This window comes from Citrobacter sp. A316 (assembly GCF_002042945.1).
GTDB classification, from domain to species: domain Bacteria; phylum Pseudomonadota; class Gammaproteobacteria; order Enterobacterales; family Enterobacteriaceae; genus Citrobacter; species Citrobacter portucalensis.
In genome coordinates this window covers 115,343-171,429 of record NZ_MVFZ01000012.1, presented here as the reverse complement: position 1 = coordinate 171,429, position 56,087 = coordinate 115,343, and the positions used below count along the sequence as shown (strand labels likewise).

Sequence of the window (56,087 nt, the reverse complement as noted above, 5' to 3'; positions counted from 1 at the left end):
TTATTTAAGTTTTTTAACATTGAACTCATATTAACAAAACCTCTTTAACGTAAAACATAAAAACGGTATTACGCTAAATATTGTATGCAACTGATTATTATATTTCCAGTCTAATTTATTCTTTTATCATTAAACAAATAGCCAACTCTGATATTTATAGCATCCATTCTGCTATCGCCCAGACAATATATTCTATTACCCTGATTGCAGCTTTGAATATACCTGCAAGGTATCTCAGCGCGTCACTTAAGAAACAGGCCACATCATCGCGTGGAACCAACGAGTATACATATTGCACATCAGTCAACATTCAGAAAAGGAGCGCAAAAAATTCAGAAAAACAAGCAACAATAACTCTTTGATCTAAAAAGATTTTAATCAACGCAGCAACGAAAACACCAAAACGAACAAAAAACAAACCACTACAGAGCATTTTATCGACAAAAAGGCAATAAATAAAAATTTTAAGCTAGTTGCTAGTTATTATCCAGGCATATATCCTATTAAAACGCGAAAGCATCAAGACAAATCACTAGCAGTTAAGGTATTCAAAACCTTTTTTCCCCTTTTTACAAGGAGCATTAACATGTTCTCTCCGCAGTCACGCTTGCGTCATGCAGTAGCAGACACGTTCGCGATGGTTGTTTATTGTTCTGTCGTGAACATGTTGATCGAAATATTCCTTTCTGGAATGAGCTTCGAACAGTCGCTGTATTCCAGATTAGTCGCTATCCCTGTCAACATACTGATCGCGTGGCCATACGGCATGTACCGTGATTTGTTCATGCGCGCGGCGCGGAAAGCCACGCAGGCAGGATGGGGCAAAAACCTGGCAGACGTGTTGGCTTACGTCACCTTCCAGTCGCCGGTATATGTGATTATTCTGTTGACGGTTGGCGCAGACTGGCACCAGATTACGGCTGCAGTAAGTTCGAACATCGTGGTATCAATGCTGATGGGCGCTGTCTATGGCTACTTTCTTGATTATTGCCGCCGCTTGTTTAAGGTCAGTAGCTATCATCAGGCTAAAGCCTGACACGCTTCTTCGCGACTGGCACTGCCAGTCGCGTTATTAGTTAGAACTAACGTCGCCAAACAACCCGCTCAGATAACGCTCAAGCGCAATACGCGAGCTAAAGCCGTGCGGAATACCATAATGCTCATGAGTATCTCCGGCTAAATACAGCGGGAATTGCTGGTAATGATCGCAGGTTTTAATATCCGTTGCCGGTTCCGCCAGCGAAGAACTGCGCTCTTTTAGCGTGGGGTGGATAATTAATGCGGTACGTCCCATGCGTGCTTCACGGTTAACGTACACATAATTTTCGCCACGACGATAGCCGTACGTTTTCTGCGTCACTACATCAACGGTAAAGCCCACTTTTTCAAGTACGCGCGCCACCTCATCAGGTCGTAAATACATATTATTTTCCTCGTTATCTTTTACTGCGGGCTTACCTTACCTGATTCAGCATTAGCAACGCTTTCAGAAAAGTCCATAAACGAGTGGCGATGGTGGGACGAATATCTTAAGAACCGTGCTGATTCAGGCCAGTGCCAGCCGCAGCTGATATGCCGCCTGCTGCGCCATTTCCAGCGAGCTAATGTTGGTAAACGACAGCAATATTCCTCCCTTTCCTGCTGAAGTTATTCGCCAGTGGCTTAACGCCTGAACCGCCAGTCCAGCCTGATTCGCTTTGCGCACCAGCGCAACATCATCTCCGTCTACACTCATTACCAGTTGAATCCCACCTTCCTGAGGAATAACGCTAAATCCTTGTTCGGTCAGAGCATTTTCCATCCATTGACGTCGCAGAGCATATTGCTGGCGCATGCGTTTTAAGTGCCGCCAGAAGTGGCCATCTTGCATAAAATCTGCCAGCGTTTGCTGCCATAAAACCGGAACGCTACAGGCCGTTAGCGCCGCCTGCTGGCGAAAATGTTCGACCTGAGTCAGGGGCACCACCAGCCACGCCGTGCGCAAAGCCGGAAACATCGATTTGCTGAACGTTCCGGCATAAATCACCCGCTGGGGCGCATCCAGACTTTTTAGCGGCGGTAACGGCTTACCGTGGTAGCGAAATTCACTGTCATAGTCATCTTCGATTACCCACGCCTGCGCGCGAGTCGCCCACTCCAGCAACTGGTGGCGACGGTCCAAAGACAGTGCTACCCCCAGCGGACTTTGATGTGCGGGAGTGAGCAGTACAAAACGCGCCTGCGGGTAGTCGCGGATCCCGGCGCTGACATCCAGACCATCGGCATCCACCGCTACCGGCATCAACTCAATGCGTTCCTGAGCCACCACGGGCCGGATCAGCGGAAAACCGGGATCTTCGACCCACATTCCCTCACCGGGATGCGCCAGAGCGCGCAGGATTAACGTCATTGATGCCGCATAGCCTGAAGTGATAAAAATCTGCTCTGGCTGGCATTCAATGCTGCGTGAAACGCGCAGGTAATCAACAATTGCCTGGCGTAACACCCGTTCGCCACACACATCACCCACCGCCAGATCAAAACGCGTTTGGGTGCGTAAACGCCGTCCCATCACCCGCGCCCAGACTTCGCGCGGAAAAAGATCGAGTGCGGGTAATCCCATCTGAAAAGGTTGTGGTCTGGGATTTTCTCCGGCGAAGATGGCAGGAGATGCAGGCGCCCTTTCTGGTCGCAGTTGCTCACTGACAAACGTTCCTGCCTGTCCACGCCGCGCGAGCCAGCCCTGCGCCACCAGCTCTGCATAGGCATTTTCCACCGTCGAGCGTGATACTCCCAGCTCCTGGGCCCAGGTCCGACTGGAGGGCAATCTGGTACCGGGCTTGAGTTCGCCTTTCTCAATTGCGTTTTTTAACTGACGAGCGATTTGCTGATAGCGCGGCATTTATGGTCTGCTTTTTTGATAACAATATGGCTCTCTGTTGCAGTCCATTATAGTGCTACATTGCGGGTCATCCAAACGAGGAGAAATACCATGACAATGTTACGCCAGCCCTATTACGAACTCAGTCCTGAAATCTATAACGCTCTGGTTCAGGCAAGCCAAGCGCTGGAAAACTGCGCGCTGGAACCTACGTTGACGGAACTGATTTACCTGCGGGTCTCGCAAATCAACGGCTGCGCCTTTTGTCTGGAAATGCACAGTAAAGCACTGCGAAAATCAGGTGTTGCGCAGGCCAAATTGGATGCACTGGCAGGCTGGCGAGTGAGTCACCATTTCAGCGAGCAGGAACGTGCAGCGCTGGCGTGGGCCGAATCGGTCACCCAAATTGCCACTACTCACGCCGAAGATGACGTTTATCTGCCGCTGCTCGACCATTTCAGCGCGAAAGAGATTAGCGACCTGACATTTGCCATTAGCCTGATGAACTGCTTCAACCGCCTGGCGGTGGGGATGCGCATGTGATTCTGCGCTGCCGGATGGCGGCATAATGCCTTATCCGGCCTACGTTGTGCTCTCCTGTTGCCCGTAGGCCTGATAAGCTTAGCGCCATCGGGCAATTTATAACCCCCCGTTAGCCTTCCCCCGCCACGCTCATTACCCTGCCCATCATCAATCTAAAATTCCCATATCTTGTATGGTTGAATCTTTTTAAAACTACATCTAGTATCTTTCCTATCAGGACACACACAACCCGACGCTCTCTATCGCGCCGATCTTTTATTTTTAAATGGAAATACGAATCATGCGTATTATTATTTACACTCGCAATAACTGTGTTCAATGCCATGCCACCAAACGGGCAATGGAAAGCCGTGGGTTTGACTTTGAGATGGTAAATGTCGATTTACAGCCCGATTTGGCTGATAGCCTGCGCGATCAAGGGTTTCGCCAGTTACCGGTCGTGGTCGCGGGTGAAACCAGTTGGTCAGGGTTTCGCCCGGACATGATCAACCGTCTGCATCCGGAACACCGTGTGGCCAGCGCATGAGCCAGCTCGTCTACTTCTCCAGCAGCTCCGAAAATACGCACCGCTTTATTCTGCGTCTGGGGCTGCCTGCCATCCGCATTCCGCTTAACGAACGCGAGCGGATCCGGGTAGACGAACCTTACCTATTAATCGTGCCGTCCTACGGCGGCGGCGGCACTGCTGGCGCGGTCCCAAGACAGGTGATCCGCTTTTTAAACGATACGCACAACCGGGCGTTAATCCGTGGAGTGATCGCCTCCGGCAATCGTAATTTCGGTGACGCCTACGGTCGCGCGGGTGATGTCATCTCACAAAAATGCGGCGTGCCGTGGCTCTATCGCTTTGAGCTGATGGGCACCCAAAGCGATATCGACAACGTTCGAAAAGGAGTGAGCGAATTTTGGCAACGACAACCGCAGAACGTGTAATGCAGCCAACGCTGGATTATCACGCCCTGAACGCCATGCTGAATCTGTACGATAAAGCCGGGCGCATTCAATTCGACAAAGATCATCAGGCGGTGGAGGCTTTCTTTGCCGCCCACGTCCGCCCCAACTCGGTAACGTTTGCCAGCCAGCAGGAGCGCCTGGAAACGTTGGTGGATGAAGGCTATTACGATGCCAGCGTCTTAGCCCGCTACGATCGCGCGTTCGTGCTGAAGCTATTCGCTCACGCCCACGCCAGCGGATTCCGTTTCCAGACGTTCCTCGGCGCATGGAAGTTCTACACCAGCTATACGCTGAAAACGTTCGACGGTAAGCGCTATCTCGAAGACTTTGAGGATCGGATCACGATGGTGGCGCTCACGCTGGCGCAGGGCGATGAAATGCTCGCGATGCAGCTGACCGATGAAATGCTCTCCGGGCGCTTTCAGCCCGCCACACCAACCTTTTTAAACTGCGGCAAACAGCAACGCGGTGAGCTGGTCTCCTGCTTCCTGTTGCGTATTGAAGACAACATGGAGTCTATTGGTCGGGCGGTCAACTCCGCACTTCAGCTATCCAAACGCGGCGGCGGCGTGGCATTTTTGCTCTCCAACCTGCGCGAGGCTGGTGCGCCCATTAAACGCATTGAGAACCAGTCCTCTGGGGTGATCCCGGTAATGAAAATGCTGGAAGATGCGTTTTCTTATGCGAATCAACTCGGGGCACGTCAGGGTGCGGGGGCGGTATATCTGCACGCACACCATCCGGATATTTTACGTTTTCTCGATACGAAGCGCGAAAACGCCGACGAGAAAATCCGCATCAAAACGCTCTCGCTTGGCGTGGTGATCCCGGATATTACCTTTCAACTGGCGAAAGAAAATGCCCAAATGGCGCTGTTCTCACCGTATGACGTGGAACGGATTTACGGCAAACCATTCGGTGATATCGCCGTGAGCGAGCGGTATGACGAACTGGTTGCCGACGAACGTGTGCGCAAAAAATTCATTAACGCCCGCGATTTCTTCCAGCGGCTGGCCGAGATCCAGTTTGAGTCTGGCTATCCTTACATCATGTTTGAAGATACGGTGAATCGCACCAATCCGATTGCCGGTCGGATCAATATGAGCAACCTGTGCTCGGAGATTTTGCAGGTTAACAGTGCCTCCACCTACGATGAAAATCTCAATTACGCGCAGACCGGGCACGATATTTCCTGCAATCTCGGCTCGTTGAACATTGCCCATACCATGGATTCACCCGATTTTGGTCGTACCGTGGAAACGGCGGTTCGTGGCTTAACCGCCGTTTCGGACATGAGCCATATCCGCAGCGTGCCCTCGATTGAGGCCGGGAACAACGCATCGCACGCAATTGGTCTTGGGCAGATGAATCTGCACGGGTATCTGGCGCGGGAAGGGATCGCCTACGGTTCACCGGAAGGGCTGGATTTTACCAATCTCTATTTCTATACCATCACCTGGCATGCGCTGAATACGTCAATGAAGATCGCCCGCGAGCGCGGCCAAACCTTTGCCGGATTCAAACAGTCGCGCTACGCCAGTGGTGAGTATTTTAACCAGTATCTGCAGGGCGACTGGCAGCCAAAAACCGACAAGGTTCGCGTCCTGTTTGCCGCCAGCGGCATTACGCTGCCGACGCGCGAGATGTGGTCACAGCTGCGTGAAGATGTGATGCGCTACGGCATTTATAACCAGAATTTACAGGCGGTTCCCCCCACCGGTTCTATCTCTTACATCAATCATGCCACGTCAAGCATTCACCCGATCGTGTCGAAAGTGGAGATTCGCAAAGAGGGCAAAACCGGGCGCGTTTACTACCCTGCCCCGTTTATGACCAATGAGAATCTGGCCTTGTATCAGGATGCCTACGAGATTGGTCCACAAAAAATCATTGATACCTACGCAGAAGCAACGCGCCATGTCGATCAGGGGCTTTCACTGACGCTCTTTTTCCCCGATACCGCCACCACGCGCGATATCAATAAAGCGCAGATTTACGCCTGGCGTAAGGGCATCAAATCCCTGTACTACATCCGACTACGCCAGCTGGCGCTGGAAGGCACCGAAATCGAAGGCTGCGTGTCATGCGCGCTGTAAGGAGGAGAAAATGACATTATCCCGCGTGAGCGCCATCAACTGGAACAAGATTGAGGATGATAAAGATCTTGAGGTATGGAACCGTCTGACCAGTAACTTCTGGCTCCCGGAAAAGGTCCCGCTCTCCAATGACATTCCGGCCTGGCAAACGTTGAATACTGCCGAACAGCAGTTAACAATCCGCGTTTTTACCGGACTGACGCTGCTCGACACCATTCAGAATGTTGCCGGAGCACCAGCGCTAATGGCTGATTCGTTAACGCCGCATGAAGAGGCGGTGCTGTCGAATATCAGCTTTATGGAGGCGGTGCACGCCCGTTCATACAGCTCTATATTCTCCACCCTTTGCCAGACCAAAGACGTGGATGCAGCCTACGCCTGGAGTGAAGAAAATACCTCACTCCAGCGCAAAGCGCAGATCGTTTTGGCACATTACGCCAGCGACGAACCGTTGAAGAAAAAAATAGCCAGCGTGTTTCTGGAATCCTTCCTCTTCTATTCTGGCTTCTGGTTACCGATGTATTTTTCCAGCCGCGGCAAATTGACCAATACCGCCGATCTCATTCGTCTGATCATTCGTGATGAAGCGGTTCATGGGTATTACATTGGTTATAAATATCAAAAAGGTCTGGAGCATATTTCCGAATCCGCACGCGAGGAGTTAAAGAATTTTGCCTTTGACCTGTTGATGGAATTGTATGATAACGAAGCGCGTTATACGGAAGAGTTGTATGCAGAAACCGGCTGGGTGGATGACGTCAAGGCCTTCCTTTGTTACAACGCCAATAAGGCATTAATGAATTTGGGATATGAGGCGCTATTCCCGCCTGAAATGGCGGAGGTTAACCCGGCAATCCTTGCCGCGCTGTCGCCCAACGCTGACGAAAACCACGATTTCTTCTCGGGTTCCGGCTCATCTTATGTGATGGGAAAAGCGGTCGAAACTGAAGATGACGACTGGAATTTCTAGCACTCATTTTCACGGGAAATACCGTACATTTTTCACGGAAATATTTTAACAGGATCACACTTTTGTCGTGCAAATATAATTGTGTGATCTACACTCAATATCAGCCGCATTATTCGCCTGCATTCCAGCAATTCAGGCGATTTTTCATTGGCATTTACAAAAAATATTAACCGGTTCACATTCGCGCTCAGCCCTTATATCACGGGAAGTCCCGCCATCTGGCCTTTGGCAATATTCATGCCACAACCAAATTCAGGGTTGTCTCAGATTCTCAGTATGTTAGGGTAGAAAAAGGTCACTATTTCCATCAGGTAATATATCGATATAAACAAATAACAGGAATCATTCTATTGCATGGCAATTAAATTAGAAGTTAAAAATCTCTATAAGATATTTGGAGAGCATCCCCAGAGAGCCTTCAAATATATTGAAAAAGGACTTTCAAAAGAGCAGATTCTGGATAAAACGGGGCTATCGCTTGGCGTTAAAAACGCCAGTCTGGCCATTGAAGAAGGCGAGATATTTGTCATCATGGGATTATCCGGTTCGGGTAAATCCACAATGGTACGCCTTCTCAATCGCCTGATTGAACCCACCCGCGGGCAGGTATTGATTGACGGCGTAGACATCGCCCGGATATCCGATGCTGAGCTTCGCGAGGTGCGCAGAAAAAAGATTGCGATGGTGTTCCAGTCCTTTGCCCTGATGCCACACATGACGGTCCTGGACAATACGGCATTCGGCATGGAATTAGCCGGTGTTGGTGCGGATGAACGTCGTGAAAAAGCGTTAGATGCGCTGCGTCAGGTTGGTCTGGAGAATTATGCTCACGGATACCCGGATGAACTTTCCGGGGGGATGCGCCAGCGTGTAGGCCTCGCCCGCGCATTAGCCATTAACCCTGACATCTTATTAATGGATGAGGCCTTCTCAGCCCTCGATCCGTTAATTCGTACCGAGATGCAGGATGAGCTGGTAAAGCTACAGGCGAAACATCAACGTACCGTAGTCTTTATTTCCCATGACCTCGATGAAGCCATGCGCATTGGCGACAGAATTGCCATTATGCAAAACGGTGAAGTGGTCCAGGTCGGTACGCCGGATGAAATCCTGAATAATCCGGCCAACGATTATGTACGCACCTTCTTCCGTGGCGTTGATATTAGCCAGGTCTTTAGCGCGAAAGATATTTCACGCCGTAGTCCCGAAGGTTTAATTCGTAAAAACCCCGGGGTGGGTCCACGTTCGGCGCTGCAATTATTGCAGGACAAAGATCGCGAATATGGTTACGTGATTGAACGTGGCAATAAATTCGTTGGCATTGTTTCTATCGACTCATTAAAAACAGCATTAAGTCAGGCGCAAGGTATTGAAGCGGCATTGATCGATGAGCCGTTAGCCGTTGATGCACAAACTCCTCTCAGCGAGTTGCTTTCTCATGTCGGCCAGGCCCCGTGCGCGGTGCCGGTTGTAGATGAGGAACAGCAGTATGTGGGCATCATTTCAAAACGCATGCTGTTACAAGCTTTAGATCGTGAGGGGGTAAACAATGGCTGATCAAACTAATCCGTGGGACACCACACCAGCGGCCGACAGTGCCGCACAAAATGCCGACGCCTGGAGTACGCCGTCAGGCGCGCCCACTGACGGCGGTGGCGCGGACTGGCTGACCAGCGCACCCGCGCCGGCACCAGAGCATTTCAATATTATGGATCCGTTCCATAAAACGCTGATCCCGCTGGACAGTTGGGTCACCGAGGGGATCGACTGGGTCGTTACCCATTTCCGTCCTGTCTTCCAGGGCATTCGTGTCCCGGTGGATTACATTCTTAACGGCTTTCAACAGCTGCTGTTAGGTATGCCAGCCCCGGTGGCGATTATCCTGTTCGCGCTGATTGCCTGGCAGATTTCCGGCGTTGGGATGGGCGTTGCTACGCTGATTTCCTTGATTGCCATCGGTGCCATCGGCGCGTGGTCGCAGGCCATGATAACCCTGGCGCTGGTGTTGACCGCGTTGCTGTTCTGCGTGGTGATCGGTCTGCCGATGGGGATCTGGTTGGCGCGCAGTCCACGAGCAGCAAAAATTGTTCGCCCGCTTCTGGACGCCATGCAAACCACGCCCGCGTTTGTCTATCTGGTGCCGATTGTCATGCTGTTTGGTATTGGTAACGTCCCGGGCGTAGTGGTGACGATTATCTTCGCCCTGCCGCCAATCGTGCGTCTGACTATTCTGGGGATTAACCAGGTGCCAGCCGATCTGATTGAAGCTTCGCGCTCGTTTGGTGCCAGCCCGCGTCAGATGCTGTTTAAAGTGCAGCTCCCGCTGGCAATGCCCACCATTATGGCCGGGGTTAACCAGACGCTGATGCTGGCGCTCTCAATGGTCGTCATCGCGTCGATGATTGCCGTCGGCGGATTGGGTCAGATGGTTCTGCGTGGAATCGGTCGTCTGGATATGGGGCTTGCCACCGTCGGCGGAGTTGGGATTGTGATCCTCGCCATCATTCTCGACCGCCTGACGCAGGCCGTTGGTCGCGACTCACGTAGTCGTGGCAACCGTCGCTGGTACACCACCGGTCCCGTTGGGCTTATCACTCGCCCATTCACGAAGTAATTCACCCATTGCCCGGTGGCGCATGCCTACCGGGCTTACAATTCATTAGCTTACACAAAATCATTCAAGTTGCATCGCGGCGGCAAACGAATGTATCTCCAGGAGCGTACAAGTAGTACGTGACTGGGGTGCATGAGTGCAGCCAACAAAGAGGCCGCTTGAAGGATGAAGTGTAATAAGGAACAACGATGCGACAGAAATTTATTATTGCCACAGCGTTTGCCACCCTTGTCTCCACCAGCACTTTCGCTGCCGACCTGCCGGGCAAAGGCATCACCGTACAGCCAATCCAGAGTACAATCTCTGAAGAATCCTTCCAGACGCAGTTAGTCGCCCGTGCGCTGGAGAAACTGGGTTACACCGTTAACAAAACCAGCGAAGTTGACTACAACGTCGGCTATACCTCCATTGCCTCTGGCGATGCAACTTTTACCGCCGTGAACTGGCAGCCGCTGCATGATGATATGTACGCCGCGGCGGGCGGAGACAAAAAGTTTTATCGCGAGGGGGTATTCGTTACGGGTGCCGCACAGGGTTATCTGATCGACAAAAAAACCGCTGAGCAGTACAAAATCACCAATATCGCCCAGTTAAAAGATCCGAAGATCGCCAAAATCTTTGACACCAACGGTGACGGAAAAGCCGATATGATGGGCTGTTCACCGGGCTGGGGTTGTGAAGCAGTAATCAACCACCAGAACAAAGCTTTCGATCTGGAAAAAACCGTCGAGGTCAGCCACGGTAACTATGCGGCGATGATGGCTGACACCATTACCCGCTTCAAAGAAGGTAAACCCATTCTTTACTACACCTGGACACCGTACTGGGTGAGCGATGTAATGAAACCTGGTAAAGATGTGGTCTGGCTACAGGTGCCGTTCTCTTCCCTGCCAGGCGAGCAGAAAGATATTGATACCAAACTGCCAAACGGCGCCAACTACGGCTTCCCGGTGAACACTATGCATATTGTCGCCAATAAAGCCTGGGCGGAGAAAAACCCGGCTGCGGCGAAACTGTTTGCCATCATGAAGCTGCCGCTGGCGGATATCAACGCGCAGAACGCGATGATGCACGACGGGAAAGCGTCTGAAGCCGACGTGCAGGGTCACGTTGACGGCTGGATCAAAGCCCACCAGCAGCAGTTTGACGGCTGGGTGAACGAAGCGCTGGCTGCGCAGAAATAACCGACTCGCAGGCCTGATGAGCGTAGTCTCATCAGGCACTGTAACTATACCAATACCGGATGGTGGCGCGATGTGTCCTATCCGGTCTACCTCCCTCTATCTCACCTAAACCGCACAATCCATCACCCAACAAATCAGCAACATTTAATCACTTCCGTTATGATTGTTTTCTGCAACCCATTACTCAGTTGAAAACAATGACGAAAACCACTCAGGGACTTAGCCCTTCGCTGATCCTGTTAATGTCTATCGCCACCGGCCTCGCCGTCGCCAGTAACTATTATGCGCAGCCGTTGCTCGACACCATTGCGCGTAACTTTTCGCTATCTGCCAGTACCGCCGGGTTTATCGTCACCGCGGCCCAGCTCGGCTACGCCGCCGGCCTGCTGTTTTTAGTACCGCTCGGTGATATGTTTGAACGCCGGATGCTGATTGTCTCCATGACGTTGCTCGCGGCTGGCGGCATGCTGATCACCGCCAGCAGCCAGTCGCTGGGTATGCTGATTCTCGGTACTGCCCTAACCGGGCTGTTCTCGGTAGTGGCACAGATTTTGGTTCCGCTGGCGGCAACGCTTGCCACACCGGACAAGCGCGGGAAGGTCGTCGGTACGATTATGAGCGGCCTGCTACTGGGTATTCTGCTGGCGCGCACCGTGGCAGGATTACTGGCGAACCTTGGCGGCTGGCGCACCGTATTTTGGGTGGCATCGGTATTAATGGCGCTGATGGCGGTTGCACTGTGGCGCGGCCTGCCGAAGATGAAATCCGATACTCATCTTAACTATCCGCAGCTGTTAGGCTCCGTATTCAGCCTGTTTATTCACGATAAATTGCTGCGTACCCGCGCGATGCTGGGCTGCCTGACGTTTGCCAATTTCAGTATTCTGTGGACCTCGATGGCGTTTTTGCTCGCCGCTCCGCCGTTTAACTATTCGGAAGGAATGATTGGTCTGTTTGGTCTGGCGGGTGCCGCAGGGGCGTTAGGTGCACGTCCGGCAGGCGGTTTTGCCGATAAGGGTAAATCCCACCTGACCACAACTATGGGGCTGCTATTACTGCTGCTCTCCTGGCTTGCTATTTGGCTTGGGCACGCTTCAGTCCCCATGCTGATTATCGGTATTCTGGTGCTGGACCTCACCGTTCAGGGAGTACACATCACCAACCAGACGGTGATCTACCGTATTCATCCTGACGCGCGTAATCGCCTGACCGCCGGATACATGACCAGCTATTTTATTGGCGGAGCGGCAGGTTCACTGATTTCAGCCTCCGCCTGGCAGCATGCCGGGTGGGCTGGCGTTTGCCTGGCTGGTACGACCGTTGCCATACTCAACCTGTTGGTCTGGTGGCGAGGTTTTCACCGTCAGGAAGCCGTAAATTAAGCGTATAGCGCATGTTTACCGCTGATTGGGCTCCACAGGGTGTTAAGGAGCCCATCAGTCTGCTAAGGTTATAACTCATTGAACCAAGTTATATTAATTTCGGTAATGAAACCTATAACCCTATGGAACACCCTGTACCTCAGTCTGAATCCAGTTCGGCAACATTAACGGAAGGATTCAAAGACAGCCTGCCAATAGTCATCAGCTATATTCCGGTCGCTTTTGCATTTGGTCTCAATGCCACTCGCCTTGGCTTCACGCCGGTTGAAAGCGTCTTTTTCTCCTGCATTATCTATGCGGGGGCCAGCCAGTTTGTCATTACCACCATGCTCGCCGCAGGCAGTTCGCTGTGGGTCGCCGCGCTGACCGTCATGGCCATGGATGTCCGTCATGTTTTGTACGGCCCTTCCCTGCGTAGTCGGATCGCCCAGCGACTGAGTAAACCCAAAAGCGCGCTGTGGGCCTTTGGCCTTACCGATGAGGTCTTTGCCGCCGCAACGGCAAAGCTGGTACGGGATAACCGGCGCTGGAGTGAAAACTGGATGATCGGCATCGCACTGTGCTCCTGGGCCTCCTGGGTGATTGGTACGGTGATCGGCGCGTTTTCCGGCAGTGGTTTACTCAAGGATTACCCGGCGGTTGAAGCGGCACTGGGCTTCATGCTCCCGGCGCTGTTTATGAGCTTCCTGCTCGCGTCATTCCAACGTAAACAAGCGCTCTGCGTGACAGCGGCCCTGGCCGGGGCGCTGGCTGGCGTGATGCTGTTTTCCATCCCTGCCGCTATCCTTTCAGGTATTGTCTGTGGATGCCTGACGGCGCTCATCCAGTCATTTTGGCAGGGAGGTCCTGATGAGCTATGAGGTTCTGCTGCTTGGCCTGTTGGTCGGCTGCGTTAATTACTGTTTTCGCTATTTGCCGCTCCGTCTTGGGGTCGGCAATGTTCGCCCGACCAAGCGCGGCGCGACGGGCATATTACTCGACACTATTGGCATTACATCAATTTGCGCCCTGCTGGTGGTGTCTACAGCGCCAGAAGTGATGCACGACGCTCGTCGGTTCGTGCCTACTCTGGTGGGGTTTGTCATACTGGGTGCAAGCTTCTATAAGACCCGCAGCATCATCATTCCAACGTTACTGAGTGCTCTGGGCTATGGATTAGCCTGGAAAATGCTGGTTGTCTTATAGATAAAAACAATCATTTTAAATAAATAATACATTTACTTTATTTGTCACTGTCGTTACTATATCGGCTGAAATTAATGAGGTTATACCCAAATGGATAGTTCGTTTACGCCCATTGAACAAATGCTAAAATTTCGCGCCAGCCGCTACGAAGAGTTCCCTTATCAGGAAGTGCTTCTGACTCGTCTATGCATGCACATGCAGGGCAAGCTGCTGGAAAACCGCAATAAGATGCTGAAGGCTCAAGGGATTAACGAGACGTTGTTTATGGCGTTGATTACGCTGGAGTCTCAGGAAAACCACAGTATTCAGCCTTCTGAACTGAGTTGTGCGCTTGGCTCGTCGCGTACTAACGCTACCCGCATCGCGGATGAGTTAGAAAAACGTGGCTGGATCGAACGTCGCGAAAGCGATAACGATCGCCGCTGTCTGCATCTGCAATTGACCGAGAAAGGCCATGCATTTTTGCAAGAGGTGTTGCCGCCTCAGCATAACTGCCTGCATCAACTCTGGTCGTCTCTTAGCACCACCGAAAAAGATCAGCTTGAGCAAATTACCCGTAAACTTCTGACCCGTCTTGATCAGATGGAGCAGGATGGCGCGGTGTTAGAAGCGCTGCGCTAACGCGCCGACTCGCTCAGAAATCCAGATTTATAAATGAAAAAACCGACAGGCCAGCACGCATACTGCTGGCCTGTCTGATAAACAGGTCGGCTCAGCCGATGCGAAAAAAATAAGATCGTGGAGAACAACATGAGCGCAAATGCGGAGACTCAAACCCCGCAGCAACCGGTCAAGAAGAATGGCAAACGTAAAAGTATGCTGCTCCTTCTGACCTTGCTCTTTATTATCATTGCCGTGGCATATGGGATTTATTGGTTTTTAGTACTTCGTCATGTCGAAGAGACAGACGATGCGTACGTGGCAGGGAACCAGGTTCAAATCATGGCTCAGGTATCAGGCAGCGTGACGAAAGTCTGGGCTGATAACACTGACTTTGTAAAACAAGGCGATGTGCTGGTCACCCTCGACCAGACAGACGCAAAGCAGGCATTTGAAAAAGCCAAAACTGCATTGGCCTCCAGCGTGCGTCAGACGCACCAGTTGATGATCAACAGCAAGCAGTTACAGGCTAGCATTGAAGTGCAAAGAACCGCGCTGGCGCAGGCACAAAGCGACTTTAATCGCCGCGTCCCGCTGGGCAATGCCAACCTGATTGGCCGCGAAGAGCTGCAACACGCGCGTGATGCCGTTGCCAGCGCTCAGGCGCAGCTTGATGTTGCAATCCAACAATATAATGCTAACCAGGCAATGATTCTCGGTAGCAAGCTGGAAGATCAACCCGCCGTCCAACAAGCCGCCACCGAAGTGCGCGATGCCTGGCTGGCGCTGGAACGTACCAGAATCGTCAGCCCAATGACCGGTTATGTATCCCGTCGCGCCGTACAGCCTGGTGCGCAAATTAGCCCAACCACGCCGCTGATGGCGGTTGTTCCGGCCACTAACCTATGGGTAGATGCCAACTTCAAAGAAACACAGCTGGCCCATATTCGTATTGGTCAACCCGCGACGGTTGTTACCGATATTTATGGCGATGACGTGAAATATACCGGTAAAGTTGTCGGCCTTGATATGGGTACGGGCAGCGCCTTCTCCCTGCTGCCAGCACAGAACGCAACCGGTAACTGGATCAAAGTCGTCCAGCGTCTGCCGGTACGTATCGAACTGGATGCGCAGCAACTGGCACAGCATCCATTACGTATTGGTTTGTCTACGCTGGTTACGGTAGATACCTCAAATCGTGACGGAAAAATTCTGGCAAGCCAGGTTCGTACCACACCGGTAGCAGAAAGTAATGCACGTGAAATCGACCTTGCTCCGGTCAATAAGATGATCGAAGAGATCGTGCGGGCCAACGCGGGCTAATTCAAAGGTGCGTGTGATGCAACAGCAAAAACCGCTGGAAGGCGCGCAGCTCGTCATTATGACGATCGCGCTGTCCCTGGCGACATTCATGCAGGTGCTGGACTCCACCATTGCTAACGTGGCGATCCCCACTATCGCCGGGAACCTCGGCTCTTCGCTGAGCCAGGGAACCTGGGTGATCACCTCATTCGGGGTGGCGAACGCTATCTCTATTCCGATCACCGGCTGGCTGGCAAAACGCTTTGGCGAAGTAAGACTCTTTATGTGGTCAACTATCGCCTTCGTCATTGCGTCATGGGCATGCGGGATGTCCACCAGCCTGAACATGCTGATTTTCTTCCGCGTAATCCAGGGCATTGTCGCCGGTCCTTTAATTCCGCTGTCACAGAGCCTGTTGCTGAATAACTATCCACCCGCCAAGCGTTCCATCGCCCTCGCGCTATGGTCGATGACGGTGATTGTTGCCCCGATATGTGGTCCTATTCTTGGGGGCTATATCAGCGACAACTATCACTGGGGCTGGATATTTTTTATCAACGTGCCAATCGGGGCTGTGGTGGTATTGATGACCCTGCAAACCCTGCGCGGTCGGGAGACCAAAACCGAGCAGCGGCGTATTGACGCCATTGGTCTGGCACTGCTGGTCATCGGTATCGGCAGTTTGCAGATTATGCTCGACCGCGGCAAAGAGCTGGACTGGTTCGCCTCGCAGGAGATTATCATCCTGACGGTGGTCGCCGTGGTTGCTATCAGCTTCCTGATCGTCTGGGAGCTTACCGACGAGCACCCCATTGTCGATCTTTCGCTGTTTAAGTCGCGCAACTTTACCATTGGCTGTCTGTGTATCAGTCTGGCCTATATGCTCTACTTCGGCGCAATCGTCCTGCTGCCGCAGCTGCTGCAGGAGGTATACGGCTATACGGCAACCTGGGCTGGCCTGGCGTCAGCGCCGGTTGGGGTGATTCCGGTGATCCTGTCGCCGATTATCGGCCGCTTCGCACACAAGCTGGATATGCGTCGGCTGGTGACGTTCAGTTTTATTATGTATGCCGTCTGTTTCTACTGGCGTGCGTGGACGTTCGAGCCGGGTATGGACTTTGGCGCATCGGCATGGCCGCAGTTTATTCAGGGGTTCGCGGTAGCCTGCTTCTTTATGCCACTAACCACCATTACGCTGTCCGGTTTACCGCCTGAGCGTCTGGCGGCGGCATCCAGCTTGTCGAACTTTACGCGAACGCTGGCTGGTTCCATTGGCACATCAATTACGACGACAATGTGGACGAACCGCGAGTCGCTGCACCATGCTCAGCTAACGGAATCTGTTAACCCCTACAACCCAAATGCACAGGCTATGTACGACAAGCTGCAGGATTTAGGGATGACGCACCAGCAGGCGTCAGGTTGGATAGCTCAGCAGATCACCAATCAGGGGCTGATTATTTCCGCTAACGAAATCTTCTGGATGTCGGCGGGGATCTTCCTGGTCCTGCTTGGCCTGGTGTGGTTCGCCAAACCGCCCTTCGGCGCGGGCGGCGGTGGTGGCGGCGCGCATTGATCAAAAAAGCCAGTTCAAATGAACTGGCTTTTTTATGCCGGATGGCGCTAATTATTTGTCGGCTGGATTAGATGCGTTAGCGTCACCATCCAGCATGACAACTAAATATGCAGTTCCTGCAGTTTCTCTTTCGGCAGCGCCAGCTCTTCATTGCTGTTAACACGCACATCATGCTCAAGAATATGACGCGCGATATCCTGTGCTTCGCTAAGAGAGTGCATCTGATACGTACCGCACTGGTAAACGTTCAGCTCCGGGATCTGGTTCTGATCCTGTACTTTCAGCACGTCCGCCATTGCCGCTTTCCACGCGTCGGCTACACGCTGTTCGTCCGGCGTACCAATCAGGCTCATGTAGAAGCCGGTACGGCATCCCATCGGAGAGATATCGATAATCTCAACGCCGTTACCGTTAAGGTGATTACGCATAAAACCTGCAAACAGGTGTTCCAGCGTATGGATACCTTTCTCAGGCATCACTTCTTTGTTCGGAATGCAGAAACGCAGATCAAACACGGTGATTGCGTCGCCATGCGGGGTGTTCATCGTTTTTGCAACCCGGACCGCGGGAGCTTCCATCCGGGTGTGATCGACAGTAAAACTATCTAACAACGGCATTTAGCCACCTCCGATAAATTTTTTAAAAATAATCTGAACTCTTTGTTCCGGGGCGAGTCTGAGTATATGAAAGACGCGCATTTGTTATCATCATCCCTGTTTTCAGAGATGAAATTTTGGCCACTCCCGAGTGGCCTTTTTCTTTTGTATCAAGCGTGCTTTTCCAGCCACACGCTAAACGGCTCAGTATCAGCCGCTTCAATCTCCTGCTGACGACGCTTTGAAGCCTCAGTTTCAGCAATAAATTCAGCTTCCTGCACTATTTCTAACGGCTCTTCACGCAGCAGATTTCGGTAAGCCTCACCCAGCGCTTTGCCCGTGCCGCCAATGCCTTCATCAATCATAGACCGTAGGATCCGGGCAGAGAAAGTCAGTTCAGGATTGTCAAAACAGGCAACCAGTTCATCACAGACCTTCTGATACTCCTCTCCCCCATCGATGCTGTCCAGCGTTTGTGCCACGCGTTTCAGATCGCGGAACAAATCCTTCCCAACCTTAGGCAGCGGGAACTGGGCTGTTTCACAGCCAATACCTAACGTCAGCCCAGGCTTACGCCCTTCGAGAATCACGCGATTCCAGTTTTTACGCGTACACAGCAATTCGTCGCTGCTCATTTCCGGGGCATCAGCCAGCGCACACCAGACCATAAACAGATCGAGGAAGCGCACCTGCTGCTCGTCCACGCCGATCGGCGAGAACGGGTTGATATCCAGAGAGCGTACTTCGATGTACTCGATACCGCCACGCAGAAGCGCATCTGATGGCGTTTCTCCACGACGAGTGACGCGTTTCGGGCGAATAGGCGCATACAGCTCATTTTCAATCTGCAGAACGTTGCTGTTGATTTGCAGACGCTTACCGTCTTTCTCCAGACCGATCGCCGCGTACTCCTCGGAAGGCGTCTTAATCGCGCGCTTTAATCCTGCCACATACTCATGCAAGTCGTTAAACGTAATTCCGAGATTGCTTTGCGACTTATTGGTATAGCCCAAATCACTCAGACGCAGTGACGTTGCGTACGGCAGGTAATACATCCCACAGTCGGTTTTTTCAAACGGCAGAGTTGTCGGTTTTCCTTGCAGGAATGAGGAACAAATGGCCGGAGAGGCACCAAACAAATACGGGATCACCCAACCAAAACGGTAGTAGTTGCGGATCAGACGGAAGTAGCCCGCGGAGATCTTCTCTTTAGCATCCTCACCTTCGGTTACACCGCATTTTGCCTGCCAGAAAGCCATAGGCAGTGAGAAGTTGTAGTGTACGCCCGAGATTGTCTGCATCAACGCGCCGTAGCGGTTTTTGAGGCCTTCACGGTACAGCGTCTTCAGGCGACCGGTATTCGACGAACCATACTGCGCCAGTTCGATATCCTGACCCTCGGCAATATAGCAAGGCATGCTCAACGGCCACATACGCTCGTCGCCAAGGTTTCTGGCGGTATAACGATGTAAGTCGCGCATGAACGTGAGCATTTTCTCAATGTCGTCACCCGGTGGAGTAATGAACTCCAGCAATGCTTCGGCAAAGTCAGTGGTTATCCACTTATGCGTTAGCGCTGAGCCTAACACCTCAGGATGGCCTGTCGTTGCTAATGACCCATCTGCATTAACACGCAGCGTTTCGCGCTCCAGACCACGTTGAATCCCCTTTAACGCCTGAGGATGGTTTTCCAGCCAGGCCAGCGCCTGTGATACGTCCGGGATCAAATTGACCTCCCGCCTGTCAAAATCGTTTTAATTAGCATAATGGTATTAATTACCCTGAAGGCTATCCCACAACACAATTAGTGCCACCACATAATGCCTTGCGTCGTAACCGCTGCGACAACAACATAGCGCAACGCCTTGCCAAGGCATAAGAAAAAGAGAACTGGGCCCCACGAGATGCGCATCCACCCGGCTAACAGGCACAGCAAATCCCCCACAACCGGCATCCAGCTTAATAATAGTGTGACAGCGCCATAGCGCCGCAGCCAGCCAGTGGCTTTTTCTTGCCAGCGCGATGTTTTACGCAATGGAAAGAAACGCCCAAGGATAACGTTAGTTAACCCTCCAAGGCTATTACCCATTGTTGCTGTTAAGACTAAGACCCAGGGATGACTGACCCCGGAAACCAACAAAGCAACCAGAACAACTTCAGAATTGCCGGGTAATAGCGTGGCACTGAGAAAACTGCTGGCAAACAGTGACAGGAGCGACAGCCCATCACTCACAATAACCGGACATCCACGGCATCCATTCCCGCGGCATGCGCCGCCTGTATTCCAAAATCGGCATCTTCAAACACGACGCAACGAGCTGGAACAACCCCCATACGTTCGGCACAAAGCAAAAACGTATCAGGAGCCGGTTTATGGTGTTGTACGTGATCGGCTGCGACTACAGCATCAAAATAGCGACGCAGACCAAGGTGAGCGAGCAGCGCTTCTGCAATTGCGCTTTCACTACCCGTACCTACCGACATAGGACGTCGACCATACCAGGCTTTCACGACATCAACCAACGGCAAAGGCTGGACGCTATCCAGCAGCATGCTTCTCACCTTGTCGGTTTTTTCACGTGCCAGTGCATGAGGATCAAGATCGGCATGGTTCAATTCAATTACCGACTGCGCAATACGCCACGTTGGGGAGCCATTGAGGGCGACCATGGCATGTTCATCAAACCGTAGTCCATAATGCCCCAATACCTCATGCCACGCCTTACGATGCGTAGGCTCGGTATCCAGGATGGTACCATCCATATCAAAAATCAAACCCGCATAACGTTCGTACATCGTCTTCTCACAAGCCGAATGACCAGGCGTTATTTTATCGTAATTGATTGATTTTGTCGCTGACAGCGAATTGAGGAGTGTTCAGAGAATATGTGGAAATGATTTAGAGGGGGAGATGGTGCTGACAATTATCTTGCAGACCATGAAAAAACAGTTTCGCTGTTATTTGGGAGAAGATGGTGCATCCGGGAGGATTCGAACCTCCGACCGCTCGGTTCGTAGCCGAGTACTCTATCCAGCTGAGCTACGGATGCATCAGGGAAACTTACTTTACTGCAGATTTGATGCCGCTGCTAAAGCGCTATCAAGTAATATGGTGCATCCGGGAGGATTCGAACCTCCGACCGCTCGGTTCGTAGCCGAGTACTCTATCCAGCTGAGCTACGGATGCATCGGGAAACTTGCTTTACTGCCGATATTGATATCGGGATAAGCGATATCAAGTAAGAGATGGTGCATCCGGGAGGATTCGAACCTCCGACCGCTCGGTTCGTAGCCGAGTACTCTATCCAGCTGAGCTACGGATGCATCAGGGAAACTTACTTTACTGCAGATTTGATGTCGCTGCTAAAGCGCTATCAAGTAATATGGTGCATCCGGGAGGATTCGAACCTCCGACCGCTCGGTTCGTAGCCGAGTACTCTATCCAGCTGAGCTACGGATGCAAATGGCGGTGAGGCGGGGATTCGAACCCCGGATGCAGCTTTTGACCGCATACTCCCTTAGCAGGGGAGCGCCTTCAGCCTCTCGGCCACCTCACCAACACGCCTCTTGCGAGTGCTTCGAAGAACTTGTTTCTGCTCATCGTCGCTGCGTGGCGCACATATTACTTTCTGGGACTTATAAGTCAAACAATTTTTCCAGAGCTTTTATCGTTTGCACATTTCACGCGCAATTAGTCTGCAAAAACGGCAAAAAGAGTGTTTTATCAACAGATAAATTGGCAATTTCCTCGAGCAGTGAACAAACGGAAACTTCGCAGGAAAAGGCATTACGCGCAGTGGAATCGAAAAAATGGGGAAGACAAAGAAGAAAAGAGAAGAAAAAGGGTCACTCAATCAGGTTGCGCCTCACCAGAAAGGTGAGACGCGAAAACCTTAGTAACTGGACTGCTGGGATTTTTCAGCCTGGATACGCTGGTAGATCTCTTCACGATGGACAGAAACTTCTTTCGGGGCGTTTACGCCAATGCGCACCTGGTTGCCCTTCACCCCTAAAACTGTCACGGTGACCTCATCGCCTATCATGAGGGTCTCACCAACTCGACGAGTCAGAATCAGCATTCTTTGCTCCTTGAAAGATTAAAAGAGTCGGGTCTCTCTGTATCCCGGCATTATCCATCATATAACGCCAAAAAGTAAGCGATGACAAACACCTAAGTGTAAGCAGTCACGGCATCACATTCTGTTAAACCTAAGTTTAGCCGATATACACAACTTCAACCTGACTTTATCGTTGTCGATAGCGTTGATTCAAACGCTGCGGATTGAAGTCCGCAGCGTCGACTTACGCTTATAATTATTACAGTTTTGCGCTGACCCAGCCTTTCACACTGGCTAACGCTGCAGGCAGAGCCGCAGCATCCGTACCACCGGCTTGCGCCATGTCCGGACGACCGCCACCCTTGCCGCCGACCTGCTGAGCGACCATTCCAACCAGTTCCCCTGCTTTCACGCGATCTGTCACGTCCTTAGACACCCCCGCAATCAGAGAAACCTTACCTTCCACTACCGTTGCCAGAACGATAACGGTAGACCCCAGTTGATTTTTCAGATCATCAACCATGGTACGCAACATTTTCGGCTCAACGTCCGCGAGTTCGCTGACCAGCAGCTTCACGCCGTTGATATCAACCGCTTTGCTGGAAAGATTTGCACTCTCCTGCGCCGCAGCCTGTTCCTTCAATTGCTGCAATTCTTTTTCCAGTTGACGTGTACGCTCCAGCACGGAACGAACTTTGTCACCGATATTCTGGCTATCGCCTTTCAGCAGCTGCGCAACATCGCTTAAGCGATCGCTCTCAGCATGCACGGTTTGAATAGCGCCTTCACCGGTTACGGCTTCGATACGACGAACGCCTGCCGCAGTACCTGACTCGGACACAATGCGGAACAGACCGATATCACCCGTACGGCTGGCGTGAGTACCGCCACACAGTTCGGTAGAGAAATCACCCATGCTCAGAACGCGCACATGGTCGTCATATTTCTCGCCAAACAGCGCCATTGCGCCTTTGGCTTTTGCCGCTTCGAGATCCATGATGTTCGTTTCAATCGGCAAGTTGCGACGGATTTGCGCGTTCACCAGATCTTCAACGGCACGGATTTCAGCAGGCTTCATAGCTTCGGTATGAGAGAAGTCGAAGCGCAGCAGTTTATCGTTAACCAACGAGCCTTTCTGCGCCACATGCGTGCCCAGAACCTGGCGCAGCGCCGCGTGCATCAGGTGCGTTGCGGAGTGGTTCAAACGAATACGCGCACGACGCGCTTCATCCACATCAGCCTGTACCGCATCACCAATTTTCAGAGAACCCGCAGACAGCTTGCCAATGTGACCAATGGCCTGGCCATATTTCTGCGTGTCGCTAACGGCAAACGCGAAGCCAGCGCCTTTCAGTTCACCCTTGTCGCCAACCTGACCACCAGATTCCGCATAGAACGGAGTCTGATCCAGTACGACAACGGCATCCTGACCGGCATTAATTACGTCTACCGCTTTACCATCAACAAACAGCGCAGTCACTTTGCCGTTCAGTTCCAGGTGCTCGTAGCCTTTAAATTCTGAGGCACCATCAACGCGAATCATTGCATTGTAGTCTGCGCCAAAACCGCTGGCTTCACGCGCACGACGGCGCTGTTCTTCCATTGCAGCTTCAAAGCCCGCTTCGTCAACCTTGATGTTACGCTCGCGGCAAACGTCTGCCGTCAGGTCAACCGGGAAACCGTAGGTGTCATACAGACGGAATGCGGTTTCACCATCCAGCGTATCGCCAGACAGTTTTGCCAGTTCTTCGTCCAGCAGCGCCAGACCACGCTCCAGAGTACGCGCAAACTGCTCTTCTTCGGTTTTCAGAACCTGTTCAACCATAGCCTGCTGACGCTTCAGTTCTTCACCTGCAGAGCCCATGACGTCCACCAACGGACCAACCAGCTTGTAGAAGAAGGTATCCTTCGCGCCCAGCATGTTGCCATGACGTACCGCGCGACGAATGATACGGCGCAGCACATAGCCACGGTTTTCATTCGACGGCACAACGCCATCGGCAATCAGGAATGCACAGGAACGGATATGGTCGGCAATAACGCGCAGAGACTTGTTGCTCAGATCGGTTGCGCCAGTGACTTTTGCCACTGATTCGATCAATGAGCGGAACAGGTCGATTTCATAGTTGGAGTTAACGTGTTGCAGCACGGCCGCAATACGCTCCAGCCCCATACCGGTATCCACGGACGGTTTCGGCAGCGGTTCCATGGTGCCGTCAGCCTGACGGTTGAACTGCATGAAGACGATGTTCCAGATCTCAATGTAGCGATCCCCATCTTCTTCTGCGCTTCCCGGAGGTCCACCCCAGATATGGTCACCGTGGTCGTAGAAAATTTCGGTACATGGACCGCAAGGACCGGTATCACCCATCTGCCAGAAGTTGTCTGAAGCATAAGCCGCGCCTTTGTTATCACCAATACGGATGATACGTTCGCGCGGAATTCCGACTTCTTTTTCCCAGATTTCATAGGCTTCATCGTCAGTTTCATAGACGGTGACCCACAGACGCTCTTTTGGCAGGGCAAACCAGTTTTCACCGGTCAGCAGTTCCCATGCATATTGAATAGCGTCGTGTTTGAAGTAATCGCCGAAGCTGAAGTTGCCCAGCATTTCGAAGAAAGTGTGGTGACGTGCAGTGTAACCGACGTTTTCCAGGTCATTGTGCTTACCGCCCGCACGTACACAACGCTGCGAGGTAGTTGCGCGGGAATAATTACGCTTGTCGAGGCCAAGGAAAACATCCTTGAACTGGTTCATCCCGGCGTTGGTAAACAACAAAGTAGGGTCATTGTTCGGTACCAGGGAGCTGCTGGCAACTACCTGGTGTCCTTTACTATGGAAAAAATCGAGAAACGCCTGACGGATCTCAGCGGTGCTCTTGCTCATAATTATCCTGAAGAAATCAAGCTAACGAAATGTCATTACCAGCATCGGCACGCAAACTGCGCCTCTGGCAATCGAAAAGTGGGAATAAGATAAGTTTTCTTTACTGGGAAGTAAAATCCCGTATGCGGTCAATCGTCAAAATTTCGCCATATTGCCTGAATATCTTCCATCAGATAGCCGCGATAGAGCAAAAAACGCTGGACCTTTACCTTATCTGAAAAATCGACAGGTAAAGGTTCACCGTACTTCCGAATGGCCTGCTCGCGCGCAAGCCCTGCCCAGTCAATTTCGCACTCACGCATGGCCCGTTCGATAGCTTCACGCGTGATCCCTTTTTGGTTTAATTCCTGACGCACTCGGGCTGGTCCATAACCTTTGCGGCTACGGCTGGCGATAAACTGCTGCACGAAGCGGTCATCATCCAGATAACGACTTTCAATACACCAGGCGATGACCTTGTCGTAATCCTCCGGCGTGGCATCAATTTCTTCTGGTCCATTTTTTCCCATCACCGGAGCGGCCAGCTTGCGCCGCAGTTCCTGCTCGCTGTGGTCGCGCATCGCCAGAATACGTACGGCGCGGTCAAGCAGTCGGGAATAAGCGGAACGGCGGGAAGTTGCTTCTGTCATAGTAAGCCTTCAGAAATGAAAAAGGGCTGCATGATATGCAGCCCTTAACTATATGTGATTCACAACATGCGATTCAAAACAGATTATCAGAAATCTTCGTTCGTTTCTTTTACGTCTTCGCCGCTGTCATCAACGGAGAAATCAGGCGTTGAATCCTGGTTATTGAGCAGTAACTCACGTAATTTCTTCTCAATTTCTTTCGCGGTTGCCGGGTTTTCTTTCAGCCAGTTGGTCGCATTCGCTTTACCCTGACCGATTTTCTCACCATTGTAGCTGTACCATGCACCGGCTTTTTCAATCAGCTTCTCTTTCACGCCCAGGTCAACCAGTTCGCCGTAGAAGTTGATGCCTTCACCGTAAAGGATCTGGAATTCAGCCTGTTTGAACGGCGCTGCAATTTTGTTTTTCACAACCTTAACGCGGGTTTCGCTACCAACCACGTTGTCGCCTTCTTTCACCGCGCCAATACGACGGATATCCAGACGAACAGACGCATAGAATTTCAGGGCGTTACCACCAGTGGTGGTTTCCGGGTTACCGAACATCACGCCAATCTTCATACGGATCTGGTTGATGAAAATCAGCAGCGTGTTGGACTGCTTCAGGTTACCGGCCAGCTTACGCATCGCCTGGCTCATCATACGCGCCGCAAGGCCCATGTGAGAGTCACCAATCTCGCCTTCGATTTCTGCCTTCGGCGTCAATGCGGCAACGGAGTCGACAACGATAACGTCAACCGCACCGGAGCGCGCCAGCGCATCACAGATTTCCAGCGCTTGTTCACCGGTATCCGGCTGAGAACACAGCAGGTTGTCGATATCAACACCAAGCTTACGGGCATAGACCGGATCCAGCGCGTGTTCCGCATCGATAAATGCACAGGTTTTACCTTCACGCTGCGCAGCGGCAATAACCTGCAGGGTCAGCGTTGTTTTACCGGAGGATTCAGGCCCGTAGATTTCGACGATACGGCCCATTGGCAAACCGCCCGCGCCCAATGCGATATCCAGAGAAAGCGAACCGGTGGAGATAGTTTCCACATCCATGGAACGGTCTTCACCCAGGCGCATGATGGAGCCTTTACCGAATTGCTTTTCGATCTGACCCAGCGCTGCCGCCAACGCTTTCTGTTTGTTTTCGTCGATAGCCATTAATTACTCCTGTCATGCCGCTTTCGGGTTAAACCGCGAAACGTGGTAGATAATGTTCTGTTGAGGCAATTATACTGTATGCTCATACAGTATCAAGTATTTTGTAGAAATTGTTGCCACAGGGTTTGTAACGCGTAGACGGTCGCCTGTCGGCGTACCGCGTCGCGATCGCCGCTGAAGCATTCCCGACGCGTAATCCCCTCGCCGCTCGCGCTGGCAAAGGCGAACCATACGGTACCCACGGGCTTTTCTTCACTGCCGCCATCCGGCCCGGCAATACCGCTGATCGAGACCGCGAAATGCGCGCGGGCAGCTTTTAGCGCGCCAATTGCCATCTCCACCACCACAGGCTCGCTCACCGCCCCATGCTGGGCCAACGTCTCTTCGCGCACGCCAATCATCTGTGCTTTAGCTTCGTTGCTGTAGGTCACAAACCCGCGCTCAAACCAGGCGGAGCTTCCGGCAATATCCGTAATCGCTTTGGCCACCCAGCCGCCGGTGCAGGATTCCGCCGTCGTAACGGTCGCCCCACGCGCTTTCAGCGCCAGGCCAACCTGCTCGCTTAACTGCATCAGTTCACTGTCGGTCATTTCAGCCTCTGTCAGTTAAAAAATATGCCGGACAAGATAGCACTTTCATAACCAATGTGGGGATGGAGAGAACGTTTTACGAGGGGGATTCCAAAAATTGCTCCGTTGCATAAATAAGACCTGCCGGATGACGATGTCAGGGCATCTTATCCGGCCTACAAGCGATATCGTCCTGTAGGCCGGTGGAGCGATTACTGCACGCGCGCCAGCGCGACCGCCTGACCCAACTGCCACACGGCCATCGCGTAATGGGTACTGTGGTTGTAGCGGGTGATGGTGTAGAAGTTCGGCAATCCATACCAGTACTGATAGCCGGTACCAATATCCAGGCGCAGCAGGCTGGCCTGCTGATGATTACCCAACGACTGCTGTGGCGTCAGACCCGCGGCAGCAAGCTGAGAAATGCTGTACTGGGTTTTAAAACCGTTCGCCAGCCCTGGCGCCTGACCATTTGCCGGAACCGCGACCATATCGCCTTTCACCCAGCCGTGGCCCTTGAAGTAGTTCGCCACGCTACCGATGGCATCAACCGGATCCCACAGGTTAATGTGGCCATCACCATTAAAATCAACGGCATATTGTTTATAGGAAGACGGCATAAACTGGCCGTAACCCATCGCGCCGGCAAAAGAACCTTTCAAATCGAGCGGATCGTCGCTTTCATCTCGCGCCATCAGCAGGAAGGTTTCCAGTTCACCAGAGAAGTATTCCGCACGACGAGGATAGTTAAACGACAGCGTCGCCAGCGCATCCAGAATACGGGTTTTGCCCATCACTCGGCCCCAACGCGTTTCAACGCCGATAATGCCAACGATAATTTCCGGCGGAACACCATAGACCTGCCACGCACGGTTCAGAGCATCTTCATATTGATTCCAGAAGGCTACGCCATTTTGCACGTTGTCAGGTGTGATGAACTGTTTGCGGTAGCGCAGCCATGCGCCGTTAGGACCGGCTGGCGGTTGAGTCGTCGGTGCCTGGCGGTCCATCAAACGCAATACCGAGTCCAGACGCTTGGCCTGCGACAGGATCTCCTGCAGCTGCTGGCGGTCAAAACCGTGCTTGTTCACCATTTTCTCGATGAACTGCTGCGCGTTTGGATTATTGGCAAAATCACCGCCCGTTTGCATGACGTTATGCTGTGGCTCAAGCAGGAAGCCGCCGGATGGCGCACCCGTAGTCGTTTGAGTCTCTGAAGGTTTAGGTTTGCTGCTACAGGCAGCGAGCAGTACGAAAAGGGGGAGTAACGCTACATAACGACGCTTGAACATGAGACATCCATTAAACAAATTCAGCCTGGGAGAAGTATGGTAAAGCATCCTCCGCCATACAAGGAAGCGGTAGTCGCTCTCCTTCACAGAATTTACATCCCCTTTCATCTCTGACCATCACATTTGCGAGCCCTCACGCAATAACTTTCAAATTAAAATATTTATCTTTCAATTTGAGATCAAAATAACACTTTAAAATCTTTCAATGTGATTAAAATCAACCACCGTTTGGCAAGATAACTAAAAACCCCTACAGGAGAGAATAATGATCGACACCATCACACTCGGTGCTGAGTGGTTTATCGGGCTGTTCCAGAAAGGCGGAGAAGTGTTTACCGGCATGGTGACCGGTATTCTTCCCCTGCTGATTAGCCTGCTGGTCATCATGAATGCGCTGATTAACTTTATCGGCCAGCAGCGTATTGAACGTTTTGCTCAGCGCTGCGCCGGAAACCCGCTGTCCCGCTATTTGCTGCTGCCGTGCATCGGCACATTTGTATTTTGTAATCCGATGACGCTGAGTCTGGGTCGCTTTATGCCAGAAAAATACAAGCCCAGCTACTACGCCGCCGCCTCTTACAGTTGTCATTCCATGAACGGCTTATTCCCGCACATCAACCCCGGCGAACTGTTTGTCTATCTGGGGATCGCCAGCGGCCTGACCACGCTGGGGCTTCCGCTCGGCCCACTGGCGGTGAGCTATTTGCTGGTTGGTCTGGTGACTAACTTCTTCCGTGGCTGGGTGACCGATTTCACCACCACTATCTTCGAGAAAAAAATGGGCATTCAACTTGAGCAGAAGGTGCATCTGGCGGGAGCAACATCATGACACGTATTCGTATTGAAAAAGGCACCGGCGGCTGGGGTGGCCCCCTTGAACTGGATGCCGTTCCGGGCAAGAAAATTGTCTATATCACCGCAGGAACTCGCCCCGCAATAGTCGACAGGATAGCAAGCCTGACCGGTTGGCAGGCCGTTGATGGCTTCAAAGAAGGCGAGCCACCGGAGAGCGAAATTGGTGTGGCGATCATCGACTGCGGCGGCACGCTGCGCTGTGGGATCTACCCCAAACGCAGGATACCGACGGTGAATATTCACGCTACGGGTAAATCCGGCCCGCTGGCTCAGTACATTGTCGAAGATATCTATGTCTCTGGCGTGAAAGAAGAAAACATCACGATTGTCGGGGAGGCATCCGCTGCGCCGCAACCAGCCAGCAGCACTATCGGTCGCGATTACGACACCAGTAAAAAGATTACCGAACAAAGCGACGGCCTGTTGGCAAAAGTGGGAATGGGCATGGGTTCAGCCGTTGCGGTTCTGTTCCAGTCAGGACGCGACACCATCGATACCGTCCTGAAAACTATTCTGCCATTTATGGCGTTCGTCTCGGCACTGATCGGCATCATTATGGCTTCGGGTCTGGGAGACTGGATTGCCCATGGACTCGCACCGCTGGCCAGCCATCCGTTAGGACTGGTCACTCTGGCGCTGATCTGCTCTTTCCCGCTGCTGTCGCCTTTCCTCGGCCCTGGTGCGGTTATCGCCCAGGTTATCGGCGTTCTGATCGGCGTACAAATTGGTCTGGGGAACATTCCTCCGCATCTGGCGCTACCTGCCCTGTTCGCCATTAACGCCCAGGCTGCATGTGACTTTATTCCGGTCGGGTTGTCGCTGGCCGAAGCGCGTCAGGACACTGTCCGCGTCGGCGTGCCATCCGTACTGGTAAGCCGTTTTCTGACCGGCGCACCTACCGTTCTCATCGCCTGGTTTGTTTCCGGCTTTATTTACCAATAAGAGGCACTCAAAAATGACCGTGATTTATCAGACCACCATCACCCGTATCGGCCAGAGCGCCCCGGATGCACTGTGCGACCAGATGCTGATTACCTTTCGTGAAGGCGCGCCAGCGGATATCGAAGAGTTTTGTTTCATCCATTGCCACGGAGAGCTGAACGGCTCATTGCAAGCCGGGATCCAGTTTGAACTGGGTCAGCATCACTATCCGGTCACGGCCGTTGGCAGCGTGGCGGAACAAAACTTACGTGAACTCGGGCATATCACCCTGCGCTTTGACGGACAGAGCGAAGCGGAATTCCCCGGCACTGTACACGTTGCGGGCCCCGTCCCGGACGGTATCGCCCCGGGCTGTATTTTGAAGTTTGTTGCTTAAGATTGAAGGAGATAAAAATGAATCAGGTTGCCGTTGTCATTGGTGGAGGCCAGACCCTGGGGGCATTCCTTTGCCGTGGGCTTGCGACAGAAGGATACCGCGTCGCGGTGGTGGATATTCAAAGCGATAAAGCTGCCAACGTCGCGCAAGAAATTAACGCCGAGTTGGGCGAAGGCACCGCGTACGGTTTTGGCGCAGATGCCACCAGCGAACAGAGTGTGCTGGCGCTGTCGCGCGGAGTGGATGAAATATTCGGTCGTGTCGATCTGCTGGTTTACAGCGCGGGTATCGCTAAAGCCGCGTTTATCAGCGACTTTCAGCTTGGGGATTTCGACCGCTCACTACAGGTCAATCTGGTCGGCTACTTCCTCTGTGCACGTGAATTTTCACGCCTGATGATCCGCTATGGCGTGCAGGGACGCATTATCCAGATCAACTCAAAATCAGGGAAAGTGGGCAGCAAACACAATTCAGGCTACAGCGCGGCAAAATTTGGCGGCGTGGGTTTAACTCAGTCGCTGGCGCTGGATCTGGCTGAGTACGGGATCACCGTACATTCTCTGATGCTCGGTAACCTGCTGAAATCACCGATGTTCCAGTCGTTATTACCGCAATATGCGACCAAGCTGGGTCTTAAGCCAGACGAAGTGGAACAGTACTACATTGATAAGGTTCCGCTTAAGCGCGGCTGCGATTATCAGGATGTGCTAAACATGCTGCTGTTTTACGCCAGTCCGAAAGCCTCTTACTGCACCGGGCAGTCCATCAACGTCACCGGCGGCCAGGTGATGTTTTAATGTTGAATTGCCGGATGGCGGCTGCGCTTATCCGGCAAAATCAAAGGAGTACATAATGGTTTCCGCACTGATTACCGTCGCCGCTATCGCCTGGTGCCTGCAACTGGCGCTTGGTGGCTGGCAAATATCCCGCTTTAACCGGGCGTTTGATCAACTCTGCCAACGGGGTCGGGTTGGTGTTGGTCGCTCCGGTGGGCGTTTTAAACCGCGCGTGGTGGTGGCCATCGCGCTGGATGAGCAGCAGCGGGTGACCGATACGTTGTTTATGAAAGGTCTTACGGTATTCGCCCGACCAGGCAAAATTGCCACGATAATCGGCAAACATCTTGATGATTTACAGCCTGATGTGATCTTTCCCCATGATCCGTTAGCGCAGAATGCACTATCATTGGCGCTTAAACTGAAACATGGGTAATTTCGTTGTGAATGCTAATAGCTTGCGAAATTATCATTTTGCAACCTATTAAGTCAGGGTAATCACGCCTATGAAACCTCGTCAGCGTCAGGCTGCCATACTGGAGCATCTGCAAAAGCAGGGCAAATGCTCGGTTGAAGAACTGGCCCACTACTTTGACACGACCGGCACGACCATTCGCAAAGACCTGGTCATTCTGGAAAATGCCGGAACCGTCATTCGTACCTATGGCGGCGTAGTATTAAATAAAGACGAATCCGACCCGCCAATTGATCATAAAACGCTAATCAATACGCATAAAAAAGAGCAGATTGCCGAAGCCGCCGTCCGTTTTATACACGATGGCGACTCTATTATTCTGGATGCGGGTAGCACCGTATTGCAGATGGTGCCGATGCTCACGCGCTTTAGCAATATCACCGTCATGACCAACAGTCTGCACATTGTTAACGCCCTTTCGGAGCTCGACAACGAGCAAACTATCCTGATGCCCGGCGGGACCTTTCGCAAAAAATCTGCGTCATTTCACGGTCAGCTGGCAGAAAACGCCTTTGAGCAGTTCAGCTTTGATAAACTCTTCATGGGCACCGACGGCATCGACCTTAATGCCGGTGTGACCACCTTTAATGAGGTGTTTAGCGTCAGTAAAGCGATGTGCAATGCCGCTCGCGAAGTGATTCTGATGGCTGACTCGTCAAAATTTGGGCGCAAAAGCCCTAATGTTGTATGCAGTCTGGAAAGCGTCGACAAGCTGATTACCGATGCGGGTATCGACCCTGCGTTTCGTCAGGCGCTGGAAGCAAAAGGGATTGAAGTGATCATAACCGGAGAAACTAATGAGTGATGCACTACTGAACGCGGGCCGTCAGACATTAATGCTGGAGCTACAGGAGGCCAGCCGACTGCCAGAGCGACTGGGCGATGATTTTGTCCGCGCCGCCAATACTATCATCCACTGTGAAGGCAAAGTCATTGTCTCCGGGATTGGTAAATCAGGCCATATTGGCAAAAAGATCGCGGCGACCCTCGCCAGTACCGGCACACCCGCCTTTTTTGTGCATCCGGCGGAAGCGCTGCACGGTGACTTAGGGATGATTGAAAGCCGCGATGTCATGCTGTTTATCTCCTACTCCGGCGGCGCGAAAGAGCTGGATCTCATCATCCCACGCCTGGAAGACAAATCCGTAGCGCTGCTGGCAATGACCGGAAAACCGACCTCACCGTTGGGTCTGGCCGCCAAAGCCGTGCTGGATATTTCCGTTGAGCGCGAAGCCTGTCCGATGCGCCTGGCACCGACGTCCAGCACCGTGAATACGTTGATGATGGGCGACGCGCTGGCGATCGCCGTAATGCAGGCGCGCGGCTTTAACGAAGAAGATTTTGCCCGCTCGCATCCGGCAGGTGCGCTGGGCGCTCGTCTGTTAAATAAAGTGCATCATCTGATGCGCCGTGACGATGCCATACCTCAGGTGAAGCTCACCACCAGCGTGATGGACGCGATGCTGGAACTCAGCCGCACGGGTCTTGGCCTGGTCGCGGTCTGCGACGACCAGTCACTGGTGAAAGGGGTCTTTACCGACGGCGACCTGCGCCGCTGGCTGGTTGGCGGCGGAGCGCTCACCACTCAGGTTAGCGAAGCAATGACCCAGAATGGCATTACGCTGCAGGCACAGAGCCGCGCGATTGACGCCAAAGAGATCCTGATGAAGCGCAAAATCACTGCCGCACCGGTGGTAGATGAAAACGGTAAACTCACCGGTGCTATCAACCTGCAGGATTTCTATCAGGCCGGTATTATCTAATCCTTCAGACCCAGACGTTTCGCCAGCCGGTGCAGGTTGGCGACGTCTGTTTCCAGCGCCCGCGCACTTGCCGCCCAACTGTGATTATTTTGCGCCAGTGCCCGGCGGATCATCTCCCGCTGGAACGACTCTGTTGCTTCACGCAGGTTGTGATGTTGCGGGATCTCCGCAACAACTTCCGCCGCCTGCGGAGCCGGAGCGTCATCCTGCAGGGCAAAATGCTGCACCTCCAGTACCACTTCATCCCCAGCCCTGGTCGCCCTTGCCAGAACTACCGCCCGGTGAATGGCATGCTCCAGCTCGCGCACGTTTCCGGGCCAGCCGTAATTCAACAAATGGCTACGCGCGCCGGGGCTTAACACCACGCGGGAAAGACCCAGCCGCAGTCGGCATTGCTCGCAAAAATAGCCGGCCAGCAGCACCACATCTTCGCCGCGCTCACGAAGAGGCGGTACGGAAAGGGGAAAGACGCTCAGACGGTGGAACAAATCCGCACGGAAATTCCCGGCCAGCACCTCTTCGCGTAAATCACGGTTCGTCGCCGCCAGCACCCGCACATCCACGCGCAGGCTGCGATCGTCACCGACGCGCTGAATATCGCCATACTGCAATACGCGCAGCAGCTTAGCCTGTAGCGCCAGTGAGAGTTCGCCTATCTCGTCGAGAAACAGCGTCCCATTGTCGGCCATTTCAAACTTACCGCTACGATTGCTGATAGCCCCGGTAAATGCGCCTTTTACGTGACCAAACAGCTCACTTTCGGCTACGGTTTCCGGCAATGCCGCACAGTTCAGATACACCAGTGGATTCACCGCGCGCGGCGAACCTTCATGGATAGCTTTAGCCACCAGCTCCTTCCCGGTCCCCGTTTCGCCGCTAATCAGTACGTTGAGATCGGACCCCGCCACAATCTCAATTTCTTTTTTCAACTGCATCATATTGGGCGACAGGCCAATCATCTGGGTTTCCGTCACCTGCTCAAAAGCCGTTGATGAGCCTGGCAGCATATTCTGGCTTTCCAGTTGTTCAATCAGCAGCGCATTGCTCAGCGCGCCCGCCGCCAGCGCGGCAATCAGCCTAAGCTCCTCATCGCTGAAAACATCGAACTGATCGGGCTCCATGCCATCCAGAGTTAACGCACCAATCAAATTTTGACCGGCGAACAACGGTAGCCCAATACAGGCATGCACCTTCAGACTCTCCTGCCCCGGAATCAGACCATCATACGGGTCTGGCAAATCGCTGTCGGCAGGGAAACGAACCACGTCTCCGGCGCGGGCAATCGCCTCCAGACGCGGATGCCCTTCCAGAGTAAAGCGCCTGCCGAGAACATCCTGCGCCAGCCCATCGATCGCCAGCGGAATAAACTGTCGCGACTCATAGCGCAGCAATGCCGACGCATCGCACTCCAGCACCTGACGCAAGGTGGTTATCAGGCGTTGAAAACGGTCCTGATGCCCAATACCGCTTTGTAATTCAATGGCGATGCCCGCCAGCACGTCTACGGAAAAGCTCATGACTACCTCATTGTCATTTTGACAATTCATATTGTCATATTGACAATAAAATAAATAGTCATTTTGACTACCACTTAATAAGCAGAACACAACAAACCCTTTAAAATCAAAAAAATAAAAAGTTGGCACGCAACCTGCAATAAGCAAAACATCTTTTTTAGAAAAACGCTGAATTAATTACTGAGGTTGCTATGTCTATTCTGGTTAAAAATAACATTCATTGGGTTGGCCAACGTGACTGGGAAGTTCGTGATTTCCACGGTACTGAATACAAAACGCTGCGCGGCAGCAGCTACAACAGCTATCTCATCCGTGAAGAAAAAAATGTCCTGATCGATACAGTAGACCACAAGTTTAGCCGTGAATTCGTACAGAATCTGCGCAGTGAAATTGACCTCGCGGATATCGACTACATCATCATTAACCATGCGGAAGAAGACCATGCCGGGGCGCTGACTGAACTGATGTCCTGCATCCCGGACACGCCGATTTACTGCACAGCCAACGCCATTGACTCCATCAACGGGCACCACCATCACCCGGAGTGGAATTTCAACGTGGTGAAAACCGGTGATTCACTGGACATTGGTAACGGCAAACAGCTGATCTTCGTTGAAACGCCAATGCTGCACTGGCCTGACAGCATGATGACCTACATGACCGGCGACGCGGTGCTGTTCAGTAACGACGCCTTCGGTCAGCACTACTGCGACGAACGTCTGTTTAACGACGAAGTTGACCAGACCGAACTGTTCGAACAGTGCCAGCGTTACTACGCTAACATCCTGACGCCGTTCAGCCGTCTGGTTACACCGAAAATTACTGAGATCCTCGGCTTCAACCTGCCTGTCGATATGATTGCTACTTCCCACGGCGTGGTATGGCGCGACAACCCGACGCAAATCGTGGAAATGTATCTGAAATGGGCGGCGGATTATCAGGAAGACCGCATCACCATTTTCTACGACACCATGTCCAACAACACCCGCATGATGGCCGACGCCATTGCCCAGGGCATCAACGAAGTTGACCCGAACGTGGCAGTAAAAATCTTTAACGTCGCCCGTAGCGATAAGAACGAAGTTCTGACTAACGTCTTCCGCTCAAAAGGCGTGCTGGTCGGTACTTCGACGATGAACAACGTGATGATGCCAAAAATCGCCGGTTTGGTGGAAGAGATGACCGGCCTGCGTTTCCGTAACAAACGCGCCAGCGCCTTTGGTTCACACGGCTGGAGCGGCGGTGCAGTAGACCGTTTGTCCACACGTTTGCAGGATGCAGGTTTCGAAATGTCGCTGAGCCTGAAGGCGAAATGGCGTCCGGACCTGGATGCGCTGGAACTGTGCCGCCAGCACGGCCGTGAAATCGCGCGTCAGTGGGCGCTTGCTCCACTGCCGGAAACAACCGTGAAAGCCGCTTCCAAAGAAGAAGAGTGCGCTTGCGCCGCTGCGGCTGCCGCCGATCTTGGCCCTAGCATGCAGTGCAGCGTGTGCCAGTGGATTTACGACCCAGCAAAAGGTGAACCGCTGCAGGATGTCGCGCCGGGTACACCGTGGAGCGACGTGCCGGATAATTTCCTGTGTCCAGAATGTTCATTAGGTAAAGACGTCTTCGACGTACTGGCAACGGAGGCAAAATGAGCCGCGGAATTGTCATTATTGGTTCGGGCTTCGCCGCCCGCCAGTTAGTCAAAAATATCCGTAAGCAGGATGCAAATGTCCCGCTGACCTTGATTGCTGCGGACAGCATGGATGAGTACAACAAGCCCGATCTCAGCCATGTTATCAGTCAGTCACAGCGTGCAGACGACCTCACCCGCCAGTCGGCGGGGGAGTTTGCCGAACAGTTTAATTTGCGCCTGTTTCCGCACACCTGGGTAACCGACATCGATGCTGATGCCCACGTAGTGAAAAGCCAGGATCAGCAGTGGCAGTACGACAAGCTGGTGCTGGCGACGGGTGCTTCAGCCTTTGTACCGCCGGTTACCGGACGTGAGTTAATGCTCACATTGAACAGCCAACAAGAGTATCGCGCTTGTGAAACGCAGTTGCGTGACGCCCAGCGGGTGCTAATTGTCGGCGGCGGCCTGATTGGCAGTGAACTGGCGATGGATTTTTGTCGTGCCGGTAAAGCAGTAACGCTTATCGACAACGCCGCCAGCATTCTGGCTTCGCTGATGCCGCCGGAAGTCAGCAGTCGCTTACAGCATCGTCTGACCGATATGGGCGTACATCTGCTGCTGAAATCACAGCTTCAGGGGCTGGAGAAAACGGCGTCAGGTATTCGCGCCACGCTCGATCGTAGCCGCAGCGTAGAGGTCGATGCGGTGATCGCCGCAACCGGCTTACGCCCGGAGACCGCACTGGCACGTCGCGCCGGATTAAACATCAATCGTGGCGTCTGCGTCGATAGCTACCTGCAAACCAGCCACCCGGACATTTATGCTCTCGGCGACTGTGCGGAGATTAACGGTCAGGTGCTCCCGTTCCTGCAGCCGATTCAGCTGAGCGCCATGTATCTGGCGAAAAACCTGCTCGGCGGCAATGCGCCATTGAAACTGCCAGCCATGCTGGTAAAAGTCAAAACGCCAGAACTGCCTTTGCATTTGGCCGGAGAAACCCAGCGCCGCGATCTGAACTGGCACATTGCCGCCGAAGCGCAGGGGATGGTCGCCAGAGGGATGAACGACGAAGGACAGCTGTGTGCGTTTGTCGTCAGTGAAGACCGCATGAAAGAGGCCTTTGCGCTGCTGAAAACGTTGCCCGTGTAAGTCTGTGATGCCGGATGGCGCCGCTTCGCGTCTTATCCGGCCTACGACCTGCCCGGCAACGCTGCTACTGATTTATTAACCTCACGCACATGGATGTGCGTTGCCACTTGTCGGTATGCCCCGACATGTTTTTCTTGCCCCGCCAGTCCCGGGGCTTTTTTTATTTTTGCGCCAACGCTCGCGCCGCGGCAATCACGCCCTGCCCCAATGACAACCCGCCGTCGCCCGCCGGTAAACGCTGCGGGAACAGTAAGGTAAAATCACGCAGATAAAACGCCAGCCGGGCCGACAATAAGCGGTTATGCATCACGCCACCACTGAATACTAACGTCTTGATCCCGCACGCTTCGGCCTGCTTTCGCATCAGAGTGGCAAACCCACGCGCCAGCGCGTCGTGAAACGCCCACGCCCTTTCTGCTGGTTTGGCCTGCCAGTTCAACCATTGCTGCCAAAAAACCGCTAAGTCCAGCTGATTGTCATCAAGCGGCACCGTGACCGGGTGAGCAACGCCATCACATTGCGATGCCATCGCCTCAAGCGCACAGGCCGCTTCACCTTCATAACTCAATGATTCCGGTGCACATTGCAACGCGGAGGCAACGGCATCAAACAGTCGTCCGCACGATGACGCCAGCGGAGCGTTAATTCCTCGTTCAATAGCGCGCGCCAGCACGTTCCAGTTTTGATGTTGCAGCGCCGATGTTTCCGGATAACGCTGCCAGTCAGGAACAAAACGCAGGCACTGCGCGAGCAGATTACGCCACGGCTGTTTTGCCGCCAGATCGCCACCCGCCAGCGCTACCGCCGGTAAGCCGCCAAGGTGTTCGCATTCACGATAGTTGACCCGCAAACACTCCCCACCCCACAGCGCGCCGTTTTCCCCCATGCCGATACCGTCCAGCGTCAGAGCAATCACGTCGCCACCGTCGAACGGCCAGCCGTGCTCCGCAAGACATGCAGCGGCATGCGCATGGTGATGCAGCACCGTTTCAGTTGGCAGGTCCATTTCGCTGGCCCACTGGCTGGAAACATAGCCAGGGTGTGCATCATGCACGATACGCTGCGGCGTAAAATCATAAATGTTCTGGATCAGGCGTAGCGCATCACGCCACTGTTGCTGAATGCCGTCATCGCTGAGATCGCCCAAATGCTGGCTGATAACCGCCTGCTCACCACGCACCAGACAGAAAGTATTTTTCAGATCCGCGCCTAAGCACAGCATCGGCGGCACGCCGAGAAATCCCGGCGGTAGTGCGACCGCATCCGGCACATAACCCCGGGAACGACGCAGCATTTCCCCACTGTCACGCACCACGGAGTCATCCATCCGCTGCACAATTTCGCGATTATGCAGCAGGAAACCGTCGGCAATGTCGTGTAAATCTTCCAGCGCCTGGGCGTTAGTAATGGCCGGAGGCCTGCCGCTGAGGTTGCCGGAGGTCATCACCAGCGGACAATTCATCTCTTGTAAGAGCAAATGCTGTAACGGATTCGCTGGCAGCATAACGCCAACCTCCGTTAACCCTGGCGCAATGCCCTCGCTCAATGCAGCGACATAGCGTTTCTGCACCAGCACGATCGGCGCAGCAGGGGTAGTCAGCAAACGACGAGCGGGTTCAGGCAATCCTTCATCAGAGGGCAGCATCACTGCCAGAGGTTTCGCCGGACGGTGTTTGCGCAGCCTGAGTAGCGCTACGGCGTTATCATTTCGCGCATCGCACACCAGATGAAACCCACCAATGCCTTTAACCGCCACAATACCGCCTGCTTTCAGCCGCGATACCGCCGCCTGTAGCGCCTCTTCTTTCTCCACCCGCTCACCCGCACAGAACCACTCCAGATGAGGGCCGCATGCCGGACAAGCCACTGGCTGGGCGTGGAAACGACGGTCGTACGGATCGCGATACTCTTTGTCACATTGCGCGCAGAGCGGGAATGACGCCATTACGGTAAACGGACGATCGTAGGGCATAGCGCGGATAATCGTAAAACGCGGACCACAGTGGGTGCAGTTGATAAAGGGGTATCGGTAACGACGTTCGCCGGGGGTGTTCATTTCAACAAGGCATTCGGGACAGGTCGCGGCGTCCGGAACAATTTGCGTATTCATCGTACCGCCAGCACTTTGACGAATCGAGAAATCGGCAGGCTGCTGCGTCCAGGCGAATGGTTCGCTCTCAACGCTGTCAATGCGCGCCAGCGGCGGACAGTGTTGATGCAACTGCGCAATAAATTCCGCTGGATCTTCCTGTAAGCGCACAACCACACCGTCACCGTCGTTACACACATCGCCATGCAGTTGTAACCGCTGCGCCAGTTGCCAGACGTAGGGGCGAAATCCGACGCCCTGTACCTTACCGCGAATACGCAGCTGTACGCCGGAGTGGTTGTTTATTGTCATTAAGTCGTTCCCGCAGTCATCTATCCCGGTTTGCCTGATGGCGCTACGCTTATCAGGCCTACGTGGATGCGAACAGTAGGCCGGATAAGGCGAAGTCGCCATCCGGCATAAGTACTACCGTATTTTACGCGGATTTTCAGATATCAGAACAGCAAAGATGCGGTGGAATCCAGCGCGGCGCGACGGCGTTTTTCCGCGCTAAGTTGCTCAAGCTTATTGCGATCCACATATATCAGCGCGTGAGTCGGGCACACTTCCATACAGGCAGGACCGGCCTCACGATGGTGGCACAGGTCGCACTTATTGGCTTCAGCTTTTTCAGCACGGACGTTCAGACCCGCGCCGCTGTTACGCACAACCGGACGCACAACCACTTCCATTGCACCATAAGGGCAAGCCACAACGCAGGTTTTACAGCCAATGCAGCGTTCCTGCATTACGTGGACAAAGCCTTTATCACGGCTGATCGCACCGTTCGGGCAGACGTTAGCGCACGGCGCGTCTTCACACTGGCGGCACAGCGTCGCCGTGGAGACATTAACGCCTTTGATGACGTGAATGCGGGGTAAAAAGGTTTCAGGGGTCAGCGATGCGCAGTCCTGGTTATCCTGATGGGATACCACGCAGGCCACTTCACAGGTACGGCAACCAATGCATTTATTGGCGTCTGCAATGATGAAACGGTTCATCAATTTCTCCAGCAATGACAGAATATCTGCCGAAACATACACAAATCGTGCCAGAATTTAATTCATTGTTATTAAAAGAGTTTTATTTTGAAGAACGCAAGAAGAGCGTGTCATCGTCACTAGTGACGATGACAAATGACAGCCGTCAGCGCGAAACGGGCGGCGCAACTGAGTCGCGCGCAATGAGTTCACCAGTGAAGGTCTTTGGCGGCGTAAATGCCCCGTCACCTAACATAAAGATCAGGCGCCCAATCGTTTCCTGAATCATTTCTGTTACCGGAATTTTAACGCTGGAAAGCGCCGGAATAGTGTATGGCGCGAGGGCGATATCATCAAAGCCAATCACCGACACCTGTGCGGGAACGCTCACGCCATGCTCATGCAACTGCTTCATCGCGCCGATCGCCATATCGTCATTACTGGCCACCAGTGCGGTAAAATTGACCTTGCGCGAAAGCAAAGTTTTCACACCCGCAGCGCCGCAGGCTGGCGTCCATTTCCCTTTAACAATCAGATCATTATTTAGCCCGATACCATGATGTGCCAGCGCGTCTTTATAGCCTGAAAGTCGCTCCACGCCGGTTGGCGAATCCATCGAGCCGGTAATAAAACCAATCTCTTTATGCCCGGATGCAATGAGCTGAGTAACGGCGTTAAAGCTGGTTTGCTTTTGATCGCACCATACGCTGTGGCTACTGTTTTTCCGCAGGCGTCGATTAAGCACCATAATCGGCTGGCTGTGGGCATCGATGATATCGTCTATCTCATCCACACTGAGAAAACGCGGATAAATCATAATCGCGTCACAGCGCAGGTCGAGCAGGTACTGGATCGCCTCGCGCTCTTCCTCAGCGCTGTGCTTACCGTCAGCCAGTAACAACTGGCGTCCTTTATCTTCCGCCATCCGCGCGGCATGAAACAGCAGCTCGCTGAAATAGACACCGTGATAAAGGGTATTTGTTACCACCAGACCCAGTGTCTGCGTGGTTTTCGCTGCGAGACTGCGCGCCAGCAAATTTGGGCGGTAACCACTCTCTTCAATGGCCTGAAACACGCGGTCTTTGGTTTCCTGGCTAACGTAGCCGTTCCCGGAAAGCACCCGGGAAACCGTCGCTTTCGACACCCCGGCACGCTTCGCCACCTCCAGCATCGTGGTCATATTACTCATCCCTTTTCTCTCAATGTGACGCAGTGTACTGCACCGTTTTGCCGCTGTCCTTGCTGCTAAATCGCAGACGCTGACATCTGGTGATCGGAGTCACATTTACAAGAAATGATAAAAATTAAATCTTGATCAGTTTATGTAATTTAAACATGATTTTGTGGAACCGGTTTCCTATCTGCGTTTCATCAACTCAGAAAAGCGACCCACGTAAACGGATAAAACATAACGTACTCTACTGATAAAACAGGATTAAATCCGATGTCCAAGAATTATGCAGCGCTGGCGCGCTCCGTTGTGACGGCTCTGGGAGGCGTCGACAACATCACAGCAGTGACCCACTGTATGACCCGTTTGCGTTTCGTTATCAAAGATGACTCGCAGGTCGACAGCGCAACGCTGAAGTCCCTCACTGGCGTGCTGGGCGTGGTGCGCAACGAGAACCAGTGCCAGGTAATTATCGGCAACACCGTTTCGCAGGCATATCGCGAAGTGATCAGCCTGTTGCCTGCCAACATGCAGCCAGCTGAACCGCAAACCAAACCCCGGCTAACGCTGAAGCGGATTGGCGCGGGGATCCTTGATGCGCTGATCGGCACTATGTCGCCGTTGATCCCGGCGATTATCGGCGGATCAATGCTCAAGCTGCTGGCGATGGTTCTGGAAATGACCGGCGTGCTGGTGAAAGGATCGTCCACGCTCACCATACTGACCGTTATCGGCGACGGCGCATTCTTCTTCCTGCCGCTGATGGTCGCCGCGTCGGCCGCTATCAAATTCAAAACCAACATGTCGCTGGCTATCGCCATCGCGGGCGTACTGGTGCATCCCAGCTTTATCGACCTGATGGCGAAGGCCGCGCAGGGTGAGCACGTTGAGTTTGCCCTGATCCCGGTGACGGCGGTGAAATACACCTACACGGTGATCCCCGCACTGGTTATGACCTGGTGCTTGTCATACATCGAACGTTGGGTCGATCGTATTACTCCGGCGGTGACCAAAAACTTCCTCAAACCGATGCTGATCGTGCTGATCGCCGCCCCGCTCGCCATCGTTATCATTGGTCCGATCGGTATCTGGATCGGTAGCGCGATTTCAGCGCTGGTCTATACCATCCACGGCTATCTCGGCTGGCTGTCGGTGGCCATTATGGGTGCACTGTGGCCGCTGCTGGTAATGACCGGTATGCACCGCGTCTTTACGCCAACCATTATTCAGACCATTGCCGAAACCGGAAAAGAAGGCATGGTGATGCCGTCGGAAATCGGCGCCAATTTATCGTTAGGTGGTTCATCGCTGGCAGTGGCATGGAAAACCAAAAACCCGGAGTTGCGCCAGACGGCGTTAGCGGCAGCCGCCTCAGCCATCATGGCGGGCATTTCTGAACCCGCGCTGTATGGCGTGGCAATTCGCCTGAAACGTCCGCTGATTGCGAGCCTTATCAGCGGTTTTATCTGCGGTGCTGTTGCCGGAATGGCCGGGCTTGCAAGCCATTCCATGGCGGCTCCGGGCCTGTTCACTAGCGTACAATTTTTCGATCCGGCCAATCCGATGACCATCGTTTGGGTATTTGGCGTGATGGCGCTGGCGGTAGTGCTTTCCTTTGTATTAACACTGATTCTCGGCTTTGAAGATATTCCTGTCGAAGATGCAGCCGCGCAGGCCAGAAAAAACCAGGCCGCACAACCGGGCAATATCAATGGAGCCAGCATTTGACTGGTATGAACTGAGGTTAATTATGTCTGTTTTTCCGCAAGGATTTTTATGGGGCGGCGCATTGGCCGCCAACCAGTCTGAAGGGGCATACCGGGAAGGCGGCAAAGGGCTGACTACCGTCGATATGATCCCCCACGGCACACACCGCATGCCCGTCAAACTGGGTCAGGAGAAGCGCTTTACGCTGCGGGATGACGAATTTTATCCCAGCCATCAGGCGATCGACTTTTATCATCGCTATAAAGAAGATATCGCGCTGATGGCGGAAATGGGGTTTACGGTTTTTCGTACTTCCATTGCCTGGAGCCGCCTCTACCCCAACGGCGACGAGATGGCGCCGAATGAAGACGGAATCGCGTTTTATCGGGCCGTGTTTGCCGAGTGTAAAAAATACGGTATTGAGCCATTAGTCACGCTGTGTCACTTCGATGTGCCTATGCATCTGGTCACCGAGTACGGCTCCTGGCGTAACCGCAAAATGGTGGAGTTCTTTACCCGCTACGCCCGTACCTGCTTCGAGGCCTTTGACGGTCTGGTGAAGTACTGGCTGACGTTCAACGAAATCAACATTATGCTGCACAGCCCCTTTTCAGGCGCCGGGCTGGTATTTGAAGAAGGTGAAAATCAGGATCAGGTGAAATATCAGTCCGCTCACCACGAACTGATAGCCAGCGCCCTGGCGACTAAAATAGCCCATGAAATTAATCCGCAAAACCAGGTCGGTTGTATGCTGGCTGGCGGTAATTTTTATCCTTATTCGTGTAAGCCGGAAGATGTGTGGACCGCGCTGGAAAAAGACCGCGAAAACCTGTTCTTTATTGATGTGCAGGCTCGCGGGGCCTACCCGGCTTACTCTGCCCGCGTGTTTCGCGAAAAAGGCGTGGTAATCGAAAAAGCCCCGGAAGATGACGACATCCTGAAAAACACCGTCGATTTCGTCTCGTTTAGCTATTACGCATCGCGTTGCGCCTCCGCTGAAATGAACACGGGCAATACCAGCGCCGCCAACGTGGTGAAGTCGCTGCGTAATCCGTATATTGCCGCCAGCGAATGGGGTTGGGGCATCGATCCGCTCGGCCTGCGCATCACCATGAATATGATGTATGACCGCTATCAGAAGCCGCTGTTTCTGGTGGAAAACGGGCTGGGAGCGAAAGATGAAATTGATGCTAACGGTGAGATCAATGACGACTATCGCATCAGCTATTTACGCGAACATATTCGCGCCATGGCAGACGCGATTGAAGATGGCGTGCCGCTGATGGGTTACACCACCTGGGGCTGTATCGATCTGGTTTCTGCCTCAACCGGTGAGATGAGCAAACGCTACGGTTTTGTGTACGTGGACCGCGATGACGCGGGCAACGGCACGCTGGCGCGCACCCGTAAGAAATCATTCTGGTGGTACAAAAAAGTCATCGCCAGTAACGGTGCCGATCTGGCATGACGGATCTGCCGGAGGGGGTTACAGCCTTCCGGCAGAAGTACATATTTTCATTTCATTTATTACATTCCAGATTTGGAATCGTCCTTCCAGTTTCAGGTTTGCCCTCCCCCTTTTTTACTGGCATTTTATTCAGTAGTTTTTAATCCTGGCCGTTCACCACAAGGAAGCGTGCATGTTTGATAAAAAGGGCAAAACAGCAGTGGCAATCACCAAACCGGTACGTCGCCTGAAAGTCAGCTATGTCAGAAAACGCCATGAAGATCCAAAAACGGGTTACACGCGACGAATCAGTCGTCACGCCTCGCTCACGCTGAACGGCGACTGGCTGGAACAAGCTGGATTTCCGACCGGTACCGCAGTGAATGTATCAGTGATGCAGGGGAAATTAATAATTGAGCAGGCAATTGAATGACGAGGATACACTGGGAAAACAGGCCGGATGTCGTTCACATCCGGCACTGATACGGTTTACTCTTCTGGCGCTTCCAGCTCGGAGAATCCACCGTGTCCTTCCCAACCGGCTAATCGCTGATAGACGGTATCAACCGCGTCTTTGATCGGCTGTGTCATCGGGTAGTAAAAACCGACGATGTCCGGTTGAATGCCGAGGAAAATCACCTCACCAACATCGTCTTTCAACTGATCGACCAGGTAGTTCAGCGGCATGTTATGGGTCGTCATCATGAACATCTCGGCAATATCATCGGGATCGATAATGCGGATTTCACCTGGGTTCAGCCCCATATCGGTGGCATCAACAATCAACAAACGCTGCGGACGCAGTTCGCGGATGGCAACAATATCATTCTCCGGCGCGCTACCGCCGTCGATGACAACCCAGTTGCCTTGAGGATTTGCAGCACACATTTCAGCCAGCAGCGGGCCCGCGCCGTCATCGCCCATCATGCTGTTACCCACACATAATAAAACGTCAGTCACGGTGTCTCCTCACCATCAGATAGATGGCGCTTTCCTGGTGTATGTCGTGCAGCATGCTAAGCATCAGCTTGCTCCACTCCTGCTGCTGCGGGGTCTGCACGGCACGCGCATCATCGAACGCGCGCGCCAGCATTTGCACATGGTTGAAATCGATAACGATCTCGCCGTATTTCGGCACGCCTTCCATTTTCCGGCGTGCTTCGCTTCCCTCAGCAAGGGTAGCAATCCATGCCAGATATTCGTCCCATGGACAAGTTAACGCCGCTTCCAGGCAATCGATGATCCCAAGGTGGTGACCAATCGCCAGGCTGTAATAGACAACCTGCTGCGCCTCCGCGGGCGTCGCATCGTTCTCATCAATAAACTTACGGCTCAGTTGACTGAACACCACCGTTTCACTCATCGGATACGCGCCTCTTCGACAACATGGTTAAGATGCGTGACGATCTCGGTCAGACGCGGATCGTTTTCCGCTTCCAGCCAGCGCGCCACCTGATGCTCGCCCTGCCCTAACTGCGTCATATAGTCATCAGCAATCTGGCGACCGTAGCGGTATCCCGCCAGACGGCGAGCCTCGCGATCCACCTTCACACGCAACGGCTGAACCATATCCGGATGCAGAATTTCCGCCGGCTGTTCGTCCAGTTCACCCGGTGCACGCGCGTGAATTTTTTGTTCCAGCAGACCCAGCGCCATGGCAAAACCGTACAACGTTGCCGCTGGCGTCGGCGGACAGCCTGGAATATACACGTCCACCGGTACGATTTTGTCCGTGCCGCCCCATACGCAGTATAAGTCGTGGAAGATACCGCCGCTGTTACCGCAAGCACCGTAAGAGATACAAATTTTCGGATCTGGCGCAGACTGCCAGGCGCGCAGCGCCGGAGAGCGCATGGCACGGGTTACCGCGCCGGTAAACAGCAGAATATCCGCATGGCGCGGTGACGGTACGACTTTGATGCCAAAACGTTCGGCATCAAACAGCGGAGAAAGCGTTGCAAAGATTTCGATTTCGCAACCGTTGCAGCCGCCGCAGTCCACACGGTAAACGTACGCTGAACGCTTGATGCTTTTCAGCAGCGACGCTTTCATGCTGGCAATGGATTCATCCACCGTCATCGGTACCGGAATACCGTTGGCGTCACGTGGGCCTAATAAATTGCTCATCAGCTGGCCTCTTTCATATGGCGAGTCAGTTCAATACGGTCAGATGGCACCAGACATTTCTGGCGCTTACAGTCCGGGCAGGTCTCAAAGCTTTCACGGTGATTTTCCGCGCGGGTATCACCGTTGTGCTTAAGCAGCGCAATGGCGTAATCAATCTCTTTTTGCACCGCAAAAGGACGGTTACATACGCGGCAATTACACAGCGCAAAGCGCGACTGCTGCAGGAAATCATCTTTCTTCCACACCGCCAGCTCATACTCCTGCGACAGCTTGATCGCCGCTGTCGGGCAGACTTCTTCGCAGCGGGCGCAGAAGATGCAGCGACCGAGGTTGAACTGCCACGCCAGCTCATTGGTGACCAGATCGGTTTCCACCGTCAACGCGTTCGACGGGCACGCATTCACACAGGCCGCGCAGCCGATGCACTGCTGCGGATTATGTTCCGGTTTGCCACGGAAGTTTTTATCGACCGCAATCGGCTCCAGCGGATACGACGACGTCGGCGCCCCGGTTTTGATGACTTTTTTGATAAAGGTAAACATGGCGATTCCTTATTTCAGCGGCGAGTTTTTACGCTCGATGCTGTAGCGCTCAAGTTCTTTGTACGGCACGACTTTGCTCTTCTTCTTACGCACATCGACCACGGTCATACGGTCAGTACAGGAGTAGCAAGGATCGAGGCTACCGATAATCAGCGGGGCATCGGAAACGGTATTGCCACGCAGCATGTAGCGCAGCGTCGGCCAGTTGGCGTAGGTCGCCGCACGGCAGCGCCAGCGATACAGTTTCTGGTTGTCGCCGGTCATGCTCCAGTGGATGTCATCTCCACGCGGCGCTTCAGCAAAGCCCAGTGCGAAACGGTGAGGAATATAGGTAAAGCCTTCCACCATCAGCGGGCCGCCCGGCAGGTTATCCAGACCAAAGTCGATCATATTCAGCGCGGTGTAGACTTCATTGATACGGACTTTCAGACGAGAAATCACATCGCAGCCCTGCTCGCTGTGAACTTCCATCGGCAGCAGGCCATAACCGACAAACGGGTGATCGGCGCGGGTGTCACGCGCGTGGCCGCTGGCGCGAACCATAGGACCGACGTTACTGAAGTCACGGGCAATTTCCGGATCCAGACGACCAATACCAACGGTACGCTGTTCCATGTTCGGCGTGCTGAGCAGCATATCGACCAGTTCCTGCACGTCACGACGCATCTGCTGCGCCAGTTGACGGGTCTGGATCATATCTTCTTTCAGCAGGTCACGACGAATACCGCCGATCAGGTTCAGACCGTAAGTTTTACGCGCCCCAGTGAGGATTTCCGCCATCTTCATGGACGTTTCACGCACGCGGAAGAACTGCATAAAGCCGGAATCAAAACCGGTGAAGTGACAGGCCAGGCCGAGGTTCAGCAGGTGCGAGTGCAGACGCTCAACTTCCAGCAGAATGGCGCGGATCATCTGCGCACGTTCCGGCACCACGATGCCCATCGCATTCTCAACGGAGGTGGTATAAGCGGTGCTGTGCGCAAAGCCGCAGATGCCGCACACGCGATCCGACAGGAACGTTACTTCGTTGTAACCCATACGGGTTTCCGCCAGTTTCTCCATGCCGCGGTGGACATAGAACAGACGGTAGTCGGCGTCGATAATGTTCTCGCCATCAACGAACAGGCGGAAGTGACCGGGTTCATCGGAGGTGACGTGCAACGGGCCAATCGGCACCACGTTATTTTTCTTGTCGCCCAGTTCGTTGATGAATTCGTAGGTTTCAGCATCGGTAGTCGGCGCCGGGCGCTGACGATAATCCATGCTGTCTTTACGCAGCGGATAGAGTTCGTCTGGCCAGTCATCCGGCAGTACCAGACGACGTTCATCCGGTAAACCAACCGGGATCAAACCATACATATCGCGCACTTCACGCTCGCCCCACACCGCAGCAGGAACGCGCGGCGTGACGGACGGGAACTCCAGCTTATTGGCATCGACTTCAACGCGGACGGTTATCCAGCATTTGGTGCCCTGCTCCATCGACATCACGTAATAAACGGCGTAATGCCCACACAGCTGACGTTCGTCGTTACCAAACAGCACGGATAACCAGCCGCCCTGTTTGTAGTACAGGAACTCAACCACTTCCGGCAGGTAGTTCACCTTGACGGTGATCGTCAGCTGATCTTTGGTCTGCCAGGCTTCATCCAGCACCACGCCCGGAAAGGCCTGATGCAGCGCAGCGAGATATTGTTGACCTAATTTTTCTTCAGACATGCTCAAACTCTCTTAAATCACGCCACCAGCAAGGAGACGAACGCTAAAAACGCAAACCCAAAACCGGCCCAGGTCACGCGTGAAGTGGCGCAAAAACGCAGACGCGCCATGCTGTTTTCGAACAGGGCGATGACCAGCACACCGAGGACCAGCTTGACGACGGCAATCACCAGCGCCAGCAGCAGTCCACCGACGTTGAAGGTTTCCATCTGTCCCCACGGCAGGAACACGCCAACGAACATTTGCAGAACGACCAACTGTTTGAGGCTAATGCCCCACTTCAGCACGGCAAAACCGCTGCCGCTGTATTCAGTCAATGGACCTTCCTGCAGCTCCTGCTCTGCTTCCGCCAGATCGAATGGCAGTTTGCCCATTTCGATAAAGGTGGCAAAAGCACAGGCGCACAGTGCCAGAATCAGCGGAATGCTGCGCGCAGCAGGCCAGTGGTAAATGGTATCGGCGATATTGCTGATATGGGTTGAACCCGCAACCTGTGCCGCTACCCACAGCCCCAGCAGCAGGATAGGTTCAACCAGCACGCCGAGCATCGCTTCACGGCTGGCGCCAATGGCGGTAAACGGGCTACCGGTATCCAGTCCCGCGATAGAGAAGAAGAAGCGGGCGATGGCGAACAGGTAAATTAAGGTGATCAGATCGCCCAGTTGTGGCAGCGGCGAGCCAACGGTCACTACCGGTAACGCAGTGGCGATAGTCAGCATCACGCCCACCATCACAAACGGCGTCAGGCGGAAAACCCAGCTGGAATCCGCAGGGGCAATGCTCTGACGACCCAGTAGTTTGATAATGTCGCGGTATTCCTGCAAAACGCCCGGACCGCGGCGATTGTGCAAACGCGCACGCGCCACGCGGGTAATACCGGACAGCAGCGGCGCAACGGCAAACAGCACCAGCGCCTGAATTAACGGATATAAAACACTCATTCTCAGGCTCCTCGTGAAACCACAATCACCACCAGCACCGCCAGCTCAATCAGCGCCAGGCGACGGAACAGCACCGGTGCAGCCGCATTCTGCCAGCCCGGAACCAGTGATACCGGGTTCAGCCATTTACGCAGTTTGAGTACCGGGGCAAAGGCTTCTTTCACCGGCATGGCAAAACCGTGCGCGGTAATCACCATTGACTGCTCGTGATCGTAACCACACACCCACGCCGCACCACGTGAACGCGACGGCAGACGGTTGCCTTTGAAAATGGCCATGATGATGAACGGCAGCAGCGGACACGCGATCAGCAGCAGCGTGATCATTGGCTGAGAAACGGTGGTGTTCGCGGTTTCCAACGGCAGCGGAACGGCAGAGGAGATCATCGGCAGCAGCCACGGCGCAGCAACGCCGCCAATCACGCAGCAGATAGCCAGCGCGACGACGCTCACCCCCATCAGGATTGGCGCGCAGCAGGCATTTTCAGCTTCCTTCGTGCGCGGTGCGCCAAGGAACGTAACGCCATAGACTTTCGCCATACACATCACCGCCAGCGCGCCGGTAATTGCCAGCCCTACCGCCAGCAACGGTCCTAACAGGCTACCGACAAATGCGCCGCTATTGCCGAGCTTAAAGAAGGATTGGTAGATAACCCACTCACCGGCAAAACCGTTCAGCGGCGGCAGTGCGGCCATCGCCATCAGTCCAACCAGCATCGCCAGAGAGATAACCGGCATACGTTTACCGATACCGCCCAGTTTTTCGATATCACGATGACCGGTACGGAACCAGATACTGCCAGCGCCCAGGAACAGAACGCTTTTGAACAGGCTGTGGTTTACCAGGTGGTACAGACCGCCGGTCAAACCCAGCGCGATCAGCGCAGGTTGATTCAGGGATATTCCGGTCACGCCAGCGCCCAGACCCAGCAAAATAATGCCGATGTTTTCCAGCGTGTGGTACGCCAGCAGGCGCTGGATATTGTGTTCCATCAGCGCATACAGACCGCCAACAAACGCGGTGATCATGCCCAGCACCAGCAGCGTAATCCCCCACCACAGCGGCGCGTTACCGCCCAGCAACGACAGGGAGAGAATACCCAGCAGACCAACCTTCATGACGACGGTAGAGAACAGCGCCGCAGCCGGTGCGCTGGCATTGGCGTGTGCCTGTGGCACCCAACCGTGCAGCGGAATGATCCCGGCAAGCAGGCCAAAACCCGCCACGCCCAACATCCAGATGTCAGAGCCAAGCGGCAATTCCTGAGTACGCAGGTCAAGCAGACGCAACTCCAGGGTGCCGTAACGCTGCCACACCAGATAGCAGGCAATAGCCAGCAGCAGCGTACCAATACGTCCCAGCGCAAACCACAGCTTGCCCTCTTTACTGCATCCGGTGAGGAACACGGCACACAGCGCCATGATTTCAGCCATCACCACCAGCGTACCGAGGTTGCTGGCAACCACTGCACATACCGCCGCGGCCATCAGCAGATTCACCAGCAGGCCGTTAGCTTTCACCTGCGGATGACGATGCCAGTCAATGTTGTACAGGCTGACAAACAGGCCACACAGGCCCAGCGTAATCAGCCAGATAGCGTTCAGCGGCGTCACTTGCAGACTGTGGCCGATAAACGGCATCACGCCGCTAATCGCCAGCGCATTAGTCAGAACGGTAAAACCAGCGGCTGCCGTACACAGGCTGCCGACTGCACCGCCAACCCCAGCAATCCAGCCGCTCAGCGATTTATGAAATGAAAACAGAAATGCCAGAACCGCAGCGGCTGTAAACCAGGCCACGCCGCTGTTAATCAGTGAAATTGCGCTCATTTTGCATCTCCACTCTGAGCCTGCTGAAACAAGGTGAGATCGCCGAAATCGGTATTGAAAGTCAGCTCACGCTTACGTTTGCTGGCGCGGGCGATATCCATGTTGCTCACCAGGTGCAGGGCTTTGGTCGGACACATGCGCACGCAGGCCGGACCTTGCTCGTCAAAACTACACAGATCGCATTTCACCGCGATGGCACGAATGCCGGGAACCCAGTCCAGTAGTGTGCTTACGCGAGCAGGCGCTGGCGGAGCCGGGGGGGCTTTTGGCGTATTGGCATTTGCCGGAATGTGTAGCGGACGGCTACCGGAAAACTCTATCGCACCAAACGGACAAGCGATCCCGCACAGTTTGCAGCTTACGCACAGGCTTTCGTTCAGCTGTACGGCACCGTCAACGCGGTTAATGGCATTAACCGGACATACGTTGGCGCAAGGCGCATCTTCACACTGGTGGCAAAGCTGCGGTGCGGATTCTTTTTCATTTAACATCACTTTCAGGCGCGGCATTGACTGCAGGCCATGCTGGCGATGTGTCTCTGAGCAGGCGGCTTCACAGGTGTGGCAGCCAATACAAAGAGTGGAGTCAGCAATTACAAAACGATTCACCAGGCATTCCTCAGGTGATAGTCATTTTTGACGAAAACATGTCTACCAAATGTCATTTCGACATTTTTCGACATGCCCATTCCCTAAAACGTCGTGACGCAATATGTATGAAGCATCATGACAAAGTGGGCAGCACCCGAGGCTTAAGCCGGGCTATGTCCCTCAACCAGCTGGCTTAAATTCACCGGCATATTGTTCTCAACCGCGGTGTACAGGCTGTCGTAAACGGTGGCGATTTTTTCGAGATAGTGCTCCAGCACCTGCTCGCGATCGCGGTTGCTAATACGCTCATCGACCTTACCGTCGATAGTCAATTCAGCCTGTGCAATCAGTTGCTTATCATCACCGTCTTTCGTTTCAACGTAGTATTCGATGGTATGGCTGTTGAAGCCGTCCGCCAGCGTGACGTAGATAGTGAAGTGTTCAAAAAGGACGAAGCAGAGATCCTTGTCCGGTGCGCAGCTCATCGCATGATGCAAACGCGCTTTTGACAGGGTGATCCCCTGAACCAGCGAGTTGCAGTAAATACGCCACTGGTCCTGTAGGCGACGATGCCGTTCAGCGATGTAATCGGCTTTTTCGCTTATTTCCCAAATAGTCATGTCAGGTTACCCGTTTAGCAGAGATGAACAGCTTTAAGCACATTTCATGCCAAAATTAAATTACTTAATTTTCATATAGATAAAAAATCAAAGGCAGGTGACGACATGTCATTTCGTCATCGTCGTCATTGTCACGAATGAAAAAATTCAACCTGGCATGCTTATTGCTTTTAATACGGCAACTTCACAGGAGGCGGTATGCACGAAATAACCCTCTGCCAACGGGCACTGGAATTGATTGAACAACAGGCCACGCAACACGGTGCTCAGCGAGTAACTGGGGTCTGGCTCAAAATTGGCGCATTTTCTTGCGTAGAAACCAGCGCTCTCTCCTTTTGTTTTGATCTGGTATGCCGCGGGACCCTTGCAGAAGGTTGTAAACTCCACCTCGAAGAACAAGAAGCCGAATGTTGGTGCGAATCTTGTCAGCAATACGTCACGTTACTGACGCAACGCGTGCGCCGATGTCCGCAATGCAACAGCGATATGCTGAGAATTGTGGCCGATGACGGCTTACAGATTCGACGTATTGAAATAGATGAAACTCCAGCGCCGGATGGCGACGCTTAAGCGTCTTATCCAGCCTACAGAAACAGCTCGTTTGTAGGCCGGATAAGGCAACGCAGCCATCCGGCAACAGATGTATCGCAAGTAAAAAGATCAGGAGTGAGCGATGTGTACGACATGTGGTTGCGCTGAAGGCAACCTATATATAGAGGGTGATGAGCATAATCCCCACTCGGCGTTTCGCAGCGCGCCATTTGCCCCGGCGGCTCGTCCGGCGCTGAATATTACCGGTGTGAAGACCTCAAATTTCACACCGAGCCAGACCGAAGAAGGCGATTTGCACTACGGTCACGGTGAGGCAGGAACCCACGCACCAGGTATGAGCCAACGCCGTATGCTGGAAGTGGAAATTGACGTACTGGACAAAAACAACCGCCTCGCCGAGCGCAACCGTGCCCGCTTTGCGGCCCGTCAGCATCTGGTGCTGAATCTTGTTTCAAGCCCGGGCTCCGGTAAAACTACGCTGCTGACCGAAACGCTGATGAAGCTGAAAGATAGCGTGCCGTGCGCCGTTATTGAAGGTGACCAGCAGACGGTGAACGATGCCGCCCGTATTCGCGCCACAGGCACCCCCGCCATCCAGGTGAACACCGGTAAAGGTTGCCACCTTGACGCGCAAATGATCGCTGACGCCGCGCCGCGTTTGCCGCTTGATGACAACGGTATTCTGTTTATTGAAAACGTCGGTAACCTGGTCTGCCCGGCCAGCTTCGACCTCGGCGAGCGCCATAAAGTGGCGGTGCTTTCAGTAACCGAAGGTGAAGACAAACCGCTGAAATACCCGCATATGTTTGCCGCTGCATCGCTGATGCTGCTCAACAAAGTGGACCTGCTGCCGTACCTCAATTTTGACGTTGAAAAATGCATCGCCAGCGCCCGGGAAGTGAACCCGGGAATTGAGATTATCCTGATTTCCGCCACCAGCGGTGAAGGGATGGATCAATGGCTCTCCTGGCTGGAGACGCAGCGATGTGCATAGGTGTTCCGGGTCAAATCCGCACCATTGATGGCAACCAGGCCAAAGTCGACGTTTGCGGTATTCAGCGCGACGTCGACCTGACGCTGGTCGGTAGCTGTGATGAACATGGTCAACCACGCCTCGGCCAGTGGGTACTGGTCCACGTCGGTTTTGCCATGAGCATCATTAATGAAGCTGAAGCGCGCGATACGCTCGACGCGCTGCAAAACATGTTTGACGTTGAGCCGGATGTCGGCGCGTTGCTGTACGGCGAGGAAAAATAAATGCGTTTTGTTGACGAATACCGCGCACCAGAGCAGGTGATGCAGTTGATAGAGCACCTGCGTGAACGTGCAGCACTCCTCCCCTACACGGCGGAACGTCCGCTGCGCATCATGGAAGTTTGTGGTGGTCATACCCACGCTATCTTCAAATTCGGCCTCGACCAGTTGTTACCGGAAAACGTGGAATTTATTCATGGTCCGGGTTGCCCGGTTTGCGTTCTGCCGATGGGTAGAATCGACAGCTGTGTAGAAATCGCCAGCCATCCAGAAGTGATTTTCTGCACCTTTGGCGATGCGATGCGCGTCCCGGGTAAACAAGGCTCCCTGCTGCAAGCCAAGGCGCGCGGTGCGGATATCCGCATTGTCTATTCACCGATGGATGCACTGAAACTAGCGCAGGAAAACCCAACGCGTAAGGTGGTGTTCTTTGGTCTGGGTTTTGAAACCACAATGCCAACGACCGCTATCACCCTGCAACAGGCAAAGCAGCGTGACGTGCAGAACTTTTACTTTTTCTGCCAGCACATCACGCTTATCCCTACGCTGCGCAGCCTGCTGGAACAGCCGGACAACGGTATCGACGCCTTTTTAGCG

Annotated in this window: 57 protein-coding genes and 5 tRNA genes (2 of these 62 running past the window's edge); 31 read left to right on the top strand and 31 right to left on the bottom strand. The window is 53.4% G+C overall.

The window, feature by feature from the left end:
- On the bottom strand, positions 1-29 hold the 5' portion of the coding sequence (gene stpA, locus BZK41_RS16050) for a DNA-binding protein StpA (RefSeq protein WP_079938784.1). Its footprint begins 373 nt before the window's first position; the window shows 29 of its 402 coding nt (coding positions 1-29); it begins with the start codon at positions 27-29; its stop codon lies beyond the left edge, outside the window.
- Between the two features lie 557 nt (positions 30-586).
- On the opposite strand from stpA, the gene alaE reads away from it, so the two are divergent.
- Positions 587-1,036, top strand: coding sequence for an L-alanine exporter AlaE (gene alaE, locus BZK41_RS16045; RefSeq protein ID WP_016154144.1), 450 nt, complete (start codon positions 587-589; stop codon positions 1,034-1,036).
- A 36-nt stretch (positions 1,037-1,072) separates the two neighbouring features.
- Here the strand turns inward: alaE and BZK41_RS16040 are convergent, their stop codons facing one another.
- Together BZK41_RS16040 and BZK41_RS16035 are read right to left on the bottom strand one after the other, a co-directional pair.
- The gene (locus BZK41_RS16040) at positions 1,073-1,423 is read right to left on the bottom strand and encodes a DUF2002 family protein (protein WP_048212997.1); all 351 of its coding nucleotides are present in this window, start codon (positions 1,421-1,423) and stop codon (positions 1,073-1,075) included.
- A gap of 123 nt (positions 1,424-1,546) precedes the next feature.
- Positions 1,547-2,881, bottom strand: coding sequence for a PLP-dependent aminotransferase family protein (locus BZK41_RS16035; RefSeq protein WP_079938783.1), 1,335 nt, complete (start codon positions 2,879-2,881; stop codon positions 1,547-1,549).
- 90 nt (positions 2,882-2,971) lie between these two features.
- Here BZK41_RS16035 and BZK41_RS16030 point away from each other — a divergent pair, with 90 nt between their 5' ends.
- The 14 genes from BZK41_RS16030 to emrB all read left to right on the top strand — a co-directional run bounded on the left by BZK41_RS16030 (position 2,972) and on the right by emrB (position 17,266).
- Entirely contained in the window at positions 2,972-3,403 is a 432-nt protein-coding gene (locus BZK41_RS16030; protein ID WP_003825991.1) for a carboxymuconolactone decarboxylase family protein, read from the top strand.
- Between the two features lie 280 nt (positions 3,404-3,683).
- Entirely contained in the window at positions 3,684-3,929 is a 246-nt protein-coding gene (gene nrdH / locus BZK41_RS16025; RefSeq protein WP_048236625.1) for a glutaredoxin-like protein NrdH, read from the top strand.
- Complete coding sequence (nrdI, locus tag BZK41_RS16020) at positions 3,926-4,336, top strand: class Ib ribonucleoside-diphosphate reductase assembly flavoprotein NrdI (RefSeq protein ID WP_079938782.1); 411 nt, start codon at positions 3,926-3,928, stop codon at positions 4,334-4,336. Before nrdH ends, nrdI begins: the two co-directional genes overlap by 4 nt.
- Positions 4,309-6,453, top strand: coding sequence for a class 1b ribonucleoside-diphosphate reductase subunit alpha (nrdE, locus tag BZK41_RS16015; RefSeq protein WP_079938781.1), 2,145 nt, complete (start codon positions 4,309-4,311; stop codon positions 6,451-6,453). Before nrdI ends, nrdE begins: the two co-directional genes overlap by 28 nt.
- A 10-nt stretch (positions 6,454-6,463) precedes the next feature.
- Positions 6,464-7,423, top strand: a complete 960-nt coding sequence (gene nrdF, locus BZK41_RS16010; protein WP_079938780.1) for a class 1b ribonucleoside-diphosphate reductase subunit beta — start codon at positions 6,464-6,466, stop codon at positions 7,421-7,423.
- Between the two features lie 354 nt (positions 7,424-7,777).
- Entirely contained in the window at positions 7,778-8,980 is a 1,203-nt protein-coding gene (gene proV, locus BZK41_RS16000; protein WP_079938779.1) for a glycine betaine/L-proline ABC transporter ATP-binding protein ProV, read from the top strand.
- Positions 8,973-10,037 (top strand): glycine betaine/L-proline ABC transporter permease ProW, encoded by a 1,065-nt coding sequence (proW, locus tag BZK41_RS15995; protein ID WP_032944705.1) that lies wholly within the window; start codon positions 8,973-8,975, stop codon positions 10,035-10,037. Before proV ends, proW begins: the two co-directional genes overlap by 8 nt.
- Before the next feature lie 188 nt (positions 10,038-10,225).
- On the top strand, positions 10,226-11,221 hold the full coding sequence (gene proX / locus BZK41_RS15990; RefSeq protein WP_079938778.1) for a glycine betaine/L-proline ABC transporter substrate-binding protein ProX: 996 nt from the start codon (positions 10,226-10,228) through the stop codon (positions 11,219-11,221).
- A 197-nt stretch (positions 11,222-11,418) separates the two neighbouring features.
- Positions 11,419-12,603, top strand: a complete 1,185-nt coding sequence (locus BZK41_RS15985; RefSeq protein ID WP_079938777.1) for an MFS transporter — start codon at positions 11,419-11,421, stop codon at positions 12,601-12,603.
- 122 nt (positions 12,604-12,725) lie between these two features.
- Positions 12,726-13,463, top strand: coding sequence for an AzlC family ABC transporter permease (locus tag BZK41_RS15980; RefSeq protein WP_079938776.1), 738 nt, complete (start codon positions 12,726-12,728; stop codon positions 13,461-13,463).
- On the top strand, positions 13,453-13,788 hold the full coding sequence (ygaH, locus tag BZK41_RS15975) for an L-valine transporter subunit YgaH (protein ID WP_003037297.1): 336 nt from the start codon (positions 13,453-13,455) through the stop codon (positions 13,786-13,788). Before BZK41_RS15980 ends, ygaH begins: the two co-directional genes overlap by 11 nt.
- A 90-nt stretch (positions 13,789-13,878) precedes the next feature.
- On the top strand, positions 13,879-14,409 hold the full coding sequence (gene emrR, locus BZK41_RS15970; RefSeq protein ID WP_003037300.1) for a multidrug efflux transporter EmrAB transcriptional repressor EmrR: 531 nt from the start codon (positions 13,879-13,881) through the stop codon (positions 14,407-14,409).
- A 129-nt stretch (positions 14,410-14,538) separates the two neighbouring features.
- Positions 14,539-15,711 carry a multidrug efflux MFS transporter periplasmic adaptor subunit EmrA gene (emrA, locus tag BZK41_RS15965; protein ID WP_079938775.1) on the top strand — a complete coding sequence of 391 codons (1,173 nt, stop codon included), beginning with the start codon at positions 14,539-14,541 and terminating at the stop codon, positions 15,709-15,711.
- A 16-nt stretch (positions 15,712-15,727) separates the two neighbouring features.
- The gene (emrB, locus tag BZK41_RS15960; RefSeq protein ID WP_003825966.1) at positions 15,728-17,266 is read left to right on the top strand and encodes a multidrug efflux MFS transporter permease subunit EmrB; all 1,539 of its coding nucleotides are present in this window, start codon (positions 15,728-15,730) and stop codon (positions 17,264-17,266) included.
- A 101-nt stretch (positions 17,267-17,367) separates the two neighbouring features.
- Here the strand turns inward: emrB and luxS are convergent, their stop codons facing one another.
- The 15 genes from luxS to mltB all read right to left on the bottom strand — a co-directional run bounded on the left by luxS (position 17,368) and on the right by mltB (position 28,448).
- Positions 17,368-17,883, bottom strand: a complete 516-nt coding sequence (gene luxS, locus BZK41_RS15955; protein WP_016154160.1) for an S-ribosylhomocysteine lyase — start codon at positions 17,881-17,883, stop codon at positions 17,368-17,370.
- A gap of 149 nt (positions 17,884-18,032) precedes the next feature.
- Complete coding sequence (gshA, locus tag BZK41_RS15950; protein WP_008785615.1) at positions 18,033-19,589, bottom strand: glutamate--cysteine ligase; 1,557 nt, start codon at positions 19,587-19,589, stop codon at positions 18,033-18,035.
- Positions 19,590-19,666: 77 nt separating this feature from the next.
- A complete protein-coding gene (locus tag BZK41_RS15945) occupies positions 19,667-20,095 on the bottom strand; it encodes a YqaA family protein (protein ID WP_003825961.1) in 429 nt (142 codons plus the stop codon).
- On the bottom strand, positions 20,092-20,658 hold the full coding sequence (gene yqaB, locus BZK41_RS15940) for a fructose-1-phosphate/6-phosphogluconate phosphatase (protein WP_079938774.1): 567 nt from the start codon (positions 20,656-20,658) through the stop codon (positions 20,092-20,094). Before yqaB ends, BZK41_RS15945 begins: the two co-directional genes overlap by 4 nt.
- A gap of 177 nt (positions 20,659-20,835) precedes the next feature.
- Positions 20,836-20,912: transfer RNA gene (locus BZK41_RS15935), tRNA-Arg, on the bottom strand.
- Between the two features lie 60 nt (positions 20,913-20,972).
- Positions 20,973-21,049, bottom strand: a tRNA-Arg gene (locus BZK41_RS15930).
- A 60-nt stretch (positions 21,050-21,109) separates the two neighbouring features.
- Positions 21,110-21,186: transfer RNA gene (locus tag BZK41_RS15925), tRNA-Arg, on the bottom strand.
- Positions 21,187-21,246: 60 nt separating this feature from the next.
- Positions 21,247-21,323, bottom strand: a tRNA-Arg gene (locus BZK41_RS15920).
- 3 nt (positions 21,324-21,326) lie between these two features.
- Positions 21,327-21,419, bottom strand: a tRNA-Ser gene (locus tag BZK41_RS15915).
- A 336-nt stretch (positions 21,420-21,755) separates the two neighbouring features.
- Entirely contained in the window at positions 21,756-21,941 is a 186-nt protein-coding gene (gene csrA / locus BZK41_RS15910) for a carbon storage regulator CsrA (RefSeq protein ID WP_000906486.1), read from the bottom strand.
- Between the two features lie 238 nt (positions 21,942-22,179).
- Positions 22,180-24,807, bottom strand: coding sequence for an alanine--tRNA ligase (alaS, locus tag BZK41_RS15905; protein WP_079938773.1), 2,628 nt, complete (start codon positions 24,805-24,807; stop codon positions 22,180-22,182).
- A gap of 128 nt (positions 24,808-24,935) precedes the next feature.
- Positions 24,936-25,436: a recombination regulator RecX gene (gene recX / locus BZK41_RS15900; protein ID WP_079938772.1), complete on the bottom strand. Its 501-nt coding sequence runs from the start codon at positions 25,434-25,436 to the stop codon at positions 24,936-24,938.
- Positions 25,437-25,522: 86 nt separating this feature from the next.
- Positions 25,523-26,587: a recombinase RecA gene (gene recA / locus BZK41_RS15895; RefSeq protein ID WP_003037330.1), complete on the bottom strand. Its 1,065-nt coding sequence runs from the start codon at positions 26,585-26,587 to the stop codon at positions 25,523-25,525.
- Between the two features lie 92 nt (positions 26,588-26,679).
- A complete protein-coding gene (pncC, locus tag BZK41_RS15890; RefSeq protein WP_048225249.1) occupies positions 26,680-27,177 on the bottom strand; it encodes a nicotinamide-nucleotide amidase in 498 nt (165 codons plus the stop codon).
- Positions 27,178-27,368: 191 nt separating this feature from the next.
- Complete coding sequence (mltB, locus tag BZK41_RS15885) at positions 27,369-28,448, bottom strand: lytic murein transglycosylase B (protein ID WP_079938771.1); 1,080 nt, start codon at positions 28,446-28,448, stop codon at positions 27,369-27,371.
- Between the two features lie 265 nt (positions 28,449-28,713).
- On the opposite strand from mltB, the gene srlA reads away from it, so the two are divergent.
- The 7 genes from srlA to gutQ all read left to right on the top strand — a co-directional run bounded on the left by srlA (position 28,714) and on the right by gutQ (position 33,635).
- On the top strand, positions 28,714-29,277 hold the full coding sequence (gene srlA, locus BZK41_RS15880) for a PTS glucitol/sorbitol transporter subunit IIC (protein WP_003037339.1): 564 nt from the start codon (positions 28,714-28,716) through the stop codon (positions 29,275-29,277).
- Positions 29,274-30,245, top strand: coding sequence for a PTS glucitol/sorbitol transporter subunit IIB (locus BZK41_RS15875; protein WP_079938770.1), 972 nt, complete (start codon positions 29,274-29,276; stop codon positions 30,243-30,245). Before srlA ends, BZK41_RS15875 begins: the two co-directional genes overlap by 4 nt.
- A 13-nt stretch (positions 30,246-30,258) precedes the next feature.
- Positions 30,259-30,621, top strand: coding sequence for a PTS glucitol/sorbitol transporter subunit IIA (gene srlB, locus BZK41_RS15870; RefSeq protein WP_063940974.1), 363 nt, complete (start codon positions 30,259-30,261; stop codon positions 30,619-30,621).
- Between the two features lie 17 nt (positions 30,622-30,638).
- Positions 30,639-31,418 carry a sorbitol-6-phosphate dehydrogenase gene (srlD, locus tag BZK41_RS15865; protein ID WP_079938769.1) on the top strand — a complete coding sequence of 260 codons (780 nt, stop codon included), beginning with the start codon at positions 30,639-30,641 and terminating at the stop codon, positions 31,416-31,418.
- A 55-nt stretch (positions 31,419-31,473) separates the two neighbouring features.
- Complete coding sequence (gene gutM, locus BZK41_RS15860; RefSeq protein WP_063940973.1) at positions 31,474-31,833, top strand: transcriptional regulator GutM; 360 nt, start codon at positions 31,474-31,476, stop codon at positions 31,831-31,833.
- 70 nt (positions 31,834-31,903) lie between these two features.
- Positions 31,904-32,677, top strand: coding sequence for a DNA-binding transcriptional repressor (locus BZK41_RS15855; RefSeq protein ID WP_003037350.1), 774 nt, complete (start codon positions 31,904-31,906; stop codon positions 32,675-32,677).
- On the top strand, positions 32,670-33,635 hold the full coding sequence (gene gutQ, locus BZK41_RS15850; RefSeq protein ID WP_003825938.1) for an arabinose-5-phosphate isomerase GutQ: 966 nt from the start codon (positions 32,670-32,672) through the stop codon (positions 33,633-33,635). The genes BZK41_RS15855 and gutQ overlap by 8 nt, the downstream gene beginning before the upstream one ends.
- Here the strand turns inward: gutQ and norR are convergent.
- Positions 33,632-35,152: a nitric oxide reductase transcriptional regulator NorR gene (norR, locus tag BZK41_RS15845; RefSeq protein ID WP_079938768.1), complete on the bottom strand. Its 1,521-nt coding sequence runs from the start codon at positions 35,150-35,152 to the stop codon at positions 33,632-33,634. The genes gutQ and norR overlap by 4 nt on opposite strands.
- Positions 35,153-35,343: 191 nt before the next feature.
- On the opposite strand from norR, the gene norV reads away from it, so the two are divergent.
- Together norV and norW are read left to right on the top strand one after the other, a co-directional pair.
- A complete protein-coding gene (norV, locus tag BZK41_RS15840; protein WP_008785624.1) occupies positions 35,344-36,792 on the top strand; it encodes an anaerobic nitric oxide reductase flavorubredoxin in 1,449 nt (482 codons plus the stop codon).
- Positions 36,789-37,922, top strand: coding sequence for an NADH:flavorubredoxin reductase NorW (gene norW / locus BZK41_RS15835; protein ID WP_048215690.1), 1,134 nt, complete (start codon positions 36,789-36,791; stop codon positions 37,920-37,922). Before norV ends, norW begins: the two co-directional genes overlap by 4 nt.
- A 160-nt stretch (positions 37,923-38,082) precedes the next feature.
- On the opposite strand, the gene hypF is transcribed toward norW, so the two are convergent.
- The 3 genes from hypF to BZK41_RS15820 all read right to left on the bottom strand — a co-directional run bounded on the left by hypF (position 38,083) and on the right by BZK41_RS15820 (position 42,171).
- Positions 38,083-40,323 carry a carbamoyltransferase HypF gene (gene hypF / locus BZK41_RS15830; RefSeq protein ID WP_079938767.1) on the bottom strand — a complete coding sequence of 747 codons (2,241 nt, stop codon included), beginning with the start codon at positions 40,321-40,323 and terminating at the stop codon, positions 38,083-38,085.
- Positions 40,324-40,466: 143 nt separating this feature from the next.
- Complete coding sequence (gene hydN / locus BZK41_RS15825) at positions 40,467-41,012, bottom strand: electron transport protein HydN (protein WP_003037366.1); 546 nt, start codon at positions 41,010-41,012, stop codon at positions 40,467-40,469.
- 145 nt (positions 41,013-41,157) lie between these two features.
- Positions 41,158-42,171 carry a LacI family DNA-binding transcriptional regulator gene (locus BZK41_RS15820; RefSeq protein ID WP_079938766.1) on the bottom strand — a complete coding sequence of 338 codons (1,014 nt, stop codon included), beginning with the start codon at positions 42,169-42,171 and terminating at the stop codon, positions 41,158-41,160.
- Positions 42,172-42,435: 264 nt separating this feature from the next.
- On the opposite strand from BZK41_RS15820, the gene ascF reads away from it, so the two are divergent.
- The 3 genes from ascF to BZK41_RS15805 all read left to right on the top strand — a co-directional run bounded on the left by ascF (position 42,436) and on the right by BZK41_RS15805 (position 45,749).
- Positions 42,436-43,890, top strand: a complete 1,455-nt coding sequence (ascF, locus tag BZK41_RS15815; RefSeq protein ID WP_079938765.1) for a PTS cellobiose/arbutin/salicin transporter subunit IIBC — start codon at positions 42,436-42,438, stop codon at positions 43,888-43,890.
- A gap of 22 nt (positions 43,891-43,912) precedes the next feature.
- Positions 43,913-45,337 (top strand): 6-phospho-beta-glucosidase, encoded by a 1,425-nt coding sequence (locus BZK41_RS15810; protein ID WP_079938795.1) that lies wholly within the window; start codon positions 43,913-43,915, stop codon positions 45,335-45,337.
- A 172-nt stretch (positions 45,338-45,509) separates the two neighbouring features.
- Positions 45,510-45,749 carry a SymE family type I addiction module toxin gene (locus BZK41_RS15805; RefSeq protein WP_008785630.1) on the top strand — a complete coding sequence of 80 codons (240 nt, stop codon included), beginning with the start codon at positions 45,510-45,512 and terminating at the stop codon, positions 45,747-45,749.
- 56 nt (positions 45,750-45,805) lie between these two features.
- On the opposite strand, the gene hycI is transcribed toward BZK41_RS15805, so the two are convergent.
- From hycI to hycA, 9 genes are all read right to left on the bottom strand, one after another.
- The gene (hycI, locus tag BZK41_RS15800; RefSeq protein ID WP_003037382.1) at positions 45,806-46,276 is read right to left on the bottom strand and encodes a hydrogenase maturation peptidase HycI; all 471 of its coding nucleotides are present in this window, start codon (positions 46,274-46,276) and stop codon (positions 45,806-45,808) included.
- Positions 46,269-46,679: a formate hydrogenlyase maturation HycH family protein gene (locus BZK41_RS15795; RefSeq protein ID WP_003037385.1), complete on the bottom strand. Its 411-nt coding sequence runs from the start codon at positions 46,677-46,679 to the stop codon at positions 46,269-46,271. The genes hycI and BZK41_RS15795 overlap by 8 nt, the downstream gene beginning before the upstream one ends.
- Positions 46,676-47,443 (bottom strand): formate hydrogenlyase subunit HycG, encoded by a 768-nt coding sequence (gene hycG, locus BZK41_RS15790; protein WP_003037388.1) that lies wholly within the window; start codon positions 47,441-47,443, stop codon positions 46,676-46,678. The genes BZK41_RS15795 and hycG overlap by 4 nt, the downstream gene beginning before the upstream one ends.
- Entirely contained in the window at positions 47,443-47,985 is a 543-nt protein-coding gene (locus BZK41_RS15785) for a formate hydrogenlyase complex iron-sulfur subunit (protein WP_032944742.1), read from the bottom strand. The genes hycG and BZK41_RS15785 overlap by 1 nt, the downstream gene beginning before the upstream one ends.
- 9 nt (positions 47,986-47,994) lie before the next feature.
- Positions 47,995-49,704: a formate hydrogenlyase subunit HycE gene (hycE, locus tag BZK41_RS15780; RefSeq protein ID WP_003037393.1), complete on the bottom strand. Its 1,710-nt coding sequence runs from the start codon at positions 49,702-49,704 to the stop codon at positions 47,995-47,997.
- Positions 49,705-49,721: 17 nt separating this feature from the next.
- Positions 49,722-50,645 carry a respiratory chain complex I subunit 1 family protein gene (locus BZK41_RS15775; protein ID WP_079938764.1) on the bottom strand — a complete coding sequence of 308 codons (924 nt, stop codon included), beginning with the start codon at positions 50,643-50,645 and terminating at the stop codon, positions 49,722-49,724.
- Positions 50,646-50,647: 2 nt separating this feature from the next.
- Positions 50,648-52,474 (bottom strand): formate hydrogenlyase subunit 3, encoded by a 1,827-nt coding sequence (gene hycC / locus BZK41_RS15770; protein ID WP_079938763.1) that lies wholly within the window; start codon positions 52,472-52,474, stop codon positions 50,648-50,650.
- Positions 52,471-53,082, bottom strand: a complete 612-nt coding sequence (hycB, locus tag BZK41_RS15765) for a formate hydrogenlyase subunit HycB (protein WP_079938762.1) — start codon at positions 53,080-53,082, stop codon at positions 52,471-52,473. Before hycB ends, hycC begins: the two co-directional genes overlap by 4 nt.
- Before the next feature lie 143 nt (positions 53,083-53,225).
- Entirely contained in the window at positions 53,226-53,684 is a 459-nt protein-coding gene (hycA, locus tag BZK41_RS15760) for a formate hydrogenlyase regulator HycA (protein ID WP_008785633.1), read from the bottom strand.
- A gap of 198 nt (positions 53,685-53,882) precedes the next feature.
- Between hycA and hypA the strand changes: the two genes are divergently transcribed.
- The 4 genes from hypA to hypD form a co-directional block, all read left to right on the top strand.
- Complete coding sequence (gene hypA / locus BZK41_RS15755) at positions 53,883-54,254, top strand: hydrogenase maturation nickel metallochaperone HypA (protein WP_003825904.1); 372 nt, start codon at positions 53,883-53,885, stop codon at positions 54,252-54,254.
- A 103-nt stretch (positions 54,255-54,357) separates the two neighbouring features.
- Positions 54,358-55,230 (top strand): hydrogenase nickel incorporation protein HypB, encoded by an 873-nt coding sequence (gene hypB, locus BZK41_RS15750; RefSeq protein ID WP_003037409.1) that lies wholly within the window; start codon positions 54,358-54,360, stop codon positions 55,228-55,230.
- Positions 55,221-55,493, top strand: coding sequence for a hydrogenase 3 maturation protein HypC (gene hypC, locus BZK41_RS15745; protein WP_003037411.1), 273 nt, complete (start codon positions 55,221-55,223; stop codon positions 55,491-55,493). The genes hypB and hypC overlap by 10 nt, the downstream gene beginning before the upstream one ends.
- On the top strand, positions 55,494-56,087 hold the 5' portion of the coding sequence (gene hypD, locus BZK41_RS15740; RefSeq protein WP_038633106.1) for a hydrogenase formation protein HypD. Its footprint extends 528 nt past the window's final position; 594 of the gene's 1,122 nt are visible here — the first part of the coding sequence; the start codon lies at positions 55,494-55,496; its stop codon lies beyond the right edge, outside the window.

Excerpts from the sequence above, each read along its gene's own strand:
- alaE (WP_016154144.1), top strand. The coding sequence starts at position 587 with ATGTTCTCTCCGCAGTCACGCTTGCGTCATGCAGTAGCAGACACGTTC.
- BZK41_RS16040 (WP_048212997.1), bottom strand. The coding sequence starts at position 1,423 with ATGTATTTACGACCTGATGAGGTGGCGCGCGTACTTGAAAAAGTGGGC.
- BZK41_RS16035 (WP_079938783.1), bottom strand. The coding sequence starts at position 2,881 with ATGCCGCGCTATCAGCAAATCGCTCGTCAGTTAAAAAACGCAATTGAG.
- BZK41_RS16030 (WP_003825991.1), top strand. The coding sequence starts at position 2,972 with ATGACAATGTTACGCCAGCCCTATTACGAACTCAGTCCTGAAATCTAT.
- nrdH (WP_048236625.1), top strand. The coding sequence starts at position 3,684 with ATGCGTATTATTATTTACACTCGCAATAACTGTGTTCAATGCCATGCC.
- nrdI (WP_079938782.1), top strand. The coding sequence starts at position 3,926 with ATGAGCCAGCTCGTCTACTTCTCCAGCAGCTCCGAAAATACGCACCGC.
- nrdF (WP_079938780.1), top strand. The coding sequence starts at position 6,464 with ATGACATTATCCCGCGTGAGCGCCATCAACTGGAACAAGATTGAGGAT.
- proV (WP_079938779.1), top strand. The coding sequence starts at position 7,778 with ATGGCAATTAAATTAGAAGTTAAAAATCTCTATAAGATATTTGGAGAG.
- proW (WP_032944705.1), top strand. The coding sequence starts at position 8,973 with ATGGCTGATCAAACTAATCCGTGGGACACCACACCAGCGGCCGACAGT.
- proX (WP_079938778.1), top strand. The coding sequence starts at position 10,226 with ATGCGACAGAAATTTATTATTGCCACAGCGTTTGCCACCCTTGTCTCC.
- BZK41_RS15985 (WP_079938777.1), top strand. The coding sequence starts at position 11,419 with ATGACGAAAACCACTCAGGGACTTAGCCCTTCGCTGATCCTGTTAATG.
- BZK41_RS15980 (WP_079938776.1), top strand. The coding sequence starts at position 12,726 with ATGGAACACCCTGTACCTCAGTCTGAATCCAGTTCGGCAACATTAACG.
- ygaH (WP_003037297.1), top strand. The coding sequence starts at position 13,453 with ATGAGCTATGAGGTTCTGCTGCTTGGCCTGTTGGTCGGCTGCGTTAAT.
- emrR (WP_003037300.1), top strand. The coding sequence starts at position 13,879 with ATGGATAGTTCGTTTACGCCCATTGAACAAATGCTAAAATTTCGCGCC.
- emrA (WP_079938775.1), top strand. The coding sequence starts at position 14,539 with ATGAGCGCAAATGCGGAGACTCAAACCCCGCAGCAACCGGTCAAGAAG.
- emrB (WP_003825966.1), top strand. The coding sequence starts at position 15,728 with ATGCAACAGCAAAAACCGCTGGAAGGCGCGCAGCTCGTCATTATGACG.
- luxS (WP_016154160.1), bottom strand. The coding sequence starts at position 17,883 with ATGCCGTTGTTAGATAGTTTTACTGTCGATCACACCCGGATGGAAGCT.
- yqaB (WP_079938774.1), bottom strand. The coding sequence starts at position 20,658 with ATGTACGAACGTTATGCGGGTTTGATTTTTGATATGGATGGTACCATC.
- csrA (WP_000906486.1), bottom strand. The coding sequence starts at position 21,941 with ATGCTGATTCTGACTCGTCGAGTTGGTGAGACCCTCATGATAGGCGAT.
- alaS (WP_079938773.1), bottom strand. The coding sequence starts at position 24,807 with ATGAGCAAGAGCACCGCTGAGATCCGTCAGGCGTTTCTCGATTTTTTC.
- recX (WP_079938772.1), bottom strand. The coding sequence starts at position 25,436 with ATGACAGAAGCAACTTCCCGCCGTTCCGCTTATTCCCGACTGCTTGAC.
- recA (WP_003037330.1), bottom strand. The coding sequence starts at position 26,587 with ATGGCTATCGACGAAAACAAACAGAAAGCGTTGGCGGCAGCGCTGGGT.
- pncC (WP_048225249.1), bottom strand. The coding sequence starts at position 27,177 with ATGACCGACAGTGAACTGATGCAGTTAAGCGAGCAGGTTGGCCTGGCG.
- mltB (WP_079938771.1), bottom strand. The coding sequence starts at position 28,448 with ATGTTCAAGCGTCGTTATGTAGCGTTACTCCCCCTTTTCGTACTGCTC.
- srlA (WP_003037339.1), top strand. The coding sequence starts at position 28,714 with ATGATCGACACCATCACACTCGGTGCTGAGTGGTTTATCGGGCTGTTC.
- BZK41_RS15875 (WP_079938770.1), top strand. The coding sequence starts at position 29,274 with ATGACACGTATTCGTATTGAAAAAGGCACCGGCGGCTGGGGTGGCCCC.
- srlB (WP_063940974.1), top strand. The coding sequence starts at position 30,259 with ATGACCGTGATTTATCAGACCACCATCACCCGTATCGGCCAGAGCGCC.
- srlD (WP_079938769.1), top strand. The coding sequence starts at position 30,639 with ATGAATCAGGTTGCCGTTGTCATTGGTGGAGGCCAGACCCTGGGGGCA.
- gutM (WP_063940973.1), top strand. The coding sequence starts at position 31,474 with ATGGTTTCCGCACTGATTACCGTCGCCGCTATCGCCTGGTGCCTGCAA.
- BZK41_RS15855 (WP_003037350.1), top strand. The coding sequence starts at position 31,904 with ATGAAACCTCGTCAGCGTCAGGCTGCCATACTGGAGCATCTGCAAAAG.
- gutQ (WP_003825938.1), top strand. The coding sequence starts at position 32,670 with ATGAGTGATGCACTACTGAACGCGGGCCGTCAGACATTAATGCTGGAG.
- norR (WP_079938768.1), bottom strand. The coding sequence starts at position 35,152 with ATGAGCTTTTCCGTAGACGTGCTGGCGGGCATCGCCATTGAATTACAA.
- norV (WP_008785624.1), top strand. The coding sequence starts at position 35,344 with ATGTCTATTCTGGTTAAAAATAACATTCATTGGGTTGGCCAACGTGAC.
- norW (WP_048215690.1), top strand. The coding sequence starts at position 36,789 with ATGAGCCGCGGAATTGTCATTATTGGTTCGGGCTTCGCCGCCCGCCAG.
- hypF (WP_079938767.1), bottom strand. The coding sequence starts at position 40,323 with ATGACAATAAACAACCACTCCGGCGTACAGCTGCGTATTCGCGGTAAG.
- hydN (WP_003037366.1), bottom strand. The coding sequence starts at position 41,012 with ATGAACCGTTTCATCATTGCAGACGCCAATAAATGCATTGGTTGCCGT.
- BZK41_RS15820 (WP_079938766.1), bottom strand. The coding sequence starts at position 42,171 with ATGACCACGATGCTGGAGGTGGCGAAGCGTGCCGGGGTGTCGAAAGCG.
- ascF (WP_079938765.1), top strand. The coding sequence starts at position 42,436 with ATGTCCAAGAATTATGCAGCGCTGGCGCGCTCCGTTGTGACGGCTCTG.
- BZK41_RS15810 (WP_079938795.1), top strand. The coding sequence starts at position 43,913 with ATGTCTGTTTTTCCGCAAGGATTTTTATGGGGCGGCGCATTGGCCGCC.
- BZK41_RS15805 (WP_008785630.1), top strand. The coding sequence starts at position 45,510 with ATGTTTGATAAAAAGGGCAAAACAGCAGTGGCAATCACCAAACCGGTA.
- BZK41_RS15795 (WP_003037385.1), bottom strand. The coding sequence starts at position 46,679 with ATGAGTGAAACGGTGGTGTTCAGTCAACTGAGCCGTAAGTTTATTGAT.
- hycG (WP_003037388.1), bottom strand. The coding sequence starts at position 47,443 with ATGAGCAATTTATTAGGCCCACGTGACGCCAACGGTATTCCGGTACCG.
- BZK41_RS15785 (WP_032944742.1), bottom strand. The coding sequence starts at position 47,985 with ATGTTTACCTTTATCAAAAAAGTCATCAAAACCGGGGCGCCGACGTCG.
- hycE (WP_003037393.1), bottom strand. The coding sequence starts at position 49,704 with ATGTCTGAAGAAAAATTAGGTCAACAATATCTCGCTGCGCTGCATCAG.
- BZK41_RS15775 (WP_079938764.1), bottom strand. The coding sequence starts at position 50,645 with ATGAGTGTTTTATATCCGTTAATTCAGGCGCTGGTGCTGTTTGCCGTT.
- hycC (WP_079938763.1), bottom strand. The coding sequence starts at position 52,474 with ATGAGCGCAATTTCACTGATTAACAGCGGCGTGGCCTGGTTTACAGCC.
- hycA (WP_008785633.1), bottom strand. The coding sequence starts at position 53,684 with ATGACTATTTGGGAAATAAGCGAAAAAGCCGATTACATCGCTGAACGG.
- hypA (WP_003825904.1), top strand. The coding sequence starts at position 53,883 with ATGCACGAAATAACCCTCTGCCAACGGGCACTGGAATTGATTGAACAA.
- hypB (WP_003037409.1), top strand. The coding sequence starts at position 54,358 with ATGTGTACGACATGTGGTTGCGCTGAAGGCAACCTATATATAGAGGGT.
- hypC (WP_003037411.1), top strand. The coding sequence starts at position 55,221 with ATGTGCATAGGTGTTCCGGGTCAAATCCGCACCATTGATGGCAACCAG.